Source organism: Caballeronia sp. NCF2, from assembly GCF_023631205.1.
GTDB lineage: Bacteria > Pseudomonadota > Gammaproteobacteria > Burkholderiales > Burkholderiaceae > Caballeronia > Caballeronia zhejiangensis.
Genome location: NZ_JALQDN010000037.1, coordinates 1 through 57,671, shown reverse-complemented (window position 1 = coordinate 57,671; position 57,671 = coordinate 1). Strand labels below are relative to the sequence as shown.

At 63.5% G+C, this 57,671-nt stretch carries 48 protein-coding genes, 1 tRNA gene and 2 riboswitches (1 of these 51 running past the window's edge); of the genes, 34 read left to right on the top strand and 15 right to left on the bottom strand.

Annotation, left to right across the window (positions count from 1 at the left end; translation table 11 throughout):
* From NCS02_RS14010 to NCS02_RS13980, 7 genes are all read left to right on the top strand, one after another.
* A protein-coding gene (locus tag NCS02_RS14010) for a F0F1 ATP synthase subunit delta (RefSeq protein ID WP_034472325.1) crosses the window boundary here: on the top strand, positions 1–329 show its 3' portion. It extends 214 nt beyond the left edge of the window; 329 of the gene's 543 nt are visible here — the last part of the coding sequence; the start codon falls outside the window, past its left edge; it ends in the stop codon at positions 327–329.
* 70 nt (positions 330–399) lie between these two features.
* Positions 400–1,941 (top strand): F0F1 ATP synthase subunit alpha, encoded by a 1,542-nt coding sequence (gene atpA, locus NCS02_RS14005; RefSeq protein ID WP_008352478.1) that lies wholly within the window; start codon positions 400–402, stop codon positions 1,939–1,941.
* Positions 1,942–2,005: 64 nt separating this feature from the next.
* The gene (gene atpG, locus NCS02_RS14000; RefSeq protein WP_175979661.1) at positions 2,006–2,890 is read left to right on the top strand and encodes a F0F1 ATP synthase subunit gamma; all 885 of its coding nucleotides are present in this window, start codon (positions 2,006–2,008) and stop codon (positions 2,888–2,890) included.
* Positions 2,891–2,928: 38 nt separating this feature from the next.
* On the top strand, positions 2,929–4,323 hold the full coding sequence (atpD, locus tag NCS02_RS13995; RefSeq protein ID WP_033536458.1) for a F0F1 ATP synthase subunit beta: 1,395 nt from the start codon (positions 2,929–2,931) through the stop codon (positions 4,321–4,323).
* 77 nt (positions 4,324–4,400) lie between these two features.
* Complete coding sequence (locus NCS02_RS13990) at positions 4,401–4,826, top strand: F0F1 ATP synthase subunit epsilon (protein WP_008352481.1); 426 nt, start codon at positions 4,401–4,403, stop codon at positions 4,824–4,826.
* A gap of 278 nt (positions 4,827–5,104) precedes the next feature.
* Complete coding sequence (locus tag NCS02_RS13985; RefSeq protein ID WP_250523207.1) at positions 5,105–6,835, top strand: AMP-binding protein; 1,731 nt, start codon at positions 5,105–5,107, stop codon at positions 6,833–6,835.
* Positions 6,836–7,451: 616 nt separating this feature from the next.
* A complete protein-coding gene (locus NCS02_RS13980; protein ID WP_250480758.1) occupies positions 7,452–8,399 on the top strand; it encodes an alpha/beta hydrolase in 948 nt (315 codons plus the stop codon).
* A gap of 3 nt (positions 8,400–8,402) precedes the next feature.
* Here NCS02_RS13980 and NCS02_RS13975 read toward each other — a convergent pair whose 3' ends face one another.
* Entirely contained in the window at positions 8,403–9,248 is an 846-nt protein-coding gene (locus NCS02_RS13975) for a transporter substrate-binding domain-containing protein (RefSeq protein WP_008352486.1), read from the bottom strand.
* Positions 9,249–9,430: 182 nt separating this feature from the next.
* Between NCS02_RS13975 and hemE the strand changes: the two genes are divergently transcribed.
* Both hemE and NCS02_RS13965 read left to right on the top strand, forming a co-directional pair.
* On the top strand, positions 9,431–10,528 hold the full coding sequence (gene hemE / locus NCS02_RS13970; RefSeq protein ID WP_175979658.1) for a uroporphyrinogen decarboxylase: 1,098 nt from the start codon (positions 9,431–9,433) through the stop codon (positions 10,526–10,528).
* Between the two features lie 461 nt (positions 10,529–10,989).
* Positions 10,990–13,236 carry a primosomal protein N' gene (locus tag NCS02_RS13965; RefSeq protein ID WP_250523206.1) on the top strand — a complete coding sequence of 749 codons (2,247 nt, stop codon included), beginning with the start codon at positions 10,990–10,992 and terminating at the stop codon, positions 13,234–13,236.
* A 1-nt stretch (position 13,237) separates the two neighbouring features.
* On the opposite strand, the gene NCS02_RS13960 is transcribed toward NCS02_RS13965, so the two are convergent.
* Entirely contained in the window at positions 13,238–13,393 is a 156-nt protein-coding gene (locus NCS02_RS13960; protein ID WP_160172900.1) for a hypothetical protein, read from the bottom strand.
* Between the two features lie 314 nt (positions 13,394–13,707).
* Here NCS02_RS13960 and putA point away from each other — a divergent pair, with 314 nt between their 5' ends.
* Positions 13,708–17,634 carry a trifunctional transcriptional regulator/proline dehydrogenase/L-glutamate gamma-semialdehyde dehydrogenase gene (gene putA, locus NCS02_RS13955; protein WP_008352493.1) on the top strand — a complete coding sequence of 1,309 codons (3,927 nt, stop codon included), beginning with the start codon at positions 13,708–13,710 and terminating at the stop codon, positions 17,632–17,634.
* A gap of 112 nt (positions 17,635–17,746) precedes the next feature.
* A complete protein-coding gene (locus NCS02_RS13950; RefSeq protein WP_008352495.1) occupies positions 17,747–18,892 on the top strand; it encodes a branched-chain amino acid ABC transporter substrate-binding protein in 1,146 nt (381 codons plus the stop codon).
* 61 nt (positions 18,893–18,953) lie between these two features.
* Here the strand turns inward: NCS02_RS13950 and NCS02_RS13945 are convergent, their stop codons facing one another.
* From NCS02_RS13945 to NCS02_RS13930, 4 genes are all read right to left on the bottom strand, one after another.
* Complete coding sequence (locus NCS02_RS13945; RefSeq protein WP_239295427.1) at positions 18,954–19,856, bottom strand: NYN domain-containing protein; 903 nt, start codon at positions 19,854–19,856, stop codon at positions 18,954–18,956.
* A gap of 127 nt (positions 19,857–19,983) precedes the next feature.
* Positions 19,984–20,499 (bottom strand): cytochrome b/b6 domain-containing protein, encoded by a 516-nt coding sequence (locus NCS02_RS13940; protein WP_250457094.1) that lies wholly within the window; start codon positions 20,497–20,499, stop codon positions 19,984–19,986.
* Positions 20,500–20,509: 10 nt separating this feature from the next.
* Entirely contained in the window at positions 20,510–20,773 is a 264-nt protein-coding gene (locus NCS02_RS13935; protein WP_008352500.1) for a PepSY domain-containing protein, read from the bottom strand.
* Positions 20,774–20,851: 78 nt separating this feature from the next.
* Positions 20,852–22,543 (bottom strand): thiamine pyrophosphate-binding protein, encoded by a 1,692-nt coding sequence (locus NCS02_RS13930; RefSeq protein WP_034472322.1) that lies wholly within the window; start codon positions 22,541–22,543, stop codon positions 20,852–20,854.
* 296 nt (positions 22,544–22,839) lie between these two features.
* Here NCS02_RS13930 and flhF point away from each other — a divergent pair, with 296 nt between their 5' ends.
* From flhF to NCS02_RS13915, 3 genes are read left to right on the top strand one after another with little or no spacing between them, the layout of a single operon-like run.
* Positions 22,840–24,612 (top strand): flagellar biosynthesis GTPase FlhF, encoded by a 1,773-nt coding sequence (gene flhF / locus NCS02_RS13925; RefSeq protein WP_250440306.1) that lies wholly within the window; start codon positions 22,840–22,842, stop codon positions 24,610–24,612.
* On the top strand, positions 24,605–25,522 hold the full coding sequence (locus NCS02_RS13920; RefSeq protein WP_034472320.1) for a MinD/ParA family ATP-binding protein: 918 nt from the start codon (positions 24,605–24,607) through the stop codon (positions 25,520–25,522). Before flhF ends, NCS02_RS13920 begins: the two co-directional genes overlap by 8 nt.
* An 18-nt stretch (positions 25,523–25,540) precedes the next feature.
* A complete protein-coding gene (locus NCS02_RS13915) occupies positions 25,541–26,272 on the top strand; it encodes an RNA polymerase sigma factor FliA (protein WP_008352509.1) in 732 nt (243 codons plus the stop codon).
* A gap of 6 nt (positions 26,273–26,278) precedes the next feature.
* Here the strand turns inward: NCS02_RS13915 and NCS02_RS13910 are convergent, their stop codons facing one another.
* Positions 26,279–27,373, bottom strand: a complete 1,095-nt coding sequence (locus NCS02_RS13910) for a GGDEF domain-containing protein (RefSeq protein ID WP_250523205.1) — start codon at positions 27,371–27,373, stop codon at positions 26,279–26,281.
* A 212-nt stretch (positions 27,374–27,585) separates the two neighbouring features.
* On the opposite strand from NCS02_RS13910, the gene NCS02_RS13905 reads away from it, so the two are divergent.
* The gene (locus NCS02_RS13905) at positions 27,586–28,575 is read left to right on the top strand and encodes a Rieske 2Fe-2S domain-containing protein (protein WP_250457095.1); all 990 of its coding nucleotides are present in this window, start codon (positions 27,586–27,588) and stop codon (positions 28,573–28,575) included.
* A 33-nt stretch (positions 28,576–28,608) separates the two neighbouring features.
* Here the strand turns inward: NCS02_RS13905 and NCS02_RS13900 are convergent.
* Positions 28,609–28,684: transfer RNA gene (locus NCS02_RS13900), tRNA-Arg, on the bottom strand.
* Positions 28,685–28,995: 311 nt separating this feature from the next.
* Here NCS02_RS13900 and NCS02_RS13895 point away from each other — a divergent pair.
* Positions 28,996–29,883, top strand: a complete 888-nt coding sequence (locus NCS02_RS13895; RefSeq protein WP_008352512.1) for a c-type cytochrome — start codon at positions 28,996–28,998, stop codon at positions 29,881–29,883.
* Positions 29,884–29,950: 67 nt separating this feature from the next.
* On the opposite strand, the gene NCS02_RS13890 is transcribed toward NCS02_RS13895, so the two are convergent.
* Positions 29,951–32,038: a UvrD-helicase domain-containing protein gene (locus tag NCS02_RS13890; RefSeq protein ID WP_250523204.1), complete on the bottom strand. Its 2,088-nt coding sequence runs from the start codon at positions 32,036–32,038 to the stop codon at positions 29,951–29,953.
* Positions 32,039–32,195: 157 nt separating this feature from the next.
* Between NCS02_RS13890 and NCS02_RS13885 the strand changes: the two genes are divergently transcribed.
* The gene (locus NCS02_RS13885) at positions 32,196–33,239 is read left to right on the top strand and encodes an oxidoreductase (protein WP_008352516.1); all 1,044 of its coding nucleotides are present in this window, start codon (positions 32,196–32,198) and stop codon (positions 33,237–33,239) included.
* A gap of 3 nt (positions 33,240–33,242) precedes the next feature.
* Here the strand turns inward: NCS02_RS13885 and NCS02_RS13880 are convergent, their stop codons facing one another.
* Complete coding sequence (locus NCS02_RS13880) at positions 33,243–33,569, bottom strand: hypothetical protein (protein ID WP_250523203.1); 327 nt, start codon at positions 33,567–33,569, stop codon at positions 33,243–33,245.
* 197 nt (positions 33,570–33,766) lie between these two features.
* Positions 33,767–33,872: riboswitch (glycine riboswitch) on the top strand.
* Positions 33,873–33,881: 9 nt separating this feature from the next.
* Positions 33,882–34,013: riboswitch (glycine riboswitch) on the top strand.
* 116 nt (positions 34,014–34,129) lie between these two features.
* Between NCS02_RS13880 and gcvT the strand changes: the two genes are divergently transcribed.
* From gcvT to NCS02_RS13845, 7 genes are all read left to right on the top strand, one after another.
* On the top strand, positions 34,130–35,254 hold the full coding sequence (gcvT, locus tag NCS02_RS13875) for a glycine cleavage system aminomethyltransferase GcvT (protein WP_239295434.1): 1,125 nt from the start codon (positions 34,130–34,132) through the stop codon (positions 35,252–35,254).
* A gap of 62 nt (positions 35,255–35,316) precedes the next feature.
* Positions 35,317–35,697 carry a glycine cleavage system protein GcvH gene (gene gcvH, locus NCS02_RS13870; RefSeq protein ID WP_008352521.1) on the top strand — a complete coding sequence of 127 codons (381 nt, stop codon included), beginning with the start codon at positions 35,317–35,319 and terminating at the stop codon, positions 35,695–35,697.
* Positions 35,698–35,759: 62 nt separating this feature from the next.
* Positions 35,760–38,690 carry an aminomethyl-transferring glycine dehydrogenase gene (gene gcvP, locus NCS02_RS13865; protein ID WP_008352522.1) on the top strand — a complete coding sequence of 977 codons (2,931 nt, stop codon included), beginning with the start codon at positions 35,760–35,762 and terminating at the stop codon, positions 38,688–38,690.
* A 124-nt stretch (positions 38,691–38,814) separates the two neighbouring features.
* The gene (locus NCS02_RS13860; RefSeq protein ID WP_008352523.1) at positions 38,815–39,918 is read left to right on the top strand and encodes an alginate lyase family protein; all 1,104 of its coding nucleotides are present in this window, start codon (positions 38,815–38,817) and stop codon (positions 39,916–39,918) included.
* A 21-nt stretch (positions 39,919–39,939) separates the two neighbouring features.
* Positions 39,940–41,328, top strand: a complete 1,389-nt coding sequence (locus NCS02_RS13855) for an L-serine ammonia-lyase (RefSeq protein ID WP_250519812.1) — start codon at positions 39,940–39,942, stop codon at positions 41,326–41,328.
* 139 nt (positions 41,329–41,467) lie between these two features.
* Complete coding sequence (locus NCS02_RS13850) at positions 41,468–41,965, top strand: hypothetical protein (protein ID WP_034472304.1); 498 nt, start codon at positions 41,468–41,470, stop codon at positions 41,963–41,965.
* Positions 41,959–42,711, top strand: coding sequence for a hypothetical protein (locus NCS02_RS13845; protein ID WP_034472301.1), 753 nt, complete (start codon positions 41,959–41,961; stop codon positions 42,709–42,711). Before NCS02_RS13850 ends, NCS02_RS13845 begins: the two co-directional genes overlap by 7 nt.
* A gap of 9 nt (positions 42,712–42,720) precedes the next feature.
* On the opposite strand, the gene flhA is transcribed toward NCS02_RS13845, so the two are convergent.
* The 5 genes from flhA to flgA all read right to left on the bottom strand — a co-directional run bounded on the left by flhA (position 42,721) and on the right by flgA (position 48,576).
* Positions 42,721–44,826 (bottom strand): flagellar biosynthesis protein FlhA, encoded by a 2,106-nt coding sequence (gene flhA / locus NCS02_RS13840; RefSeq protein WP_250478916.1) that lies wholly within the window; start codon positions 44,824–44,826, stop codon positions 42,721–42,723.
* Positions 44,823–46,031 carry a flagellar biosynthesis protein FlhB gene (gene flhB, locus NCS02_RS13835; RefSeq protein ID WP_250523202.1) on the bottom strand — a complete coding sequence of 403 codons (1,209 nt, stop codon included), beginning with the start codon at positions 46,029–46,031 and terminating at the stop codon, positions 44,823–44,825. Before flhB ends, flhA begins: the two co-directional genes overlap by 4 nt.
* A gap of 219 nt (positions 46,032–46,250) precedes the next feature.
* Positions 46,251–46,685 carry a flagella synthesis protein FlgN gene (locus NCS02_RS13830; RefSeq protein ID WP_008352534.1) on the bottom strand — a complete coding sequence of 145 codons (435 nt, stop codon included), beginning with the start codon at positions 46,683–46,685 and terminating at the stop codon, positions 46,251–46,253.
* Positions 46,686–46,765: 80 nt separating this feature from the next.
* On the bottom strand, positions 46,766–47,107 hold the full coding sequence (flgM, locus tag NCS02_RS13825; protein ID WP_008352536.1) for a flagellar biosynthesis anti-sigma factor FlgM: 342 nt from the start codon (positions 47,105–47,107) through the stop codon (positions 46,766–46,768).
* A 170-nt stretch (positions 47,108–47,277) separates the two neighbouring features.
* Positions 47,278–48,576 (bottom strand): flagellar basal body P-ring formation chaperone FlgA, encoded by a 1,299-nt coding sequence (gene flgA, locus NCS02_RS13820; protein ID WP_250523201.1) that lies wholly within the window; start codon positions 48,574–48,576, stop codon positions 47,278–47,280.
* Positions 48,577–48,816: 240 nt separating this feature from the next.
* Between flgA and flgB the strand changes: the two genes are divergently transcribed.
* The 10 genes from flgB to NCS02_RS13770 all read left to right on the top strand — a co-directional run bounded on the left by flgB (position 48,817) and on the right by NCS02_RS13770 (position 57,420).
* Positions 48,817–49,296 (top strand): flagellar basal body rod protein FlgB, encoded by a 480-nt coding sequence (gene flgB / locus NCS02_RS13815; RefSeq protein WP_250523200.1) that lies wholly within the window; start codon positions 48,817–48,819, stop codon positions 49,294–49,296.
* A gap of 18 nt (positions 49,297–49,314) precedes the next feature.
* Positions 49,315–49,740, top strand: a complete 426-nt coding sequence (flgC, locus tag NCS02_RS13810; RefSeq protein ID WP_008352540.1) for a flagellar basal body rod protein FlgC — start codon at positions 49,315–49,317, stop codon at positions 49,738–49,740.
* 23 nt (positions 49,741–49,763) lie between these two features.
* Positions 49,764–50,486 carry a flagellar hook assembly protein FlgD gene (locus tag NCS02_RS13805; RefSeq protein ID WP_008352541.1) on the top strand — a complete coding sequence of 241 codons (723 nt, stop codon included), beginning with the start codon at positions 49,764–49,766 and terminating at the stop codon, positions 50,484–50,486.
* 45 nt (positions 50,487–50,531) lie between these two features.
* The gene (gene flgE / locus NCS02_RS13800; RefSeq protein WP_008352542.1) at positions 50,532–51,779 is read left to right on the top strand and encodes a flagellar hook protein FlgE; all 1,248 of its coding nucleotides are present in this window, start codon (positions 50,532–50,534) and stop codon (positions 51,777–51,779) included.
* Between the two features lie 49 nt (positions 51,780–51,828).
* Positions 51,829–52,581, top strand: a complete 753-nt coding sequence (gene flgF / locus NCS02_RS13795) for a flagellar basal-body rod protein FlgF (RefSeq protein WP_008352543.1) — start codon at positions 51,829–51,831, stop codon at positions 52,579–52,581.
* A gap of 57 nt (positions 52,582–52,638) precedes the next feature.
* Complete coding sequence (gene flgG, locus NCS02_RS13790) at positions 52,639–53,427, top strand: flagellar basal-body rod protein FlgG (RefSeq protein ID WP_008352544.1); 789 nt, start codon at positions 52,639–52,641, stop codon at positions 53,425–53,427.
* Positions 53,428–53,505: 78 nt separating this feature from the next.
* Positions 53,506–54,189: a flagellar basal body L-ring protein FlgH gene (locus tag NCS02_RS13785; RefSeq protein ID WP_008352545.1), complete on the top strand. Its 684-nt coding sequence runs from the start codon at positions 53,506–53,508 to the stop codon at positions 54,187–54,189.
* A gap of 2 nt (positions 54,190–54,191) precedes the next feature.
* Positions 54,192–55,319 (top strand): flagellar basal body P-ring protein FlgI, encoded by a 1,128-nt coding sequence (locus NCS02_RS13780; protein WP_008352546.1) that lies wholly within the window; start codon positions 54,192–54,194, stop codon positions 55,317–55,319.
* 15 nt (positions 55,320–55,334) lie between these two features.
* Positions 55,335–56,396 carry a flagellar assembly peptidoglycan hydrolase FlgJ gene (gene flgJ, locus NCS02_RS13775; RefSeq protein WP_051996850.1) on the top strand — a complete coding sequence of 354 codons (1,062 nt, stop codon included), beginning with the start codon at positions 55,335–55,337 and terminating at the stop codon, positions 56,394–56,396.
* Positions 56,397–56,667: 271 nt separating this feature from the next.
* Positions 56,668–57,420, top strand: coding sequence for a flagellar brake protein (locus tag NCS02_RS13770; RefSeq protein ID WP_008352549.1), 753 nt, complete (start codon positions 56,668–56,670; stop codon positions 57,418–57,420).
* Positions 57,421–57,671: the final 251 nt, after the last annotated feature.

The window sequence follows — 57,671 nt, the reverse complement described above, 5'->3', positions numbered from 1 at the left end:
GCCAGCCTCAAGCGAAGAACTTCGTCGGCATGCTGGTCGAGAACCATCGCCTGCCGCTGCTGCCGGAAATCGCCGTCCAGTTCGACGAGCTGAAGAACGCCCGTGAAGGTGCTGCCGATGCTCACATCGTGAGCGCGTTCCCCCTCGAAGGCGAACAGTTGAACGACCTCGTTGCAAGCCTCGAACGCAAGTTCCAGCGCAAGCTGAAACCGACCGTCGAAATCGATCAGTCGCTGATCGGCGGCGTTCGCGTGACGGTTGGCGACGAAGTGCTCGATACCTCGGTCCGCGCGCGCCTCGCCAGCATGCAGACGGCTCTGACCGCTTAATTTGCGAATTAATGCGATCAACCGAGTCTGATGACTGGCACGCAACAGAATTGACTATCAGGAGCGAATAATGCAACTCAATCCCTCTGAGATCAGCGAGCTGATCAAGAGCCGGATCCAGGGCCTTGAAGCGAGCGCGGACGTTCGCAACCAGGGCACCGTGATCTCCGTGACCGACGGTATCGTGCGTATCCACGGCCTGTCGGACGTGATGCAGGGCGAAATGCTCGAATTCCCGGGCAACACCTTCGGCCTCGCGCTGAACCTCGAACGTGACTCGGTCGGCGCCGTTATTCTCGGCGAGTACGAGCACATCTCGGAAGGCGACATCGTCAAGACGACGGGCCGCATTCTCGAAGTGCCGGTCGGTCCGGAACTCGTCGGCCGTGTGGTCGACGCGCTCGGCAACCCGATCGACGGTAAAGGCCCGATCAACGCGAAGGCAACGGACGCAATCGAAAAGATCGCCCCGGGCGTGATTTGGCGTAAGTCGGTGTCGCAGCCGGTGCAGACGGGTCTGAAGTCGATCGACTCGATGGTGCCGATCGGCCGTGGCCAGCGCGAGCTGATCATCGGCGACCGTCAGTGCGGCAAGACCGCGGTGGCCGTCGACGCGATCATCAACCAGAAGGGCAAGGATCTCATCTGTATCTACGTCGCGATCGGCCAGAAGGCTTCGTCGATCATGAACGTGGTGCGCAAGCTCGAGGAAACCGGCGCGATGGCTTACACCATCGTCGTGGCGGCTTCGGCTTCGGAATCGGCCGCGATGCAGTACCTCGCGCCGTACGCCGGCTGCACGATGGGCGAATACTTCCGCGATCGCGGCCAAGATGCGCTGATCGTCTATGACGACTTGACCAAGCAGGCGTGGGCGTATCGCCAGATCTCGCTGCTGCTGCGCCGCCCGCCGGGCCGCGAAGCGTATCCGGGCGATGTGTTCTATCTGCACTCGCGTCTGCTCGAGCGTGCGGCTCGCGTCTCGGAAGAGTACGTCGAGAAGTTCACGAACGGCGAAGTGAAGGGCAAGAGCGGTTCGCTGACGGCACTGCCGGTCATCGAAACGCAAGCCGGCGACGTGACCGCATTCGTTCCGACGAACGTGATCTCGATTACCGACGGCCAGATCTTCCTGGAAACCGACCTGTTCAACGCCGGTATCCGCCCTGCTATCAACGCGGGCGTGTCGGTGTCGCGCGTCGGCGGTGCGGCTCAGACGAAGGTCATCAAGAAGCTGTCGGGCGGTATCCGTACCGACCTCGCGCAGTATCGTGAGCTCGCCGCGTTCGCGCAGTTCGCATCGGACCTCGACGAAGCCACCCGCAAGCAGCTCGAGCGCGGCCGCCGCGTGACGGAACTGCTGAAGCAGCCGCAGTATCAGCCGCTGCAAGTGTGGGAACTGGCCGTCGCGCTGTTCGCAGCCAACAACGGCTATCTGGACGATCTCGAAGTTTCGCAAGTGCTCGCATTCGAAAAGGGCATGCGCGAATTCCTGAAGACCAGCCACGGCGATCTGATTAAGCGCATCGAAGACAATAAAGACTTGTCGAAGGACGACGAAGGCGCACTGCATGCCGCGCTGAAGGACTTCAAGAAGTCGGGCGCTTATTGATCGGGATAGAGGAGCAACGCGCGATGTCACCGGACGTCGCGCGGCTTCGATCAAGGAGTAAGCAATGGCTGGAATGAAGGAAATTCGCGGCAAGATCAAGAGCGTGCAGAACACGCGCAAGATCACGAAAGCGATGGAAATGGTCGCCGCATCGAAGATGCGCCGCGCCCAGGAGCGCATGCGTTCCGCCCGTCCGTATGCCGACAAGGTCCGTTCGATCGCATCGCACATGAGCCGTGCGAACCCCGAGTATCGCCATCCGTTCATGGTCGAGAACAAGGGCGCAAAGACGGCCGGCCTGATCCTCGTCACGACCGACAAGGGTCTGTGCGGCGGCATGAACACGAACATCCTGCGTGCGTCGCTGAACAAGATCAAGGAACTCGATCAAAGCGGTGTCCAGATCGAAGCTTCGGCGATCGGCGGCAAGGGACTCGGCTTCCTGAATCGCCTGAAGGCGAAGGTCGTGTCGCAAGTCACGCAACTGGGCGACACGCCGCATCTGGAAAAGCTGATCGGCGCGATCAAGGTGCAGCTCGACCTGTATTCGGAAGGCAAGATCAACGCGGTGTACCTCGCGTACACGCGCTTCATCAACACGATGAAGCAGGAAGCGGTGATCGAGCAACTGCTGCCGTTGTCGGTGGACGACCTGGACGCGAAGGACGAAGACGGCGTCACGCCGAAGACCTCGTGGGACTACATCTACGAGCCGGACGCGCAAACCGTGGTGGACGAGCTTCTCGTGCGCTACGTCGAAGCGCTCGTCTATCAGGCGGTCGCGGAAAACATGGCGTCGGAGCAATCCGCGCGCATGGTCGCGATGAAGGCCGCGTCGGACAACGCGAAGACCGTGATCAACGAACTGCAGCTCGTCTACAACAAGAGCCGCCAGGCCGCGATTACGAAAGAATTGTCGGAAATCGTCGGCGGCGCCGCAGCGGTCTGACGGCCGCGTGAAAGAACACAGTATCTAAAGGAAATGCGATGAGTACTACTGCTTTGGTAGAAGGCAAGATCGTACAGTGCATCGGCGCCGTTATCGACGTGGAATTTCCGCGTGCGCAAATGCCGAAGATTTACGACGCGCTCATTCTGGAAGGCACCGAACTGACGCTCGAAGTCCAGCAGCAGCTGGGCGACGGCGTGGTTCGCACCATCTGTCTGGGTGCATCCGACGGCCTGCGCCGCGGCACGATGGTCAAGAACACGGGCAAGCCCATCAGCGTGCCGGTCGGCAAGCCGACGCTCGGCCGCATCATGGACGTGCTCGGCCGTCCGATCGACGAAGCGGGTCCGATCGAATCGGAAACGACGCGTTCGATCCACCAGAACGCACCTTCGTTCGACGAGCTGTCGCCGTCGACGGAACTGCTCGAAACCGGCATCAAGGTTATCGACCTGATCTGCCCGTTCGCGAAGGGCGGCAAGGTCGGTCTGTTCGGCGGTGCAGGCGTGGGCAAGACCGTGAACATGATGGAACTCATCAACAACATCGCGAAGGAGCACGGCGGTTACTCCGTGTTCGCGGGCGTTGGCGAGCGTACCCGTGAAGGGAACGACTTCTATCACGAAATGAAGGACTCGAACGTTCTCGACAAGGTCGCGCTGGTCTACGGCCAGATGAACGAGCCGCCGGGCAACCGTCTGCGCGTCGCGCTGACCGGTCTGACGATGGCCGAGCACTTCCGTGACGAAGGCCTCGACGTGCTGTTCTTCGTCGACAACATCTATCGTTTCACGCTGGCGGGTACGGAAGTGTCCGCACTGCTCGGCCGTATGCCTTCGGCAGTGGGCTATCAGCCGACGCTGGCTGAAGAAATGGGCAAGCTGCAAGAGCGCATCACGTCGACGAAGACCGGCTCGATCACGTCCGTTCAGGCCGTGTACGTCCCTGCGGATGACTTGACCGACCCGTCGCCGGCTACGACCTTCGGCCACCTGGATGCAACCGTCGTGTTGTCGCGTGACATCGCTTCGCTGGGTATCTATCCGGCAGTGGACCCGCTCGATTCGACCTCGCGTCAGATCGACCCGAACGTGATTGGCGAAGAGCACTACACGATCACGCGCGGCGTGCAGCAGACGCTGCAGCGCTACAAGGAACTGCGCGACATCATCGCGATTCTGGGCATGGACGAACTGTCGCCGGAAGACAAGCTGTCGGTTGCGCGCGCTCGTAAGATCCAGCGTTTCCTGTCGCAGCCGTTCCACGTTGCTGAAGTGTTCACGGGCTCGCCGGGCAAGTACGTGCCGCTGAAGGAAACCATCCGCGGCTTCAAGATGATCGTCGAAGGTGAGTGCGATCATCTGCCGGAGCAGGCGTTCTACATGGTCGGCACGATCGACGAAGCCTTCGAAAAGGCCAAGAAGATCCAGTAAGAGTCGGGTGTTTTTCAGGCGGACGTCCGCGCAGCGCGGGCGTCCACTCATGACACCGACGACAGGAGTCGACATACATGGCAACCATCAAGGTAGACGTCGTCAGCGCGGAAGAGCAGATCTTCTCGGGCCAGGCGAAGTTCGTCGCGCTGCCGGGCGAAGCGGGTGAACTCGGCATTCTGCCGGGTCATACGCCGCTCATCACGCGCATTCGTCCCGGTGCGGTGCGTATCGAGGCGGAAGACGGTACGGAAGAGTTCGTGTTCGTTGCCGGCGGGATTCTCGAAATCCAGCCGGGCATCGTGACCGTGCTCGCCGATACGGCCATCCGCGGCGCGGATCTCGACGAAGCGAAGGCAGAGCAGGCGAAGAAGCGCGCCGAGGAAGCGATTCAAAACAACACCTCGGAGCTCGAGTACGCGACCGCGCAAGCGGAACTCGCTTACGCGACGGCTCAACTCGCGGCGATCCAACGTCTGCGCAAGGCGCACGCAAAGCACTAAGCGCACGACGCATCGAGCAGCAGCGATCAGCAGGTCAAGAAAGCAGCCTTCGGGCTGCTTTTTTATGCTCCTAATCGGCAAATCGCGCACGCAAATCTGCATAACGGTTATGTGGCGCTCACTCCGATTCACGTAAGCGATTGATTCAGCGCATCTTTCGCCGATCGCCCGAAAGCGGCATTGCGGGAAACACTCAATGCCCGCGCCAGTCCTCGCGATGCACAATGGCCTCCAATTAGCCTTCACCGGGCGGCGATTCACATTGGCGGAGACCATCGATGACAACTGAACCGACCCACGCCGGCGCGCAGATCGAACCGCGCGACGGCATTTCCTATGTTCGCGGCGCGACCGACATCCCATTGAGCGACGCGACCGTTGCGCGCTTCCTTCTCGAAACCGCTGGGAGATTCCCCGATCGCCCGGCCGTCGTGTTCCGCGAGCAGAACATCCGCTGGACGTGGCGCGAGTTCGCAGATCAGATCGACGTGCTCGCGAGCGGACTGCTCGCGCTCGGCATCGAGGCGGGTGATCGCGTCGGCATCTGGTCGCCCAACCGCATCGAATGGCTGCTCACGCAGTTCGCCACCGCGCGCATGGGCGCCACGCTCGTCAACATCAATCCGGCGTACCGGCTGGCCGAGCTCGAATATGCGCTGAACAAGGTCGGCTGCAAGGCGATCATCGCGGCCGAGCAGTTCAAGTCATCGAGATATCTGGAGATGCTGCAGACGCTCGCGCCCGAACTCGCGCATGCCGAGCCGAACGCGCTTCACGCCGGGAAGCTGCCGGAATTGCGCGCCGTGATCCGCATGGGCGAGAGCAAGACGCCCGGCATGCTCAATTTCGAGGACGTGATGCGTACCGGTCGCGAACGGCTCGACGCGACGCCGCTCGACGCAGTCGAGGCGAAGCTGAAGCCGGACGATCCGATCAACATCCAGTTCACGAGCGGCACCACGGGCAATCCGAAGGGCGCGACGCTCACACATCGGAACATCGTCAACAACGCGCGCTATATCGCAATGGCGATGCGCCTGACCGAGCAGGATTCGCTGTGCATTCCGGTGCCGCTGTATCACTGCTTCGGCATGGTCCTGGCCGTGCTCGCGTGCGTATCGACGGGCTGCACGATGGTGTTTCCCGGCGAAGCCTTCGACCCCGCCGCGACGCTCGCTGCCGTGCACGAGGAAAAATGCACGGCGCTGCATGGCGTGCCGACGATGTTCATCGCCGAACTCGATCACCCGGACTTCGGGAAGTACGATCTGAGCCGGCTGCGCACGGGCATCATGGCGGGTTCGCCGTGTCCGATCGAGACGATGAAGCGCGTCGTGTCGAAGATGCATCTCAGCGAGATCACAATCGCGTACGGCATGACTGAGACAAGCCCCGTGTCCTTCCAGAGCTCGACGACCGATCCGCTCGACAAGCGCACCACGACCGTCGGACGCATTCAGCCGCATCTGGAAGTGAAGATCGTCGATCCGCTGGGCAATATCGTGCCCGTCGGCGAAACCGGCGAGCTGTGCACGCGCGGCTATTCGGTGATGAAAGGCTACTGGGGCGACGACGCCAAGACGCGCGAGGCGATCGTCGACGGATGGATGCACACCGGCGACCTCGCGACCATCGACGCGGAAGGTTACTGCAACATCGTCGGCCGCCTGAAGGACATGCTGATTCGGGGCGGCGAGAACGTCTATCCGCGCGAAATCGAGGAATTCCTGTTCCGTCATCCGAAGGTGCAGTCGGTGCAGGTCTTCGGCGTGCCCGATCAGAAATACGGTGAGGAAGTATGCGCGTGGATCGTCGTGCGTCCCGGCGAGCAGGCGAGCGAGGAGGAAATTCGCGAGTTTTGCCAAGGACAGATCGCGCACTACAAGATTCCGCGCTACATCCGCTTCGTCGACGAACTGCCGATGACCGTCACCGGCAAGGCGCAGAAATTCGTGATGCGCGCCCGCATGATCGACGAACTGAAGATCGCCGAGGCCAAAACGGCCTGAACTTCGGCGCTGCTTCGCGGTGAAAAGACAAAGGGAGCGCTGCGGCGCTCCCTTCTGTCATTGGACGAAACGTTCGGGTGTTGAAATCCCAAAACGCAAACGTTTGTCCGGGCGAAAAAAAAGCGGGCCTGGAGCCCGCTAAAAACCACACGCTACGGGGTTAGCGCGAGGAGACCAAACGTGGGATGTGTCGAATGCCTTGCATTCGAATAACGATCCCAACACCGATGCCCCAAATGTGAGTGCTTCGGCCACAGCCTGCCATCGGATCACGTTGTTTTCGCACGACGCGACCCAATACATCCGTGTTGAAACCGTTTCAACAGATTGTGGGCGAATTGAATCCGGGTCGCCGTAACAAAGTGTTTCAGGTTGTAACCCGCGCCCGATAAGGCTCGGAGGAAATTTTCGAGCGCGATTGTCCAGATTTCGACCGATATATTGTCTGTTATTCGGACGATTAATCCGTTGGGGATGACTTGACGCGCGATTGCAGATTTTCGAACTCGTGCGATTATTCTATTTTTTTCGCGGAAATCGAACGCCCGGACGCATGAAATCGATGCGCAAAGTAGGCGGCGCGCGCATAACGACACAAAAACCTATGGAGATACGCATGAGCATTGATGCAGCCCTGCTTCGCTATTACGGCGCCGTCGAGGACGCTTTTCCGGCTTTGCCGCCCGACGCGGACGCGCTGGCAATCCGGGAGCGCTTCAGCAAGGTCGCTCGAGCTTACGCCGGAGAGCGCGACGATGCCGTAACGGCGGAAAATATTCAGCTCGATCTCGAAGGCCGCACGCTTGCCGCCCGCATCTACAAGCCGAAAGAGGCGCGCGGCCCGCTGCCGCTGATCGTGTACTTTCACGGCGGCGGCTGGGTCGTCGGCGATATCGACACGCACGATGGCCTCGTCGCACGGCTCTCGCGCGACTCGCAATGCGCGGTGGCGAGCGTCGACTACCGGCTCGCGCCCGAGCATCCGTTTCCCGCGCCGTGCGAAGACGCGCTCGACGCGCTGCTCTGGCTCGCGGAGCACCGGTCGCGGCTCGGCTTCGCGACCGACCGGCTGGCTGTCGGCGGCGACAGCGCGGGCGCGCATCTGGCGGTTGTCGCGGCACGCGGCGCGAACGAGCGCGTCGCGGGCATCGTCGGCTTGCAACTGCTGCTTTACCCGGTCATGCGTCGTCAGTTCGAGAGCCCGAGTTGCATCGCCAATGCGAACGGTCCGGGTCTCACGAACGATGAGATGAAGTGGTACTGGACCCAGTTCCTTTCGGGTGAAACACCGCAGGCGCACGATGTGCGCGCCTTTCCGCTCTCCGAGCCGTTCGAGCGCACGCCGGCGCCCGCGATCGTCGTCGCGGCGGCGTACGATCCGCTCTATGACGACGCCGTCGAACTCGAACGCTTCCTGCAAGCGAACGGCGGCCGTGTCGAGCTGATCGACGCGCGCGACATGACGCACGGATTCGGCCGCATGCATTCACAGTCCGACGCGGCGCTCGGCTGGCTGCGCAAGATCGGCGAGCGCACCGGCGAACTCTTGCGCGCCGCGCGCTGACTGCTACTTCAGCCACTTGTCATAGACAGCCTGGAACTCGCCCGACGAACGGGCGAGATGCAGCCACTGATCGACATACTGCTGGAACGGCACGTCGCCGCGCGGCAGCAGATACGCCTTTTCGCCAAACTGGAACGGCTTGTCCGGATGCACCGAGCACAGCCCCGGATTGAGCTTCTGCTGTAGCAGCGTTTCGGATGCGTCCGTGACCATGACGTCGGCCTTGCCGTCGAGAATCTGCTTGAAGATGGTCACGTTGTCCGGATACTCGATCAGTTGCGAGTGCGCAAAGAACTGCTTCGCGAAGCGTTCGTTCGTACCGCCCGGATTCACGATCGTCCGCACGTTCGGCTGATCGATCTGCGCGACGGTCTGATACTTCTCGACATCGTCGCAACGCACGATTGGCGTCTTGCCGTCTTCCATGTACGGCGCGGTGAAAAACGCGCGCTTCTGCCGTTCGAGCGTCGTCGAGACGCCGCCCACGGCGATATCGCATTTCGCGATGAAATCGTTCATCAGATTCGACCACGACGTCTTCACATACTCGGCCTTCGCGCCGAGCGACTTCGCAAGACTTTCCGCGAGATCGATGTCGATGCCCTCGAACTGCCCGTCCGGACGCAGGAACGAGTACGGTTTGTAATCGCCGGTCGTGCAGACGCGCAGCGTGTGGCGTGCGAGGATGTCGTCGAGGCGAGAGGGCGCGGCAACCGACGAAGGCGCGGGCGCGGCGGACTTTGCTCCGGCGACGGTGCCGGCCTGAATCGTCTGCGCGTGCGCGGCGTTCAAAAGCGAGAGCGACACCGCGAAGGCAGCGGCTGCGAGACTGACGGACGTGCGTTGCATCGATTCTCCTGGTTCTAGTTGTGTAAGCACACCGATCATAACGAGGGCTTCGCTTGCCCGAAATCCGGCCAAACGACATAGGCCGCGCGGCATGAGCCGTTCCGAATTGCCGGGCTCAGCCGGCGTAAACGTTCGACCGCTCCGGTAGAATGGACGATTCTCTGCCTTGAGCATCGAGCGACGTGGCACACACTCTTCTGAACGACACCTTCCTGCGCGCGCTCTTGCGCCAGCCGACCGACTACACGCCGATCTGGCTGATGCGCCAGGCAGGGCGCTATCTGCCGGAATACAACGCGACGCGTGCTCGGGCGGGCAGTTTTCTCGGTCTCGCGAAGAATCCGGATTACGCGACCGAAGTCACGCTTCAGCCGCTCGAACGCTTTCCGCTCGACGCCGCGATTCTCTTCTCGGACATCCTGACCGTCCCCGACGCAATGGGACTCGGTCTGAACTTCGTGCAGGGCGAGGGGCCGCGTTTCGAGCGCACGGTGCGTACCGAAGACGATGTGAAGCGCCTTGCCGTGCCGGACATCGGCGCGACGCTTTCCTACGTCACCGACGCCGTAAGCCAGATTCGCCGCGCGCTCACCGACGCGCAAGGCCGCCAGAAGGTCCCGCTGATCGGCTTCTCCGGTAGTCCGTGGACGCTCGCGTGCTACATGGTCGAAGGCGGTGGCTCGGACGACCATCGCACGGTCAAGTCGATGGCGTATTCGCGGCCGGACCTGATGCATCGCATTCTCGAGGTCAACGCGCAAGCCGTCACCGCTTACCTGAACGCGCAGATCGAAGCGGGCGCGCAGGCCGTGATGATCTTCGATACATGGGGCGGCGCACTCGCGGATGGCGCGTATCAGCGCTTCTCGCTCGAATACATCGCGAAGGTGGTTGCCGGCCTGAAGCGCGAGCACGATGGCGCGCGCGTCCCGGTCATCACGTTCACGAAGGGCGGCGGACTCTGGATCGAGGAAATCGCGGCGACGGGCGTCGATGCGGTCGGTCTCGACTGGACCATGAATCTCGGCCGGGCGCGCGAAAAGGTCGGCTCGCGTGTAGCGCTGCAGGGGAACATCGATCCGAGCGTGTTGTTCGCGCCGCCCGCGTCGATCCGCACCGAAGCGCGCGCCGTGCTCGAAAGCTTCGGCAATTTTCCAGGCCACGTCTTCAACCTGGGCCACGGCATCTCGCAGTTCACGCCGCCGGAAAATGTCGCGGAGCTGGTCGACGAGGTTCATCGACATAGCCGCGCCATGCGCGCCGGCCAAGCCGCCCGGTAAAAGGCGTACGAAAACTTGCGTTGCGGACGCGTGCTGCAGTGCAATATCGGTGATTCGGGGCAAGTGATCAGGAGCTGGAGGGTTCTGTCCGGATCGCCCGCCTCAGGCGGCGCTCCCCGATGTCAAGACTGAAGTTATGCACAATTTGTTCGCTGCGGCGCGCCATCAGACGTATGGCTTACAGCAACCAATAAGATGTCGCTATATGTGCTTCAAGCCAATGATTTTTAACGCATTTCGACGGCTTCGCCCGAAATGTGGGTTAGCGCACATAAGGGATTCGTGACATTGTTTGCGGCGATCACGGACGCACTTCTCAACAAAGTTATCCACAGGGCTGTGGAAAGCATCGGAAATCCAAAAATAATCGGCGGTTTACAGACGATTCTGATGTTTCACTTTAACTTCTCCCGCCTCAGGCGCTTGGTTCTGTCGAACCGTCTTGCGCGGGGTCCCGCGCGGTGACTGATCTATTCGTCCGCGTCGCCGTCGATCAGCCCATGCCCGTGCTGTTCGACTACCGCTATGCGCTGCCGGCCGCGCCTGCTGTCGGCATGCTGGTGCAGGTGCCGTTCGGGCGACGCGAAGTCGTCGGGTTGATCTGCGAAATCGCCCATTCAAGCGACGTGCCCGCTGCCAAACTGCGCGACATCACTTCGATTTGCGAAGGCTGCGCGCCGCTGTCGGAAAAGTGGATCGCGCTAGTCAGCTTCGCCGCCGATTACTATCAGCGCGGGCTGGGCGAGGTCGCGCTGCCGGCGCTTCCGCAGGCGTTGCGCGACGCCTCGCGCTGGGATCGCCTTTTTGCCGTCGAGCCGCGCTTTCGGATTCTCCCCGAAGGGCGCGCGCAACTCCCCGATGCTTTGCCCGCCCGCGCCAGCGCCCTCCGGCGTCTCGCCGATGCGCTCGCGGAACAGCCGTCGCTGACGTTGTCCGACGCGCGCGCGTTGCATCCGAAAGCGGGCGCGACCTTCGACGACTGGATCGCGCGCGGATGGATCGAAACGGTGACAGCGCAGATCGCCGAACCCGACGCGAGCGCGCCGATGCTGCCGACCGGCGCGGTGCCGCTGCCCTCGCTGACCGATGAACAACGCGAAGCCGTCGATGCAATTTCCGGCGCGCAAGGGTTCGCCCCGTTCCTGCTGCACGGCGTGACGGGCAGTGGCAAGACCGAGGTGTATCTGCACGCGCTCGCCGCGTTGCTCGCCGACCGGCCTGACGCGCAGGCGCTCGTCCTCGTTCCCGAAATCAATCTGACGCCGCAGTTCGAAGCGGCGTTTCGCGCGCGTTTCGCGGCGCTCGCGGACGGCTCGATCGTCACGATGCACAGCGGACTCGCCGAAGGCGAACGCGCGCGCAACTGGCTCGCGGCGCATACGGGCAGCGCGCGCATCGTGCTCGGCACGCGCCTCGCGATTCTCGCGTCGATGCCGAAGCTCGCGATCATCGTCGTCGATGAGGAACACGATCCCGCGTACAAGCAACAGGAAGGCTTGCGCTACTCCGCGCGCGATCTCGCCATCTATCGCGCGAAGCAACTGGATATTCCCGTCGTGCTCGGATCGGCGACGCCATCGCTCGAAACCTGGTGGCAGGCCGAGCAGGGCCGCTACACGCGACTCACGCTCACGCGCCGCGCCGTCGCCGAAGCGGTGCTGCCGAGCGTCCGGCTCATCGATCTCGAAGAGGAAAGACGGCGAGGCCGCGCCTCGGTCGAGGGGCTCGCGGGGCCGCTGATCGCGGCGCTGAAGACACGCGTCGAGCGCGGCGAGCAAAGCCTCGTATTCCTGAACCGGCGCGGCTATGCGCCGATCCTGTCCTGCGATGCCTGCGGCTGGGTCGCCGGTTGTCCGCGTTGCAGCGCGTATGCCGTGCTGCATAAGCCTGAGCGCGCGCTGCGTTGTCATCACTGCGGCTGGGAATCGCGCATTCCGAAGTCGTGTCCGGAATGCGGCAACATCGATATCGCGCCGATGGGCCGCGGCACGCAGCGCGTCGAGGAAACGCTCGCGAGCGTGGTGCCGGGTGCTCGCGTGCTGCGCATCGACGCCGACAGCACGCGCCGCAAAGGCAGCGCGCAGGCGCTTTTCTCCGATGTCCACGCGGGCGAAGTCGACATTCTCGTTGGCACGCAGATGATCGCGAAGGGCCATGATTTCCGGCGCGTGACGCTCGTCGGCGTGCTGAACGCGGACACCGCGCTTTTCTCCCACGACTTTCGCGCGAGCGAGCGGCTCTTCGCGCAATTGACGCAGGTGAGCGGGCGCGCCGGACGCGCGGGCTTGCCCGGCGAAGTGATGATTCAGACGCGCTATCCGCGTCACGCGCTGTATCAGGCGCTATCGCGACAGGACTACGTGGGTTTCGCCAATTCGACGCTCGCCGAACGCCGCGACGCGCGTCTGCCGCCGTTCGTCTATCAGGCGATGCTGCGCGCCGAAGGCCGCACGCTCGATGCGGCGCTGAAATTCCTCGAAGAAGCGGCGGCGGCGTTCGCACCTCTGCCCGGCGCTGAGCGCGTGACGGTCTACGACGCGGTTCCGCTCACCATCGTGAAAGTGTTCAATGTCCACCGAGCGCAACTGCTGCTCGAAAGCGCGTCGCGGGCCGCGCTGCAGGCGTCGCTGCGCGCGTGGCAGCCGGCGCTGCGCTCGCTCAAGGGCGTGCTGCGCTGGAACGTGGAAGTCGATCCGCTGGACGTCTGATTCAGATTTCGGCGCGTGGAACGTCGCTGACCGCGCGGTCGCCTTGGCCGGAAGCGTCATCGGACCGATGAACGTGCGGCGACGCGCCCCGCACGAACAACACGACGCAGACTGCGAACATCGCCCAAACGCCGGCCACCACCATCCAAGTGCTCATGCTCGTTGCTCTCCCCGAAATCGCGGAATATCGACCGCTGAAGGCGTCGCCATCGACGGCGCATGGCGTTTATAACGGCGGTGTCCGAGGATTTACTTAGGGGCCGTCTCAAAAATTCCGGATTAGGGAAACTACTAGGCGCCGAGCGCCGCGCGCCATCCGGCGGTGCACCGCTCAAAGCCTTGTGCCACAAGGGTTTCATTGTGGTGCAACCCTAGCGAAAATCTCGGTTGCACCTTTTAAATCAGCGGGGTACGATTCGCCAACTTTTCAGGTCTCTGGCCGGCTGAGCACGACCGGCAAACGAAGGAAATATGGCGAGCACAACCCTAGGCGTCAAAGTCGACGATCTGCTGCGTTCCCGGCTCAAAGATGCCGCGACGCGCCTCGAACGCACTCCCCACTGGCTTATCAAGCAGGCGATCTTCGCTTATCTGGAGCGCATCGAGCATGGCCAGCTTCCGCCAGAACTGACGGGTGCGAACGGCTCGTCGGAAATGGCGGATGCACCTTCCGTCGATGGCGACGAAGACGGCGCGCCGCATCCGTTCCTCGATTTCGCGCAGAACGTGCAGCCGCAATCGGTGCTGCGCGCGGCGATCACGGCGGCGTATCGCCGGCCGGAGCCGGAGTGCGTGCCGTTTCTGATCGGTCAGGCGCGACTGCCTTCGAACGTCGCGGCCGAAACCGAAAAGCTCGCGACGAAGCTCGTCGAAGCGCTGCGCGCGAAAAGCTCGGGCGGCGGCGTCGAAGGTTTGATCCACGAATTCTCGCTGTCGAGCCAGGAAGGCGTCGCGCTGATGTGCCTCGCCGAAGCGCTCCTGCGCATTCCCGACCGCGCCACGCGCGACGCGCTGATTCGCGACAAGATCAGCAAGGGCGACTGGAAATCGCACATGGGCCAGGCGCCGTCGCTGTTCGTGAACGCGGCGACGTGGGGTTTGATGATCACCGGCAAGCTCGTCACGACGAACAGCGAAGCGGGCTTGTCGTCGGCGCTGACGCGTCTGATCGGCAAGGGCGGCGAGCCGCTGATCCGCAAGGGCGTCGACATGGCGATGCGCCTGATGGGCGAGCAGTTCGTCACCGGCGAGACGATTTCCGAAGCGCTCGCGAACAGCCGCAAGTACGAAGCGCGCGGGTTCCGCTACTCGTACGACATGCTCGGCGAGGCCGCGACGACGGAAGAAGACGCGCAGCGCTACTACGCGTCCTACGAGCAGGCGATCCACGCGATCGGCAAGGCGGCGGGCGGGCGCGGCATCTACGAAGGCCCGGGCATTTCGATCAAGCTCTCCGCGCTGCATCCGCGTTATTCGCGCTCGCAGCAGGAACGCACGATGAACGAGCTGCTGCCGCGCGTGCGCTCGCTCGCGCAACTGGCGCGCCGTTATGACATCGGCCTGAACATCGACGCCGAGGAAGCCGATCGTCTCGAAATCTCGCTCGATCTGCTCGAAGCGCTCTGTTTCGATCCGGAGCTCGCGGGCTGGAACGGCATCGGTTTCGTGGTGCAGGGTTATCAGAAGCGCTGCCCGTTCGTGATCGACTATCTGATCGATCTCGCGCGCCGCAGCCGTCATCGCCTGATGATTCGCCTCGTGAAGGGCGCGTACTGGGACACGGAAATCAAGCGCGCGCAAGTCGATGGACTCGAGGGCTATCCGGTCTATACGCGCAAGATCTACACGGACATCTCGTATCTCGCGTGCGCGAAGAAGCTGCTCGGCGCGCCGGATGCCGTCTATCCGCAATTCGCGACGCACAACGCGTTCACGCTCTCCGCGATCTATCACCTCGCCGGACAGAACTACTATCCCGGCCAGTACGAGTTCCAGTGCCTGCACGGCATGGGCGAGCCGCTCTACGAAGAAGTCACGGGCCGCGACAAGCTGAACCGTCCGTGCCGCGTGTATGCGCCGGTCGGCACGCACGAAACGCTGCTCGCGTATCTCGTGCGCCGTCTGCTGGAAAACGGCGCGAACACGTCGTTCGTGAACCGCATCGCCGATGAATCGATTCCGGTGAAGGAACTCGTGCGCGATCCGATCGACGAAGCGCAGGCGATCACGCCGCTCGGCGCGCCGCACGCGAAGATTCCGCTGCCGCGTCAGCTTTACGGCAACGAGCGCTCCAATTCGATGGGCCTCGATCTGTCGAACGAGCATCGGCTGGCTTCGCTGTCGTCGGCGTTGCTGGCGAGCGCGCATCATCCGTGGCGCGCGGAACCGATGCTCGAAGGCGGTGACATCGGCAACGGCGTCGCGCGCGATGTGCGCAATCCGTCGGATTTGCGCGATCTCGTCGGCACGGTCGTGGAAGCGTCGCCGGAACAGGTGAGCGCCGCGATCGCCAACGCGGTCGCCGCCGCGCCGATCTGGCAGGCGACGCCCGTCGAAGACCGCGCCGATTGCCTCGCGCGCGCCGCCGATCTGCTCGAAGCGCAAATGCACACGCTGATGGGCCTCGTCGTGCGCGAAGCGGGCAAGTCGCTGCCGAACGCGATCGCGGAGATTCGCGAAGCCATCGATTTCCTGCGCTACTACGCGTCGCAGATTCGCGCCGAGTTTTCGAACGATACGCATCGCCCGCTCGGTCCGGTCGTGTGTATCAGCCCGTGGAACTTCCCGCTCGCGATCTTCATGGGCCAGGTCGCCGCTGCGTTGGCCGCGGGCAACCCGGTGCTCGCGAAGCCCGCTGAACAGACGCCGCTGATCGCCGCGCAAGCCGTTCGCCTCCTGCGCGAAGCGGGCGTGCCGGCGGGCGCGGTGCAACTGCTGCCGGGCAATGGCGAGACGGTCGGCGCGGCGCTCGTCGCCGATCCGCGCACGCGCGCCGTCATGTTCACCGGTTCGACGGAAGTCGCGCGCCTCATCAACAAGACGCTGTCCGAGCGCCTCGATCCGGATGGCCGCCCAATTCCGCTGATCGCCGAAACCGGCGGCCAGAACGCGATGATCGTCGATTCGTCGGCGCTCGCGGAGCAGGTCGTCGCGGACGTGCTGCAGTCGTCGTTCGATTCGGCTGGCCAGCGCTGCTCGGCGCTGCGCGTGCTGTGCCTGCAGGACGACGTCGCGGATCGCACGCTCGAGATGCTGACCGGCGCGATGAACCAGCTCGCGGTCGGCAATCCGGATCGTCTGTCGACGGATGTCGGTCCCGTCATCGACGCCGACGCGAAACGCGGCATCGACGCGCATATCGCCGGAATGCGCGACAAGGGCCGCAACGTCACGCAACTGCCGCTGCCCGACACCTGCGCGCAAGGCACGTTCGTGCCGCCGACGCTGATCGAGCTCGATAGCATCGACGAACTCAAGCGCGAAGTATTCGGCCCGGTGCTGCATGTGGTGCGTTATCGCCGTTCGAACCTTGATAAACTCCTCGACCAAATTCGCTCGACGGGTTATGGCCTCACGCTCGGCATCCATACGCGTATCGACGAAACCATCGCGCACGTGATCTCGCGGGCGCATGTCGGCAACATCTATGTGAACCGCAATGTGATCGGCGCCGTGGTCGGCGTGCAGCCGTTCGGCGGCGAAGGGCTGTCGGGCACGGGTCCGAAGGCGGGCGGCGCGCTGTATCTGCAGCGTCTGCTCGCGAAGCGCCCGACCGGTCTGCCGAAATCGCTGGCGAGCACGCTCGTCGTCGATCAGGTGGCGTCGAAGGACACGCCGACGGCCGCGCTCACCGCATTGCGCGACTGGGCGATCGGCGAACGCGATCCGCAGACGGCCGCGCGTTGCGACGGTTATCTGCAGCATGTGATGGCGGGCGCGACGGCCGTGTTGAGCGGACCGACCGGCGAACGCAACACGTACACGCTCGGCGCGCGCGGCACGGTGCTGTGCGTGGCGGCGACGGCGAGCGGCGCGCGCGCGCAACTGGCCGCCGTGCTGGCGACGGGCAACAAGGCGTTGTTCTCCGGCTCGGCGGGCGAGCAACTGGCGGCGTCGTTGCCTTCTGCGCTCAAGCCGTTCGCGATGGTCAGGAAAGCGGCGGAAGACTTCGACGCCGTCTTGTTCGAAGGCGACAGCGATGAACTGCTGTCGCTCGTGAAGGAAGTCGCGAAGCGTCCGGGACCGATCGTATCGGTGCAGGGCGTGGCTGCGGGAGCGTTCGCCGACGCTGGCCACGACGGTGAAGACTACGCGCTCGAACGTCTGCTGACGGAACGCTCGGTGAGCGTGAACACGGCGGCGGCGGGTGGCAATGCGAATTTGATGACGATCGGTTGAGACACCCCTCGAACGCTCGGTTCAAACGAATTCAAACAATCGGCAGCAGGCACGGCGTAACGGAGACACGCGCGGCACAGGCTGCCATCCACACTGGAACACAGGAGAAGCTATGAAGCACACGATGACCAAGCTGGCGGCAGCCATGACGCTCGCCGGCCTGTTCGCGGGGACCGCAGCTGCACAGCAGGCAGAAGACGTGAAGGTTGGCTACGCCGGCCCGCTGACCGGTGCGCAGGCGCACTACGGCAAGGACATGCAGAACGGCATCACGCTCGCCGTCGAAGACTTCAACGCCACGAAGCCGGTGATCGGCGGCAAGCCGGTTCGCATCGTGCTGAACTCGGCGGACGACCAGGCCGACCCGCGCACGGGCACGACCGTGGCGCAACGCCTCGTCGACGATGGCATCAAGGGCATGCTCGGCCACTTCAATTCGGGCACGACGATCCCGGCATCGCGCATCTACGCGAACGCGGGCATCCCCGAAATCGCGATGGCGACGGCGCCCGAGTACACGACGCAAGGCTTCAAGACCGCCTTCCGCATGATGACCTCCGACACGCAGCAAGGCTCGGTCGCGGGCGAGTTCGCGGTGAAGACGCTGAAGGTCAAGAAGATCGCGATCGTCGATGACCGCACGGCATATGGCCAGGGTCTTGCCGACCAGTTCGAGAAGGCGGCGAAGGCGGCGGGCGGCACGATCGTCGACCGTGAATTCACGAACGACAAGGCTGTCGACTTCAAGGCGATTCTGACGAAGATCAAGTCGACGAATCCGGACCTCGTGTACTACGGCGGCGCGGATTCGCAAGCCGGCCCGATGGTCAAGCAGATGAAGACGCTCGGCTTCCGCGCGCCGCTGATGGCGGGCGAAATGGTGAAGACGGACACGTTCCTGAAGATCGCGGGCGACGCGGCTGACGGCACGGTGGCATCGCTCGCCGGCCTGCCGATGGACGAAATGCCGGGCGGCGCGGACTACTCGGCGAAGTACAAGAAGCGCTTCAACGAAGACGTGCAGACGTACTCGCCGTATGCCTACGACGGGGCGATGGCCATGTTCACCGCGATGAAGGCTGCGAACTCGACGGATCCGGCAAAGTACCTGCCGTTCCTCGCGAAGACCGACATGCAGGGCGTGACGGCGAAGCACCTGTCGTACGACTCGAAGGGCGATTTGAAGAACGGCGGGATTACGCTGTATAAGGTCGTCGGCGGGAAGTGGACGACGTTGCAGAGCGTGGGCGGGAAGTAAGGGCTTGTCGCAGTGTTCGAACGGCCCGGTCGCGAAAGCGGCTGGGCCGTTTTGTTTTCTTCTAGCTGCTGACCGTTCGAACCTTTCTCGCGAACAGACCTTTCTGTCCCATGCCCTCGAGATAGCTCACTTCCATGCCTACCTCGAGTTCGTCGGAATCCGCGTCGGACAGTGCGGAGTAGTAAAAGTAGAGTTTCTTGAGGCCGTGTTCCGGCCTGATGTAGCCATATTTTTCCGTCAGACTTTCAATTGTTCCCATCTTCCGGTCGGCCTCTGGCGTACCGGAATTAGGTTGTCGGTCGCGGCGTCGTTGGAACAGGTCGCTCAAGACATCGCGCTCGTCTCCTCGCGTCTCATCCATCTTGTCGATGACTTCGGACATCGAGATGCGATAGCTCACTTCCTTTAGCAACATTGTGCTTGGTCGTTCAGGCTTGGCGTCGCCATTACTGACTGACTGCGTGAAGGTCCAGGTGACGATCATGACGCGGATTCCCAGAGTCTTGAGTTTGCGGACCAGTGGGACATAGTCGCTGTCGCTTGCAATCAACACGACGACGTCAAAGTGCTTGTGGATCGAAAGGTCGAAGGCTTCGAGCGCAAGCCATACGTCGATCCCTTTTTCCTTTCCGGCGAAGTTCATCGGCAGATAATGCGCAGTGACATTCTCGCGCATCAACATGTCATCAACGACGCGATCGTAGTAGAACGCATCACCGCCTTTCTCTTTGCTCTTTTGCGCCGAGAAGCGTCCCCTGAAATAATGAGCGTCGATTACTTGACAGTTGCCAATGTCGACAGCTTCCTCGTCGGCAACCTTATAGCGGATGTACTCATGCAGCCCGGGAATCGAAATCCAGGCCTTCTTCTCATGCTGATGGTTGTAGTACTTGCTGACGCGATCGAAATAATTGCCATCGTAAAAAACGCCGATCTTGGTCAGTTGCCTCGCTGCGTGAGACATCGTGCAGTCGCTCCTTTATCGTTTATCGAGGTCGGCTCTCTGAATCGAGAGCGTGGATCCGATTATCCGAAGCTGCCAGATGTCTTCGATAGTGCAGGATGCTGAATTTAAGTTGCCCAGAAGCAGTTCAGTCGGACGCTTTCTTGATTCGCTTATTCCCCGTCACCATCGCCCGAACCAAATTCTCCCGCGTCCACACGCTCATCAGCACGGCCGCGGCGACGTGCACGCAGACACAAACCTCGACCGCGATGGCGAGCCACGCATGAATCTCCTGCGGCCAGTCCTCGCCCCAGAACGCATCGAGCCGCATGATCCACCCGGACAGCGCGAGCGCGAGAATCAGGAACCAAAGAAAGAGCGCCATCAACCCGCCAAGCGGATTGTGCGAAACGTGATGGATCGGCCTGGCCCTGGCAAGCGACCTCAGATAGTCGACGAGATGCGAGCGCGTCGGCCACCACGCCGAAAACCGCGCATGACGCGAGCCGACGAAACCCCAAACGATACGCGCAACGACAAGCCCGGCCGCGACATACCCGAGCACGCGATGCGTGGAATCCGTCGGTCCGAACAGATTCCACAAGACGATGCCCGCGACGGCCCAATGCGTCAGCCGGACGAAGCCGTCCCAGACTTTCACGGCGCGAGCGTCATTCGACTTCCGACTTCACGACCGCCAGCGTCTTCGTGTCGTAATAGATCTCTACCTTCTTGCCGTTCTTGTCGTGACCGTAGATTTCGTAGCAGTTGCCATCGACCTTGAACTTGCGGATCTTGTAGCCTTGCGCTTCAAGCTGCGCCTTGGCATCCGATTCCTTCATCCATTCGCTCTTCGGATGCGCCGTGCAATCCGCCTTCGCGAATGCCGCACCCGAAAAGCCCAACGCCAACGACAAAGCCAGAACCTTAAGCATCGCTAACTCCCGGTGTTTTCGAACTGGCTACTCTACTGCCACCGGAAGCGCGCTGCAAGCAGCTTGAAAGTTTGTCCGCTAGCGCTTGCCTTGCTGGCGAATTTGTTCGAGTGTCGCGCCCGGCGTGCTCTGGTCCCGCGGAATGCGAATCTCGATCACCGCGGGCAAGCCGGATTCCCGCGCGCGCTCGAACGCGGGCATGAACTGCTCCGTCGATTCGACCAGCTCGCCATGCGCGCCGAACGCGCGCGCATACGCCGCGAAATCCGGATTCGTGAGCTCCGTCCCGTGCACGCGATTCGGATAATGCCGCTCCTGATGCATGCGGATCGTGCCGTACTGCGCGTTGTTCACGACGATGAAAATCACCGGCAGCCGATACTGCATCGCCGTCGCGAGTTCGTTGCTCGACATCATGAAGCAGCCGTCGCCCGCAAACGCGATCACCGTGCGGTCCGGATACAGCGACTTCGCGGCGATCGCGGCGGGCACGCCGTAGCCCATCGCACCGCTCGTCGGCGCGCACTGCGACCGGAAATGCCGATACGAATAATGCCGATGCAGCCACGTCGCGTAATTGCCCGCGCCGTTCGTCAGGATCGAATCGGCGGGAATCGTCTCGGCGAGCTGACGCATGATTTCGCCGAGCTGCACATCGCCCAACATCGGGCGCGGCTTGCGCCACTCGAGATACGCGGCGTGCGCGGCTTCGGCGCTGCCATCCCATGCAACGCTGGCGGGCGCTTCCAGCGAAGCCAGAAGAGACGCGATCTCCGGCATGCCCGACACGATGGGCAATTCCGCGCTATACACGCGCCCGAGTTCCTCCGCGCCCTGATGCACGTGGATGAGCGTCTGCTTCGTCTTCGGGATATCGAGCAGCGTGTAGCCGCCCGTCGTCGATTCGCCCATGCGCGGGCCGAGCACGAAGAGCACGTCGGCATCGCGCACGCGCGCGGCGAGCGCCGGATTGATCCCGAGGCCGACATCGCCCGCGTAGTTCGGATGGTCGTTGGAGAGCGTGTCCTGAAAGCGGAACGCGCAGCCGACCGGCAGTTTCCACGCTTCCACGAAGCGCGCGAAGTCCTGCGTCGCCTCGGCGGTCCAGCCGCTTCCGCCCGCGATCACGAACGGCTTCTTCGCGTTCGCGAGCAGTTCGCGCAGGCGCTCCATCTGCGCCTTCGACGGCGACGCCGCCACGCGCTGATATCGCGGCGCGGGCGGCACGGCATCGACGGTTTCGGTCAGCATGTCTTCCGGCAGCGCGAGCACGACCGGACCCGGACGGCCGGACATCGCCGTGTGAAACGCGTGGCTCATGTATTCAGGCACGCGGCGCGGATCGTCGATCTGCGCGACCCACTTCGCCATCTGCCCGAACATGCGCCGATAGTCGATTTCCTGAAACGCCTCGCGATCCATGTGATCGCGAGCGCATTGGCCGATGAGCAGGATCATCGGCGTCGAGTCCTGAAACGCGGTGTGCACGCCGATCGACGCGTGCGTCGCGCCCGGCCCGCGCGTCACGATCGCGACGCCCGGCTTGCCGGTGAGCTTGCCGACCGCCTCGGCCATGTTCGCCGCGCCCGCCTCGTGGCGGCAGACGATCGTCTGAATCTGCTCGGTCTCGTCATGCAGGGAATCGAGCACGGCGAGAAAGCTCTCGCCGGGCACGCAGAACACGCGCTCGACGCCGTGATGGACGAGCGCATCGACGAGCAATCGCGCGCCGGTGGTTTGATCCTGTGAGGAAGGGACAGCGGACGTCATGCGAAGAAGTCTCCTTTGATTGTCCGGCGCGGCTTCGATGCGCGCGGAGCCTAAAGCTTACGCCGCCGCGCCCGCGCGCGGAAACGGGCGAAGCGGAATCTTTTTCCGGGCAAACGCCCGCCCTTGCGATGCACGGCGCGCTTCCATCAGCCGAAATACCCCTTTTTCTCACCCCTTATCCAGCGATGGACAAAGACTCAAGTTCGCAATAATGGCTTCACTGAAAAGCGGACACGGCAACGAGCCAAGTGGGTCCGCTTGCTAAAGATCGCAGTTTCACCTCATCGGGGGCAAGTTTGAACATTCGTAAATTCATCGGCGCGAACAGCCGCGACGCACTGCGCCAGGTTCGTGAAGCGCTCGGCCCCGATGCCATCGTGTTGTCCAATCGCACGCTCGATGACGGCTCGGTCGAGATCGTCGGCGTCGCGGACAGCGACATCGCGTCGATCTCGCCCGCCGCGAAGGAACAGGCAGCACGTTCGGCGGGCACGTCGCGCGCCGCGCTGGCCGCCGCTGCAGCCGCGATGCCGGCGAAGCAGTCGGCCGCGAATCCGTACGCGAGCGGCGATGTGTTCTCGTCCGTCTTCGGCGCGAACACCGATGCGGACGATGAATTTCACGCCGAGCCGGAAGCTCGCGCAGAAGACGACACGCCGCCGACGATGGCCGATTCCAATCCGTGGCTGATCGAGCATGCGAAGCGCATCGCGCAGCAGGCGTCGATGCCGTCGAACCGTCCGCTGACCGCGTCGGCTGCGATCGCACGCGGCATGGGCGTGCCGGTCCCGGTGACTGCGCAAGAGACGCGCGTCGAAAAGACGGCGGACTCGGCCCGCTACGCCATGCGTCAGCAAACGAAGCGCGCGGAAGCCGCCGTCGAGCCGAAGGTCCAAACGCCCGACTGGGCACGCGAAGCCGCGCAAATCGCCGCGCGCCGCGCCGCGCAGAAGATCAACGCGAGCGCGCCGCACGCCGAAGCAGCCGAGGCGAACGCCGCGCCGGCATCGAAGGAACACGCATTCGATGGCTTGCCCGCGAACGCGGCGGCCGTCGTCACCGAAGCGATCCGCACGCGCATGGAGCAGGTCGTCAACGAAACGGTGATGAACGAGCTTTCGTCGATGCGCTCGATGATGGAAGAGCACTTCTCCGGTCTCATGTGGGGCGAGCGCCAGCGCCGCAACCCGACGGGCGGCGCGCTCACGAAGCGTTTGTTCGCCGCCGGTTTCTCGGCGCAGCTCGTCCGCATGATGGTGGACAACATGCCGGAACTCGAGAGCGTCGAAGGCGCGCTCGAGTGGGTGCAGCAGGTGCTCGAATCGAACATTCCGGTGATGGACAGCGAAGACGCGCTGATGGAACGCGGCGGCGTGTTCGCACTGATGGGCCCGACTGGCGTCGGCAAGACGACCACGACGGCCAAGCTCGCCGCGCGCTGCGTGATGCGCTTCGGCGCAAGCAAGGTCGCGCTGCTCACGACCGACAGCTACCGTATCGGCGCGCACGAGCAACTGCGCATTTTCGGCAAGATTCTCGGTGTGTCGGTTCACGCGGTGAAAGACGGCGCGGACCTGCAACTCGCGCTTTCGGAACTCCGCAACAAACATATCGTGCTGATCGACACGATCGGCATGAGCCAGCGCGATCGCATGGTCTCGGATCAGATCGCGATGCTGTGCGGCGCGGGTCATCCGGTGCAGCGCATCCTGCTGCTCAACGCGACGAGCCACGGCGACACGCTCAACGAAGTCGTGCAGGCCTACAAGAGCGCGGCGGACCAGCCGCCGCTCGCGGGCTGCATCCTGACCAAGCTCGACGAAGCGACGAATCTCGGCGGCGTGCTCGATACGGTCATCCGCTACAAGCTGCCGGTGCATTACGTGTCGACCGGTCAGAAAGTGCCGGAGAACCTGTACGTCGCGACCAAGCGGTTTCTCATCAAGAGCGCGTTCTGCATCCCGCGCGACAACTCGCCCTTCGTGCCGCAAGACGAAGAAACGCCTGCGCTGCTGTCCGCGTTGTCCGCGCGCGCCACGACCGAACTGCATGAGGTGCACTTTGGATAAGTTCGTGCTCGACCAGGCGGAAGGCCTGCGACGGCTCCTTACGCGCGCCGGTTCGCGCGTGGTGGCGATCGCGGGCGGACCGGCGGGCATCGGATGCACGTCGGCGGTGGTGAATCTCGGCGCGGCGCTTTCCATCCACGGCAAGGACGTGCTCGTGATCGACGAGCACCGCAACGCGGGATCGGTGAGCCGTCTCGTGGGCACCGAAGACGCGGGCGCGCTCGCCTCGGTGATGTCGGGCCGGCGCATGCTCGGCGATGCCGTCGAGCGCACGCCGTTCGGCTTCTCGCTGATGGCCGCGCCGCGCGACGAACGCATCGTTCACGATGCCGCGCAATGCCGCGCGCTGCTCGACGGTCCGGCGGACATCGTGCTGATCGATGCGCAACTCGATCGCCACGGCGCGCTGTCGACGCTCGCGGCGCAGGCGCATGACTTTCTTATTGTGACGCGGGTAGCCGCGTCGGCGATCACCGAGGCGTATGCGTGCATGAAACGACTGCACTACGCCCATGCGATCGGCCAGTTCCGCGTGCTCGTCAATCACGTGCAGAACCCGGCCGACGCGGCGGTCGCGTTCGACAACCTGTCGGGCGTCGCGAGCCGGTATCTGGCCGTGTCGCTCGTGCAGGCGGGATATGTGTCCGAGGATGCGCGCGTCGCTCGGGCGATGGAACTCTCACGCTGTGCAGTCGAAGCGTTCCCGGCCACGGCCGCGGCGCGCGACTACCGCGCAATCGCGGCGGAGCTCCTGCACTGGCCGATGCGCCCCGCGCCTTATATGCGCGATGCGGGCGGCCAGGCCGACGCGCGAAATCCGGTTAGCGACTCTGTACAGGGCGCGCGGGAGGCGTCGCATCGTGCGGCTGCGCTTCACGACTTTGCATTGAGCAGCACGGCGTCGATGTGATCAAGATAGGTGACCAAGATGTATAACGCCCAAGGCAAACTCTCACAGTCGGAAGTGCTGACGAAATACGCACCGCTCGTTCGACGGCTGGGGCTTCAACTCGTCGCCAAGATGCCGGCGAGCGTCGATCTCGACGATCTCATTCAGGCCGGCATGATCGGCCTGCTGGACGCGGCGAGCCGCTACAAGGAAGATCAGGGCGCGCAGTTCGAAACATATGCGAGCCAGCGCATCCGCGGCGCGATGCTGGATGAGCTCCGCGCGAACGACTGGCTGCCGCGCAGCATGCGCAAGACGTCGCGCGAAGTGGAATCGGCGGTGCACAAGGTCGAGCAGAACCTCGGCCGCGCGGCGAGCGAGCAGGAAATCGCCGAGCACATGAAGATGCCGCTCGACGAATATCAGTCGATGCTTCAGGACTTGCACGGCAGCCAGCTGATCTATTACGAAGACTTCGATCGCTCCGCCGACGACGAGCCGTTCCTCGACCGCTATTGCGTCGATCGTTCGGATCCGCTGTCCGCGCTGCTCGACGACAGCCTTCGCGGCGCGCTGATCGAAGCCATCGACAAGCTGCCCGAGCGCGAGAAGCTCCTGATGAGCCTCTATTACGAACGCGGCCTGAACCTGCGCGAAATCGGCGCGGTGATGGAAGTGAGCGAGTCGCGCGTGTGTCAGTTGCACAGCCAAGCGGTCGCGCGTCTGCGCACGAAGCTGCGCGAGCAGGCGTGGACGAGCGTCGAGGCCTGACGTTCCCTAGCTGATCTCGAAGTCCCGCGTCTCGGCGAAGACCGTTTTCCCTTCGCCGAGACTTTTCGCGCGGTACATCGCGCGGTCGGCGGCGCGCAGCACGGCGGTCATGCCGGTTTGATGCGCGGACGCCGCGCTCGAAAGCAGGCATGCGCCGATGCTCGCCGATACCGACACCGGCCGCTCCTGCACCGACGTAATTTCGCCGAGCGCCGAATGGATGTTGTCGGCCACCGACAACACGGCGTCGCGGTCGCGCATCTGATGCGCGAGCACGACGAACTCGTCGCCGCCCAGACGCGCGATGGTGTCCGACTTGCGCATGCGCTTCGCGAGCGAGTCCGCGAAGGCTTGCAGCAGCAGATCGCCGACGGCGTGACCGTAGGTATCGTTCACTTCCTTGAAGCCGTCGAGATCGATCAGAAGGAGCGCGATGGCGTGATCGCCATTGGCTTCGGGCGCGTTCATCGCGCGATCGACGACTCTTTCCAGCGCGTACCGGTTCGACAGACCCGTGAGCGGATCGGTCGATGCCTGACGCGCTAGATCGCGATTCGCGTTGCCGAGCCGATCGACGAGCACGCTCAGATACACCGATGCGCCGAGTACGCTCAGCGCGAGCCCGATCGCGGCGGGAAGATTCTCGTGCCACCACGGCTGCCAGACGGCTATCGCCGTGACGATGATGAGCGCCGTCGCGCACGATACGGCGAGCGTGCGCTTGCCGTATCGGCATCCCGAACCGATCAGAAACCAGAACATCACCCAGAGAAGCGGCAGCGCCCTTGCGCCGCCCGCGGCGAGCGCGAGCCCGAGGATCGTCTGATCGGCGATGGTCGTGACGGTCAGGCGCGCAACAGAAGGCGCGCTCATGCGGCTGACGATCAGAAGCGTGATCGCCCCATAAGACACATAGAGCGCGACGAGGCGCGTGGTCAGGAAGGCATCGTGTGAAGGGCGGAGCCACGCGAAAACGCCGTAAGCCAGAAGAACCACCGCTCCCATCCAGACCCGCAGCGTGGCCTGCTCGCGTTCCGGATTCCGGTGTTCGGACCATGCGAAGGCATAAGTCCGGCGTGCCGGTTGATGCGCCTGCTCCATACTGAACCCCTGGATGGTGATTTCTTTCTTTTATCTTGCTGCCAAGTACTGCGGCCCCGTCGCATGGCATCGGCTGAATGGAGTGGTATCGAGTTGCACCGAGCGAGCGATCCGCTATTTTGCAACGTTTTGCGAAGACGCTGTGTTTCGTGTAAGAACAGCTTAAGAACGTCCATTTCTCATTCACGGCGATGCGCGACGAATCCATTTCTTTGGCTGCCGAATGGCTGCCCGTTTGCAATAGCGAAGACGTGCCGGAAGGCGGCGCGCGCGGATTCATCGTGGCCGATGAGCGGATCGTCGTGTGGCGGGACAGCATCGGCGCGGCGCATGCGTGGCGCGATTACTGTCCGCATCGGGGCGCGCAGTTGTCGCTCGGGCATGTGATGCGCGATCAGATCGTGTGTCCGTATCACGGCTGGAGTTACGACATCGAAGGACAGTGTTTGCGGATTCCGTCGAATCCTTCATTGCGTCCGTCGAAGCGCGCGTGCGCGACGACTTTCGTTTGCGAAGAGAAGTACGGCGTTATCTGGATGTGTTTCGGCGAGCCTGCGTATGCGCTCGATTTCTTTCCCGAAGCCGCGATTCCCGGTGGCCGGCGCATCAATCTCGCGCCGCAGACGGTGAGGTCGTCGGCGCCGCGCGTCGTGGAGAATTTTCTGGACATGGCGCATTTCTCGTTCGTGCATGCGGGGATTCTGGGCGAGGACACGCATACGGAAGTGCCCGATTACGAAGTCGTCGCGAGCGATGAAGGTCTGGAAGCGCGGCAATGCCGATACTGGCAACCGGCGGGAATGCCGTGGCAGGGCGGCGGCGCGATGATCGATTATGTGTATCGCGTGAAGCGGCCTTTGATCGCGAAGCTGACGAAGATGGCGTCGGGCGGGCAGGGCGCGCTGCATATCATGCTGGCGGCGTCGCCGGTGACGCAGACAGAGACGCGCGCGTGGCTCGTCTCGATTCACGAGGATGATTCGACGCATTCCGATCGCGAGTTATACGACTTCAATATGGAGATTTTGATGCAGGACACGCCGGTGGTGGAGTCGCAATGGCCGCAGCGCTTGCCGCTCGATCTCGATGCGGAGTTGCATCAGAAGTGCGATCGGATGGCGGTGGCTTATAGGAGGTGGTTGGCGGGGATGGGGTTTGGTTGGGGGACGACGACGGCGAATCGCGACGGCGGACTCGAGTAGTTTCGACTGCGACGGCTGTCGAGTGGAAACGCTTGGCGCGCCCGGCTGGGATCGAACCAGCAACCCCTGCCTTCGGAGGGCAGTACTCTATCCATTGAGCTACGGGCGCATCGGAGAAGGGCTTGCGGAAGAACTACACACGCCGTAAGACGGCTGCAAGGCCCATGCGAATCCGAGAGGATACCTGTTTTCCGTGACGCCGTCCATCGTGCGGGACCGGACGCCCTGCGCGGAACGAGTCACAAAGCATCACACGATTCGGGTAAACGCCCGCTTCACCGCCCCGGCCACCCCGCGCCGACAGTTAAGCGTTCCGTCTATAATCGACCGTGCCTTCCCCAAGGCGCGCCTAGCGCACTGCCGTAGCTGTCACGCTGTCACTGAACCGACTCACACCAAAAAACGGGAGACGAGACAAGCATGAGCGAAGCACCCCACGGAGCCCCGATCAAGACACCCGGCCAACTCATCGCCGCGGTCATCGCGGGATTCGGCATCCCGGTCGCCATCATCATCCTGCTCGCGGTGTACGTGAACAATTCCACGCGCACCGGCGCCGGCACGGACATCGAGCAGTCGGTCAACGCGCGCATCGCGCCCGCCGCACAAGTCGATGTCCGCGACGCCAACGCGCCGCGCGTCTACAAGTCCGGCGAGGAAGTCTTTAAGGCCGTGTGCTCGGCCTGTCACGCGACAGGCACCGCCGGCGCGCCCAAGTTCGGCGATGCCGGCGCATGGGCCCCGCGCATCGGCGAAGGTTACGACACGCTGCTGCACAACGCGCTCAACGGCAAGGGCGGCATGCCTGCGCGCGGCGGCACCAGCCCCGACGATTACTCCGACTTCGAAATCGCGCGCGCGGTCGTCTATATGGCGAACGGCAGCGGCGGCAAGCTCGCGGAACCGGCGCAACCGGCATCGGGCGCCGCGGCTGCATCGAGCGCGGCAGCGCCCGCCGCAGCCAGTTCGAACGAAAATGCTCAGGCCGCCGCAGCGGTCGCGGCGCTCGCATCGGTGCCGGCGGTTGCATCGGCGGCGCCGGCCGCGGGCGCGCAAAGCGCCGACGCCGCTCAGGCGGGCAAGGCGCTCTACGAGCAGGTCTGTCAGGCGTGTCACGCGGCGGGCGTGCTCGGCGCGCCGAAGTTCGGCGACAAGGCGGCGTGGGCGCCGCGCCTGAAAGAGCCGATGGACACCGTCTACAACTACGCGCTGCACGGCAAGGGCGCGATGCCGCCAAAGGGCGGATCGAACGCATCGGATGCAGATGTGAAGGCCGCCGTCGATTACATGGCGAACGCGGCGAAGTAAGCGAAAAAAAACCCCGCGCGAGCGCTCCGCGCGAGCGGGGTTTTTCATCAGCAAGACGGCGAACCGTTCACGTCTTCTGCAACATCGCCTTGAGCATCGCCACGCGATCTTTCGGCGACAAAGGCGCTTCTTCGGCCGTCGGCGGCGGCGCATCGTCGAGCAGCATCTCGGGGATGAACCGCGACGGCTCGCACACCACCGTCTCCCGCGCGCGCTTTCTCTTCTTGCACCAGTTCAGATGCAGACTGCGCTGCGCCCGCGTGATCGCGACATACATCAGCCGGCGCTCTTCCTCGATGCGCGAATCGTCGACGGGCGCGTCGTCGTCCGAACTGCCGCGATGCGGCATGATGCCTTCCTCGACGCCCACCAGAAAGACGTGTGGATACTCCAGCCCCTTCGACGCATGCACCGTCGACAGGCGCACTGCATCCGGGTCTTCTTCCTTGCCTTCGAGCATCGACATCAGCGCGACGGTCTGGATCAGGCCGAGCAGGTTCTTGCCTTCATCGGCGAAACCGTCGGCGGTGTCGAAACCGGTCTGCTCCGCGCCCGGCGCGGCTTCCGGCTTCGTGCCCTTGCGCTTCAGCCATTCGAGAAATTCGAGCACGTTCTGCCATTTCGACTGCGCCTGGCGCTCGTCGTACGCGTCATAGAGATACGACTCGTAGTGGATGGCTTCCATCATGTCGTCGAGAACTTCGGTCGCGGGATCGCGCGCGGCGCGGTCCGACAGACGCCGGATCCATTCGCAGAACGTGCGCAGCGGCTCGACCTGCCGCGCCGACAGACGCGCCTCGATGCCGCCCATGAACACCGCCTCGAACAGCGACACCTTCGCCGCGCCCGCGAATGCGCCGAGCGCTTCGAGCGTCGTGTTGCCGACACCGCGTCGCGGCGTGGTGATCGCGCGGATGAAAGCGGGATCGTCGTCGGGATTGGCGATCAGCCGCAGATACGCGATCAGATCCTTGATCTCGGCCTTGTCGAAGAACGATTGCCCGCCCGAGAGCACATAAGGAATGCGCTCCCGCCGCAACACCTGTTCGAAGATGCGCGCCTGAAAGTTGCCGCGATAGAGAATCGCGTAATCGCGAAACTGCGTGCGCCGCTCGAACTTGTGCGCCGACAAGCGAAACACGACGGATTCCGCCTCGTGCTCTTCGTCGTTGCAGCCGGTGACGGTGATCGTGTCGCCCATGCCGTGCTCGGACCAGAGCTTCTTCTCGAACAGCTTCGGATTGTTGGCGATGACGTTGTTCGCCGCCGTCAGAATCCGCACCGTCGAGCGATAGTTCTGCTCCAGCTTGATGACATGCAGCTTCGGGAAATCCTTGCCGAGCTGCGCGAGATTTTCGATGGTCGCGCCGCGCCAGCCGTAGATCGCCTGGTCATCGTCGCCGACGGCCGTGAACGCGGCGCGCGGACCGGCCAGCAGCTTCACGAGTTCATACTGGCACGCGTTCGTGTCCTGATATTCGTCGATCAGCAGATAGCGCAGGCGGTTCTGCCACTTGTCGCGCACCTGCTCGTTCTCCGCGAAAAGCTGCGCGGGACGCAGGATCAGATCGTCGAAATCGAGCGCCTGATACGCGTGCAGCGTCGCGGCGTAACTCCGATAGACGATCGCCGCCTGATGCTCGTCCTCGTTGCTCGCGAGCACGGACGCCTGATCGGGCGAAACCATCGCGTTCTTCCACAGCGAGATGATCGACTGGATCTTGCGGATCAGGCCTTTGTCCGTCGTGCCGACCTGTTCCTGAACCATGCCGAAGCAATCGTCGGAATCCATGATCGAGAACTGCGGCTTGAGTCCGACGTGTTCCGCTTCCTGCCGCATGATCTGCACGCCGAGCGAGTGGAACGTGCAGATCGTCAACTGATTGACGGGAATCTTGCGGCCTTCCTTGCCGGGCGTCGTGAGCGTCTTGCCTTCGAGGAGCTTGGCCGTGCGCTCCCGCATTTCGAGCGCGGCCTTGTTCGTGAAGGTGAGCGCGGCGATGTGCTTCGGCTCGAAGCCGCGCCCTTCGATCAGATGCGCGATCTTCTGCGTGATGACGCGCGTCTTGCCGCTGCCCGCGCCGGCGAGCACGAGACAGGGACCATCGAGATAGCGCACGGCTTCGCTTTGCGCGGCGTTCAGACCAGCGGACATCGTTTTGGCTTTGGAGTTTGGGGCGCGCCTGGCTGTGACTTGCGCGCGAAAGGAGAGCGCGATGTTAACACGATAGAGGCGACGATAGAGGCGGCGCGGTTCCGGCCCCTGTTCGTGCCACAATATCCGGTCAATTCAACGACAGGACGATGCCCGCATGGACACAGCACTCAAAGTCGGCGTAATGGGCTACGGCCTCGCCGGCGCGACGTTTCACGCGCCCGTCATCGAGCACTGCGGCCGCGCCGAAGTCACGGCCATCGCCACGTCGCAGGCCGAGCGCGCGCAGGCCGATTATCCGAACGCGCGGATCGTCGCGGATTTCGACGCGCTGCTCGCCATCGACGAACTCCAGTGCGTCGTCGTCGCGACGCCGAACGACACGCACTTCGATCTCGCGCATCGGGCGCTGTCGGCGGGCAAACACGTGGTCGTCGACAAACCGGTGACGCTTTCGTCGCGCGACGCCCGCACGCTCGCCGATCTCGCGCAGCAGAAAGGGCTCGTGTTCGCGCCGTTTCACAACCGTCGCTGGGACGGCGATTTCATGACGGTGCGCGCGCTCATCGAAAGCGGACGGCTCGGGCGCATCACGCATTACGAATCGCATTTCGACCGTTTCCGCCCGAAAGTGCCGCAGCGCTGGCGCGAGGAAGCGGAGCGCGGCGGCGGCCTGCTGTTCGATCTGGGGCCGCATCTGATCGATCAGGCGCTGACGCTCTTCGGCGCGCCGCAAACGGTGACGGCGTTCGTGAAGGCGCATCGCGACCACGCGCACGCGCCGGACTACGTGCATCTCGTGCTCGGTTACGCCGACAAGGAAGTAATCCTGCACGCGAGCGCGCTCGCGGCGCTGGAGCCGCCGCGTTTCGCGATCCACGGCACGCGCGGCAGTTACGTGAAGAACGGGCTCGATACGCAGGAAGATCAGTTGCGTTCGGGGATGCGCCCGGGCAACCCGGAGTTCGCGAAGAATCCGCCGGGCACGTTGCGCGAGGTCGATGGCGATCTCGATCTGCGTCACGAATTCGCCACGAGAGATGGCGCGTACGTCGAGTTTTATCGTGCGCTGGCGGCGGCGATTCTGGATGGCAAGCCGTTTCCGGTTTCGCCGCAGGACGCAGTCGACACGATGACGATCATCGAACTCGCGATGCAGAGCGAGCAAGAAGGGCGGCGCGTGCCCTTCGCGCGCGGCTGACGCCTAGCGGCGGCTGACGATGCCGCACGTCGTCCGCACTTCGCCGGCGATGTCGCCGCAGTTCACGTTGCCCGACACCGTCGACACCGCGCCGCCGACATCGCCGCAAGTCACGTTGCCCGATACGGTCGACACGACGCCGACCGCGCCGTGAACCGCGACCGTATCGCAGTTGTCCGCCTGAAACGCCTGAAGGTCGCCGTGCACTTCGAGCGTGATGCGCGTCGCTTCGCCGGCGCTCACGTTCTTGCCGTCGACGAGCACGCGGCCGCCGCGAACCGACACATGGTTGCCTGTATAAGTAACGCCGTTGATGGTGATCGTGGCCATGTTCGTCGAAGAGGAATCAACGCGATCCGAACAGTGTACGCATGATTTCATTGCGAAAAAGCGCTGCTTCTGAAACAAACTACGACGGATTTGTCGATACACGCTCGCGCGTTTGCATCGGTTTCGAATCTGCGGAAAAGCGCAATCGCGCAAGTCCGAATCCGTTTGACAACCCTAATTCGGTCGCGTAAATTCTGCCGCACGCGTCGGGAGAGCGCGTGGCCTTTCATCGCAACGAGAAAGACCGCGCCGCCGAAGGGGCATACCCGCAAACTCTCAGGCAAAAGGACCGACCGCGTCGAGGAACGAGTTTCCTCGCACTCTGGAGAGCGGCAGCGGCTTCGTCATTGAGCCAGTTGCCCACCGAAGGGGCGCGCGATGGACCGCGGCACAGCCGTGCACGGTTCGCGCAATCTCTCAGGTACCGAGGACAGAGGGGTCACGCATCGCAACCGCTCGCGGCATGGGCCTTGCGCGCTGCTTCCCGCAGCACGAAAGGCGCATCCGGCAGGCGAATAGTGCGCTGCGTGGCCTTTTTTGTTTCGCGAACCGAGGCCCCGATGACTTCTCTTCAACACACGCCGCTGCACGCCGCTCACCTCGCGCTCAACGCGCGCATGGTCGATTTCGGCGGCTGGGACATGCCCGTCAACTACGGTTCGCAGATCGACGAGCACCGCGCGGTGCGTACTGACGCCGGCATGTTCGACGTCTCGCACATGCGCGTCGTCGATTTCGAAGGCGAGGCCGTCCGCGAATTCTTCAAGTACGCGATCGCCAATAACGTCGACAAGCTGACGACGCCCGGAAAAGCGCTCTATTCCTGCCTGCTCAACGGCGACGGCGGCGTCATCGACGATCTGATCGTCTACTACTTCTCCGAAACGAGTTTTCGCGTCGTCGTGAATGCGGGCACGGCGGAGAAGGACATCGCCTGGTTCGGTCAATTGAATGCCGAAGGCGAATTCAACCTTTCCATCACGCCGCGTCGCGACCTCGCGATCATCGCCGTGCAAGGTCCGAACGCGCGCGAAAAAGCCTGGCAAGTGCTGCCGGACACGCGCGCGCAGACGCAGGACACCAAGCCGTTCAACGCGGTCGTTTTCCCGTCGACGCAATTCGGCGAACTGATGCTCGCGCGCACCGGCTACACCGGCGAGGACGGTTTCGAGATCGTCGTGCCGGCGACGCATGTGGAAGCGCTCTGGAACGCTTTGCGCGACGCAGGCGTGAAGCCCGCCGGCCTCGGCGCGCGCGACACGCTGCGCCTCGAAGCCGGCATGAACCTCTACGGCCAGGACATGGACGAGAACGTCTCGCCCCTCGACGCCGGCCTCGCGTGGACCGTCGATCTGAAGACGCCGCGCGATTTCGTCGGCCGCAGCGCGCTCGAAGCGCACGGCTCGAAGGCGAACTTCGTCGGGCTCGTGCTCATCAAGGAAAACGGCAAGGCGGGCGGCGTGCTGCGCGCGCATCAGAAAGTCGTCACGGAACGCGGCGACGGCGAAATCACGAGCGGCACGTTTTCGCCGTCGATGCAGGAGTCAATCGCGTTCGCGCGCGTGCCCACGGGTGTTGCCGTCGGCGACACGGTGCAGGTCGTCATCCGCGACAAGCAACTGCCGGCGCGCGTGGTAAAACTTCCGTTCGTGCGCAACGGCAAGGTTCTGGTTGAGCTTTCCTGAAGCCGTCGCGCCCGTTTCCTCCGATCAAGAACCTCACGAAAGAATCACGCAAGGAGCATCCAATGAGCATCCCGGCCGATCTGAAATACACCGAATCGCACGAATGGGTCCGCACCGAATCCGATGGCACGCTGACCGTCGGCATCACCGATCACGCGCAGGAAGCGCTCGGTGACATCGTGTTCGTCGAACTGCCCGCGGCGGGCAAGACCGTTGCGGCGGGCGACGCGATCGCGGTGATCGAATCGGTGAAGGCCGCTTCCGATATTTACGCGCCGGTGTCGGGCGAGATCGTCGCATCGAACGACGCGCTGACTTCGGCGCCCGATCAGGTCAACGGCGCGCCGTACGAAAGCTGGCTCTTCAAGATCAAGCCGGCCGGCGACGCCACGCTCGACAAGCTGCTCGACGCCGAAGGCTACGGCAAGTCGATCGGCGAATAACCCATCTCAATGACGATGGCGGCTCGCGCAGACCAAGAGCGAGCCGCGTCGCAGGAATTCACATGAAGCTCGAACACCCGGATCGCCTGATGAACCGCACATCCCTGTCACTCGCCGCGCTCGAATGCCACGACGCATTCGCCGAGCGGCACATCGGCCCCGATGATGCCGACCAGCGCGCGATGCTCGACGCGCTCGGTTTCGCGTCGCGCGCGGCGTTCATCGACGCGGTGATTCCTGAATCGATCCGCCGCAAGGACACGCTGCCGCTCGGCGCGTTCACGCAGCCGAAAAGCGAGGCGGAAGCGCTCGCGTATCTGCGCAAGCTGGCGGACGAGAATCTGGTGTTCCGGACTTACATCGGCCAGGGTTACTACGGCACGCACACGCCGGCGGTGATCCTGCGCAACGTGCTCGAAAATCCGGCGTGGTACACGGCATACACGCCCTATCAGCCGGAAATTTCGCAAGGGCGCCTCGAAGCGCTGCTCAATTTCCAGCAGATGGTCATGGACCTGACTGGCCTCGCGATGGCCAACGCCTCGCTGCTCGACGAATCCACCGCCGCCGCCGAAGCGATGACGCTGCTGCAACGCATCGGCAAGCCGAAGTCGAACGTGTTCTACGTTGCCGACGACGTGCTGCCGCAGACGATCGAAGTCGTGAAGACGCGCGCGAAGCCGGCGGGCATCGACGTGAAAGTCGGTCCCGCCGCCGATGCCGCCAGCGCGAATGCATTCGGCGTGCTGCTGCAATATCCGGGCGCGAACGGCGATGTGCGCGACTATCGCGCGCTCGCCGAAGCGATCCACGCGGCGGGCGGCCATGTCGTCGCCGCCGCGGATCTGCTCGCGCTGACGCTCATCACGCCGCCGGGCGAATGGGGCGCGGATGTCGCGATCGGCAATACGCAGCGTTTCGGCGTGCCGGTCGGCTTCGGCGGGCCGCACGCGGCATACATGGCCGTGCGCGATGAATTCAAGCGCCAGATGCCGGGCCGTCTCGTTGGCGTGACCGTCGATGCGCAGGGCAATCCGGCGCTGCGTCTCGCGCTCCAGACGCGCGAGCAGCACATCCGTCGCGAGAAGGCGACGTCGAATGTCTGCACGGCGCAGGCGCTGCTCGCGATCATGGCGAGCATGTACGCGGTCTATCACGGCCCGCGCGGTCTCAAGACGATCGCGCTGCGCGTGAATCGCGTGGCGTCGATCTTTGCGGCGGGCGTAAAGAAGCTCGGCTACACGATCGCGAACGACACGTTCTTCGATACCGTCACGATCGAAAGCGGCGCGAGCACGACCGCGCTGCATCAGGCCGCGTACGCCGCGCACATCAATCTGCGTCATGTGAGCGCGAGCCAGGTCGGCGTTTCGCTCGATGAAACCACCACGCGCGACGACTTGCAGAAGCTCTTCGCGCTCTTTGCGGAGGTCGCGGGCAAGACCGAAACGTTCGATATCGACGCGCTCGATCAATCGGTGACGGATTCGCTGCCGCAGGCACTGCATCGCACGAGCGAGTATCTGACGCATCCGGTTTTCAATCGCCACCACTCCGAGCACGAAATGCTGCGCTATCTGCGCAGTCTCGCGGATAAAGACCTCGCGCTCGACCGCACGATGATCCCGCTCGGTTCCTGCACGATGAAGCTCAACGCGACCTCGGAAATGCTGCCGGTCACATGGCCGGAGTTCGCGGCGATTCATCCGTTCGCGCCCGCCGAGCAGACGGTCGGCTATCGCACGATGATCGATCAGCTCGAACAGATGCTCGTCGCGTGCACGGGTTACGCGGCGGTGTCGTTGCAGCCGAACGCCGGTTCGCAAGGCGAGTACGCGGGCTTGCTCATCATTCACGCGTATCACGAGTCGCGCGGCGAAGGGCATCGCAACGTGTGTCTGATTCCGGCGTCCGCGCACGGCACGAATCCGGCGTCGGCGCAGATGGCGGGCATGCAGGTCGTCGTCGTCGCGTGCGATGCGAACGGCAACGTCGATATCGACGATCTGAAGGCGAAGGCCGAAAAGCATTCGGCGAATCTCGCGGCGATCATGATCACGTATCCGTCGACGCACGGCGTGTTCGAGCGCAACGTCCGCGAAATCTGCGACATCGTGCACGCGCACGGCGGCCAGGTGTATGTCGACGGCGCGAACATGAACGCGATGGTCGGTCTCTGCGCGCCCGGCCAGTTCGGCGGCGACGTATCGCACTTGAATCTGCACAAGACGTTCTGCATTCCGCACGGCGGCGGCGGACCGGGCGTCGGTCCGGTCGCGGTCGGCGCGCATCTGGCGAAGTTCCTGCCGAATCAGACGTCCACGGGCTACAAGCGCGATGAAGCAGGCATCGGCGCGGTGTCGTCGGCGCCGTACGGCTCGGCCGCGATTCTGCCGATCTCGTGGATGTACATCGCGATGATGGGCGCGAGCGGCCTCACCGCCGCCACCGAAAGCGCGATTCTCGCGGCGAACTATGTCGCGAAGCGTCTCGCGCCGCACTATCCGGTGCTGTACAGCGGCGCGGGCGGACTGGTCGCGCACGAATGCATTCTCGATGTGCGTCCGATCAAGGAATCGAGCGGCATCTCGGTGGAAGACGTCGCGAAGCGCCTGATCGACTACGGCTTCCACGCGCCGACGATGAGCTTCCCGGTTCCGGGCACGCTGATGGTCGAGCCGACGGAATCGGAATCGAAGGAGGAGCTCGACCGCTTCATCGACGCAATGATCGCGATCCGCGAGGAAATCCGCGCGGTCGAAGAAGGCCGCGCCGATCGCGAGGACAACGTGCTGAAGAACGCGCCGCACACGGCGGCGGTCGTCGCATCGGATGCGTGGGAGCACAAGTACACGCGCGAAGCGGCCGCGTATCCGCTGAAGTCGCTGATCGCGCGCAAGTACTGGTCGCCGGTCGGCCGTGCGGACAACGCTTATGGCGACCGCAATCTGATGTGCTCGTGCGTGCCGGTATCGGAATACGCGGACGAGTAAGGCTACGCGCACGAACCTGAGAGAGCGCCGCCCGAAAGCGTAAAGCTTCGTCGGGCGGTTTTGCGGCGCGTTCCAGAACGGCTAACATCTCACCCCGGACCAAAAGCCAAAACAGGGAGTTCACATGGCGCTCAAGGTGCGAGAGGTGAAAGGGACGAACCGCGCGTGCGCGGCGCTGGCGATGCTCGGGGTGATGTCGCTTGCCGCATCGTCCGCGCACGCCGCGATGAATTTCTGCGCGGCGCCCGCGATGCAGACGAGCGAGCGCACCAACGCCGATCCCGGTGTGAAGGCCCTCGTGAAAATGGTGCAGTCGCGCGTGAACGATCAGCCGAAGCCGCGCGCGAAGCTGCATACGGAAGGCACGCTGCCGCACGAAGGCATCTACGACGAAAGCGTCGAAGCGGAGAAAGACCTCGGCCTGATGCGCGACGCCGCGCTCGCGTGGCGCGCGACCGGCGACGAACGTTACCTGCGTCTCGTCGACCGCTTCCTGTTCGCGTGGACGACCACGTATCAGCCGAGCTTCAATCCGATCGACGAAACGAATTTCGAATCGCTGATTCTCGCGTACGACCTCACGGCGAGCGCGCTGCCGGTCAAGACGCGCAACGCGGCGAACGCGTTCATCACGAAGATGGTGAGCGGTTATATCGACGATATGGACAAGCAGCCGCGCCCGCTGACCGGCAGCTATCGCAACAACTGGCAGAGCCATCGCGTGAAGCTGGTGGCGATGGGCGCGTTCACCATCGACGACCGCAAGCTCATCAACGCGGCGCAGCGGCTTTTTATCGAACATATCGGCGACAACATCGCGCCGGACGGATCCACGGTCGATTTCGCCGAACGCGATGCGCTGCGCTACGTCACCTACGATCTTCAGCCGCTCGTGACGGCGGCGCTCGCCGCGCGCAGGCACAACCGCAACTGGCTGCCGGAGCGCGCGCAGTCGGGTGCGACGCTGGCCGTGGCGCTCAACTGGCTCACGCCGTATGCGCTCGGCACGAAGACGCACGACGAATTCGTGAAGTCGTCCGTGCCTTTCGACGCCAAGCGGCGCGAAGCAGGATTGCCCGGTTACTCGGGTCAGTGGGATCCGAGGAACGCGGCGGAACTCTTTCATCTCGCGGCGCGTCTCGACGGCCGCTACGCGCCGGTGGCGCTGCGGCTCGCGCCCGCGCCGCCCGCGTGGCTCGCGGTGTGTCTGCCGCTGCCGGCGCGTTAATTCTTTCAGTCAGGTGATGTCATGGCAGTCAGCGTATTCGACCTCTTCAAGATCGGCATCGGACCTTCGAGCTCGCACACCGTCGGACCGATGCGCGCCGCGTTGATGTTCGCGCAGGGGCTCGAGCGCGACGAACTGCTGGAGTCGACGGCATCGGTGAAATGCGAGCTGTACGGCTCCCTCGGCGCGACGGGCAAGGGCCACGGCACCGATCGCGGCGTGATGCTCGGCCTGATGGGCGACGCGCCCGATACCGTCGATGCTTCGAGCATCGTGCCGCGCCTGGAGCAAGTGCGAACATCGAAAACGCTCGCGCTGCTCGGCGCGCGCCAGATTCCGTTCACGATCAAGGAGAACATCGCGTTCTACCGGCAGGCGCTGCCGGAGCATCCGAACGGCATGAAGCTCTACGCGTTCGATGCGAACGGCGCGTTGCTGCGCGAGGCGACGTATCTGTCTGTTGGCGGCGGATTCGTCGTGACGGCGGGCGCGGCGAATACGGCGGTGCTGACGGCGCACGAGCAGTTGCCGTATCCGTTCCAGACCGGCGACGAGCTGATGAAGATGTGCGCGGACTCAGGCAAATCGATCGCGCAACTGATGTGGGAAAACGAGCGCGTGTGGCGTTCGGAAGACGAGATTCGCAGCGGGCTGCTGCGCACCTGGGACGTGATGCAGGATTGCGTCGCGCGCGGGTGCGGCATCGGCAATCCGGAAGCGGAAGGGCATCTGCCGGGGCCGTTTCAGGTGAAGCGGCGCGCGCCGCAGCTTTATCGCGCGCTGGCTGAAAAGCCCGAGCAGGCGTTGCGCGATCCGTTGTCGATGATCGACTGGATCAATCTCTACGCGATTGCCGTGAACGAGGAGAACGCGATCGGCGGACGCGTCGTGACGGCGCCGACCAACGGCGCGGCGGGCATCATTCCGGCGGTGTTGCATTACTACGATCGCTTCGTGCCGGGATCGAATACGCAAGGCGTGATCGATTTTTTGCTGACGGCTGCGGCCATCGGCATTCTGTACAAGATGAATGCGTCGATTTCCGGCGCGGAAGTCGGATGTCAGGGCGAAGTCGGCGTCGCGTGTTCGATGGCGGCGGGCGCGCTGGCCGCGGTGCTCGGCGGCACGCCGGCGCAAGTCGAGAATGCGGCGGAAATCGGCATGGAGCATAACCTCGGGCTGACGTGCGATCCGGTCGGCGGAATGGTGCAGATTCCGTGCATCGAGCGTAACGCGATGGGTTCGGTCAAGGCGGTCAACGCGGCGCGCATGGCGATGCGCGGGGACGGATCGCACTACGTTTCGCTCGATTCGGTAATCAAGACCATGAGGGAGACGGGCGCGGATATGAAGACCAAATATAAAGAGACTTCGCGCGGCGGATTGGCGGTGAATATCGTGGAGTGTTGAGCGCTAGGGGTTGCCTGCGGACAAGCCGCTTTATCGATGACTGAAACATTCGTTGTACGAGATAATTTGCGGTGCGGACGCGGTTAGCATCAGCGGAATCCAAGACAGATTTTGCCGATTGCAGACCGAGAGAGCAGCATTGGAATCCGATCAATTGCTTGCCCACAAGCAGGCGTTCAAGACGCTGACTGCGTCGCCCAAGTTCAGGCAGATGAACAAGAGCAAGTGGCCGAAGCCATTCAGCAGAATGGCGCGTCCGCGTGTCCAGGCCACCGATCTGATTCCCGTTTCGGATGCGCACTGCGTGCTGTTCATGTGGCGCGATGGCGAAGAGCTAATGGATCGATCGTTCTACGGACACCTGCTCTGGACTTTGCCTCAAGGCGATTTGTATCCGCTGTTGGAGTTTCACTATCATCCGAGCCATAGAGGCGTGCATTGCAAGATGCCCTCCGAAACGACCATCGATTATCGGAATCGCTTGCTGCCGGGCGCGCCGGAGCTTAACCTCAAGTCATCTCGAATTTTCGATCCGCGCGTCACAGATGATCGCTCGGCGCTCATCGTCCTATTTTGCCGAGCGACAGGCATCACGATCTCTAACGAGCAAAACGGTCAAGGCGATTTATTGTGTTAGCCGAATTCCTGAAGCGAACGGTATGCGCGCTCTTCGAAGTTCACGAAGATCCGCGTCAGGTGTTTCGCATCGTCACTCCGCTCGAGTATCCGGGCACCGGAGATCGCGTGGTGGTTCGAGTGCGCGTTCGCGATGGCGCGTTTTCGATCGACGAGAACGGTGAGGCTTGCCTTTGCGCAAGCATGATCGGCGGGGACGTCGAGTCCGGCGCCGTCGAGCAGTGGTCGCAGAGCCTTTTGCAGTACAGTCCGGCGCGTCTTTGCAACGACGAAGTCATTCGCGCCACGACAATGGACGAGCGGCTGGTGGTCCCCTACGTGTTTCGCGTGGCCGAGGCGGCGCAGCAGCTTTACGGTGTGGCGACGTCGCGCGTCGAACGCCGATCGGGAAGTGATTTCAAGGGACGCTTGTCACGCACGATTGCCGACATAGCCCAAGAATTCGACTTGAAGCACTATGCCGAGGTCGAACTGCCCATCTCAGGGAAATTCATCGCGGACCACGTGATCGAGACGCCGACGCCGTCGATCGTCATTGCAGCCATGAGCGACACGCGACTCCTGGAAGGGGAATTGATTCACATGCAGTATCGCGAGGCAAAGAAGTCAGGGCACATACTGGCGATCGCCGAGAGTCAGTTGGCCGTCGGCAAGGCACAGTTCGAACGCGCCAACTACTACACCTGGAAGACCGTCGTCTTCGATGCGCGAAACCTTCGAAGTCTGATCGGTTCGGTCCTTCATTGAAGCGGAACATCACGCCCCAATCAAATTCACCACCTTCACATTCCTCGTATCCGGCACTTCGGCATACGAGATCACCTTCAACTGCGGCAAGCTCCGGCGCAGGAACCGCGCCAGCATCGCGCGCAGCGAATGCTGCACGAGCAGCACCGGCGGCAAGCCCAGGTTCTGCTGACGCATGATCGCGTTTTGCGTCGAGTTCATCAGCGTCTGCGCGAGTCCCGGTTCCAGTCCCGGATTCGGACCCGTCGACAATGCCTGCGACAGCACGCGCTCCAGCGTCGGATCGAGGCCCATCACCTGCAGATCGTCGTTGCCCGGATACCACTGCTGCGTGATCGCGCGGCCCAGCGCGAGACGTACCGCCGCCGTGAGATCGTGTGCATCCGAAACACGCGGCGCGTGTTCCTGCAACGCGTCGAGAATCGTACGCATGTCGCGGATCGGCACGCTTTCGTCCAGCAGGTTCTGCAACACCTTCTGCAGCGTCGTAAGCGAAATGACCTTCGGCACGAGATCTTCCGTCAGCGAAGGCGTGTCCTTGCCGATGCGCTCCAGCAGCGCCTGCACTTCCTGACGGCCGAGCAATTCGGCAGCATGCGTCACGACGAGGTGATTCAAATGCGTCGCGACCACCGTGCTCGCATCGACGACCGTGTAGCCGTAGACCTGAGCCTGTTCGCGCAGATTCGTATCGATCCACACCGCCGGCAGACCGAACGCCGGATCCTGCGTCTGCGCGCCCGGCAGCGCGGCCGAGACCTGTCCCGGATTGATCGCGAGCCACTGACCCGGAAACGCTTCGCCGACGCCCACTTCCACGCCCTTCAGCGCAATGCGATAACCGTTCGGCCGCAGTTCGAGATTGTCGCGAATATGGATGACCGGCGGCAAAAAGCCGATTTCCTGCGCGAATTTCTTGCGGATGCCCTTGATCCGCTTGAGCAATTCGCCGTCGCTGTTGCGATCGACGAGCGGAATCAGGCGATAACCCACCTCGAGCCCGAGCGGATCGATGAGCGACACGTCCTCCCAACTGGCCTCGGCATTTTCGGCGGAAGCCGCAGCCGCGCTCGCCTGGAGCGGCGTGACATCGGTGACGGCGCTTTTCTTCTTCGCTTCGGCGCGCTTGTTCATCGTGCGCGCGGCGTAGATGAGGCCGCCGCCGAGCAGCATGAACGCGAAGTGCGGCATGCCCGGAATCAGGCCCATCACGCCGATGATCACGCCTGTAATCATCAAGACGCGCGGGTTCTGGAACAACTGGCCGGTCAGCTGCGTGCCGATGTCTTCCTCGGTCGCGACGCGCGACACGATCACGCCCGCCGCCGTCGAGATGATGAGCGACGGAATCTGCGCGACGAGGCCGTCGCCGATCGTGAGCAGCGTGTAGTTGGTCGCCGCGTGCCCGAAGTCCATGTCGTGCTGGAGCATGCCGACGATCAGCCCGCCCACCACGTTGATGACCATGATGAGCAAGCCCGCGATCGCGTCGCCGCGCACGAACTTCGACGCACCGTCCATCGAACCGTAGAACTCGGCTTCCTGCGCGACCGCCTGACGGCGCTTCTTCGCCGTTTCCTCGTTGATGAGACCGGCGTTCAGATCGGCGTCGATGGCCATCTGCTTACCGGGCATCGCATCGAGCGTGAAGCGCGCGCCGACTTCGGCGATACGTCCCGCGCCCTTCGTGATCACCATGAAGTTGATGATCATCAGAATCACGAACACGACGATACCGACCGCGAAATTCCCGCCGACGAGAAAGTGCCCGAACGATTCGATCACCTGACCGGCCGCGTCCGGGCCGGTGTGACCCTCGAGCAGCACGATACGCGTCGACGCGACGTTCAGCGACAGGCGCAGCAGCGTCGAGAACAGCAGCACGCTCGGGAACGCCGCGAAATCGAGCGGCTTTTGCGTGTACATGCTGACGAGCAGCACCATCACCGACAGCGCGATGTTGAAGGTGAACAACAGATCCAGCAGGAACGCCGGCAAGGGCAGAATCATCATGCCCAAGATCATGCAGATCAGGATCGGGCCGGCTAAGGCGCGAAGGTTCTGCGCGCCCAGCGCGTCGGGCCGTTTGGCGAAAAATCCAGCGCGCGCGTTCATGCTGCGGCTCCATTGTCAGTGTTGTCGCCAGCCAGGGCTTCGGCAGCTTCCTGATCGGCGTCGGCGTCGGAAACGCCGCCTTTGTCCAGTTCCTTCGGCACCTCGAGATCGGACGGTTCGTCCGGCTTGATGCCGCCATCTTCCTTGTAGCGCTTGAGCTGGTAGACCCACGCCAGCACTTGCGCGACCGCGCCGTACAACGCGCCCGGAATCTCGCGGTTGATCTCGACGTTGTGATACAGCGCACGCGCGAGCGGCGGCGCTTCGAGCAGCGGCACGTTGTGCTCGCGGCCCAGTTCGCGGATGCGCGCCGCGACCAGATTCACGCCCTTCGCGACCACCTTCGGCGCGCGCATCTCGCCGTCGGCGTACTTCAGCGCGACGGCGAAGTGCGTCGGGTTCGTGACGATGACATCGGCGGTCGGAATCGCCTGCATCATCCGGCGACGCGCGGCCGCGCGCTGCTGCTGGCGGATCTTGCCCTTGATGTGCGGATCGCCTTCGTTTTCCTTGTGCTCGCGCTTCACTTCTTCCTTGCTCATGCGCAGCTTCTTCGCGTGCGAGTAAAGCTGATACGGCACGTCGACGGCCGCGACGAGAAACAGTCCGCCGATCGCCATCGCGCAGCACACGAAGATCATGTGCATCGCGTCGGCGAGCGCGAGATCGAGCGGCTTCGTCAAAAGGCCGAGCACTTCGGCCTTGCGGCTCCACATCGCCCAGCCCGCCATGCCGCCGACCACCGCCGTCTTCAAGAGCGACATGCCGAGCTGCACCGGGCCTTGCATCGAGAAAATCTTGCCGAGACCGCTGATCGGATTCAGACGCCCGAAGTTCGGCGCGAGCGGTTTCGTCGTGATGAGCCAGCCGCCGAGAGCCATCGGCGCGACGAGCGCGGCGAATCCGGTCAGCAGCAGCACGGGCAAAACGGCGAAGAGACCTTCCCGGCCCGCGTTCGCCGCGCCGATCATCATCTGGTGCGTGTCCAGCACCGTCGCGTGATCGAACGTGAACGCGCCGCGAAGAATCGTCTGCAAATGCTGGTTGATCGGCCCCGACAACGCCCACACGCCGAAAAAACCCGCCGCCAGCAGCGCGAACGACGCGAGGTCGCGCGAACGCGCAACCTGACCGTCCTCCCGCGCCTTTTCCAGGCGCTTGGGAGTCGCTGATTCGGTTTTTTCGAGATCGCTTTCTTCTGCCACCGGGCCTTACTCCATCGCTTCCATCGGTTTCACATGCGAGCGGCACGAAGCCGCTTTTTGATGAAAGCGATTATTGCGGAAGGCGTCGAGCAGCCATCGGCGGATAAAGCCGGGGAAAAGGGGGTTATTCGGCCGATGAAAGCGCGGGAAACAAAAGCGGCGCGCGCCTCGCGAGAAGCGCGCGCCGTTCGAGAGGCGAGAAACGGCAATGACAGGCGATCAGGCGCCGGGCACGCGGCCGTCCGGACCGTAGAAGCCGCCCTTCGACGGAGCGACCTGCAACGCGGCGAGCGCCTTGCGGTTGTATTCCATGCGGGTGCGGATCAGCACGCCGTTGTTGTTGTTGCCCTGTTTCGCGCGGCGGGCCGCGGCGGTGAGCAGCGCCCATTGCTCGGCGATCTTGCTGTCGCCCGCAGCGGCCGCTTCCATGCCGACGAAGCCGCCGGGAAAACCGAGCGCGTTCAATTGTTCGTCGCGCGCCTTTTCGAGAGCGGAGATGCGTTCGGTGAGCGCGGTCTTGTTCTCGATGATCGTCGGCAGCGCCGGAAGCGGCTGCGCGGCGATCAGCGCTTTTTCCTCGACCTCGAGGAGGGATTCGAAGGCCAGAACAGCGGCGACTTCTTCGGTGACAGTGGCAAGCAGGGCGTCTCTCATTGCATCGCTCGAAAAGCGGTTTGAAAAGCCGCCCGGTGTCGCCAACGCTCGCCGTCACGCGCAAGGCGCTACGGAAGCGTTCAGCCGCCGGTCGGCGGGGTTCTCGTTTGCAGCAGGTCGCGAGCGGTGCTCAAAATGCCGTCGGCGATCTTGCTGGTGTCCATCTTCAGGCTGCCGTCGCGGATTGCGGCCTTGATCGACTCGACTTTCGCCGTGTCGATGTCCGAGCCGCTCGATGCGCGCAAGTCGCTCGAAACCGACGACAGACTCACCGTCGAATTTTTCGCCGGGCTCGCGCCCGCTTGCGATTGCTGCACGGTGCCCGCGGCACCTTTCGCGTCGTTTTGCGACGCGCGCGGCAGATTGTCTTGAAGGCCAGCCAGATTGGTGTTGCTATTCGATTCGATCTTCACGATGTCCATTCCCGAACGTGTTGAGTCCTTTAACGGCGACGGGTCTTGAAAACTTTACCCTGACGCCGGACTGCCAACTGCCGTTCGCTCTGCCTATCGCGCTCTGAGCCTTATGTGGCGGGCATCGAGCGCATTTGCAACAAAATGAAACAAGTGTGGGGGACCGAACACATCCCGTTTTACAGGGCCACTTCCACCGTCTGACTGTCCTTCACGATGCCGGTGATGATCTGGCCACCGGCGGTTTTGACGCGTACTTGCTGGCCGGGCGCCGCGTTGTTCATCACGGTGCCGTCGGCGGAAATCGAGAATCCGGAGCCGCCGGCGACGACGTGCACGGTCTGGCCGATCGACACCGACGTCGACGCGCGCAGCATGTCGGTGCGCAGCGGCAGGCCGGCCGGCACGCGCGACAGTGCGACTGCGCCGACGGCCTGAGCCGGATCGGTGACGATGGCCTGCGGCATCACGGTGAGATCGCCGTCGCGGGCGACGAGATCGGCGTTGTTCAGCACTTCGCCCGGCGCGATTGCGCGCGCGGCGGTGTAGTAAGTGGCGTTGATCGATACGCGCGCCTGCACGTAAAGCGTCCACGGACGCTCGCCGACGCAGCGCACGCCGACCGTCAGTCGACCCCAGAGGCGCGCGCCCGTCGGCATGAACGGATCGAGCGCCGAGCACGCCGCGAGACCGCGCGGAAAGACCGGCGTCACGGTGATGTCGACCTTGCCCGGCAAGCCGGCGGCCTGCTGCTGAAGAAAGTTGAGCGCGGTGAGGCGGATCGATTCGCCGTCTTGCATGGTGGCGGCTGCCGCTGCGGCCGGCGTTGCTGCTGCCGCCGACGGATTGAAGCTCACGCGCTTCATCGGCGAAGCGGCGGCGGCGACGGGCGTCGCGGGGCTCGCCGCGACGGGTTTGACGCTCGCGCCGCGGACGACGCCATCGTCGCGCGTCACGACGACGGGCATCACATCGCGCGAAGCGGATGCGGCCGGCGCTTTCTGAAGCGCAGGCGCCGCAACCGCAACCGCGCGCGCAGGCTTCGCTTCGCCCGGTCCGGGAATCACGATCATGCCGCTCGCGTCGTTCATCGCGCTGTTCATCGCGCTGTTCATCGAATCGTCGGCGGCGTCGGCGCGGGCGTCGAGTTCGAGCGCGGCGTTGCGCATCGCGGCGTCGGCGGCTTTGGTCGCGGCGCGATAGCCGCTCGGGCCCGGACGCGTCATTTCAGGCGCGGGCGCCGCGGCAACGGGCGTCGCGGCGCGTGCCGTCAGCTTTTGGGCCATGTCGGCTGCGGCGGCCGGATTGGTTTCGGCGTTGCCCGGAATGACGATCGGGCCGTCGGCCTGCTGCGCCTGTGCGAGCGCAGCCACGCCCATCCATAGAGACACGCCGGCCAGACCGCGCAGCGTGCGGCGCGCGAACGTCGCTGCGGCGCGAGCCGTAGGGTTCGATGCACGTTTCGCGGACCTGCTCATCGACTTTCTCCGTACCTGATTCGATCGGGCCGCAAACGATGCGGCGACTGCATTAATCCGTTTGCGGCGGGAAAAAGACCCGCAATCGGCAACGAGACGAATTCTAGATATCGGCCGGATAACGCAAGCGTCGAATAGAGGCCCCGTTTCCCGGTTATTCGTCGGATTAGTTATTGCGCGCCGCTCCTAAGATGCGTGTCATGCAAAAAGGCCCCGGCGCTGCCGACAGGAGAAACCGCAATGCTTGACAGACTCGACAAGGAATTCGCATTTGGCCGCGAGGCGCTCGACGTGCGCGCGTATCGGCAGGAATTGCTGTCGTCGAATATCGCCAACGCCGACACCCCCGGCTACAAGGCGCGCGACGTCGACTTTTCGAGCGCGCTCGCGGGCGCGCTCAAGCAGGGCGGCAGCGCATCGAACGGCTCGACGCTGAAGATGGCGCAACCCGTCCGCGTCAGCATGAGCGGCGGCATGGCGACGACGGCCAAGGGCCACATGAGCGGCACGTCGACGCTGTCCGCGTCGGGCGGCCCGAGCGACGACTACGGCAAGCTCGCCTATCGCGTGCCGAGCCAGCCGTCGCTCGACGGCAACACGGTCGATCTCGACTCGGAACGCGTGCAGTTCGCGGACAACGCGCTGCACTTCGAGGCGGGCATGACGGTGCTGTCGTCGCAAATCAAATCGATGTTGTCGGCGATTACGTCGAACAGTTGAGCGCAGTAGGAGAAACACATGCCTTCCTTGATGAACATCTTCAACGTCGCCGGCTCGGCGATGTCAGCCCAGGCGCAGCGCCTGAACGTCACCGCGTCCAACCTCGCGAACGCGGACAGCACGACCGGCCCCGACGGCAAGCCGTACAAGGCCAAGCAGGTCGTGTTCGCGGTCGATCCGCTCGGCGGCGCGAAGACCGCGTCGGGCCAGCAGGTCGGCGGCGTGCAGGTGACGGGCGTCGTCGACGATCCGAGCCCGATGAAGACCAGCTACGACCCGAGCAACCCGGCGGCGAACGCGGACGGCTATGTGACGCTGCCCAACGTCGATCCGGTGCAGGAGATGGTCAACATGATTTCCGCGTCGCGTTCCTATCAGGCGAACGTCGAGACGCTCAACACCGCCAAGCAACTGATGCTCAAGACCCTGACCATCGGAACCTGATAGAGACACTCAAGGAACACAACGTGACGACCAGCACAACCATCGGCAGCAACGGCACCACGGTGTCGCAGACGCTGCTCGACACCATGAACGGCGCATCGTCGAGCTCGTCGACGTCGTCGACCTCGGCGACCGGCGCGCAATCGGCGTCGGATCTGCAGAACACATTCCTGACGCTGCTCGTGACGCAGCTCAAGAACCAGGATCCGACGAATCCCGCCGACAGCTCGCAGATGACCTCGCAGCTCGCGCAGATCAACACGGTGACGGGCATCGGCCAGTTGAACACGTCGCTGTCCTCGCTCGCGACGCAGCTTTCCGCCGGCCAGCAGACGCAGGCGGCGCTGCTCATCGGCTCGAACGTGCTCGCCGCGGGCAACAACATGACGGTGTCGAGCGGCAAGTCGTCGAGCTTCGGCGTGCAACTGGCCAACGACGTGAGCGACCTGCAGATCGTCGTGAAGAACTCGTCGGGCCAGATCGTCAACACGCTCGACCTCGGCGCGCAAGGCGCGGGCGTCGTGCCGGTGACGGGCTGGACGCCGGTCGATTCGAAGGGCGCCACGCTCGCCGACGGCACGTACACGATCACCGCGCAAGGCACGATCAACGGCCAGCAGGCGACCGCGACGACGCTGTCGGCTTCGCAAGTGCAAAGCGTCGTGCAGATGTCCGGCGGTGCGCCGGGCCTCAAGCTGTCGAACGGCTCCACGGTCGCGCTGTCGGGCGTCGCGTCGATCCTCTAAATCCAATTTCAGGACGGGCGCGGGCTCGTTACGGAGAAACATCAAATGAGTTACCAACAAGCACTGAGCGGTCTGGGCGCTGCATCGAGCGATCTCGACGTCATCGGCAACAACATCGCCAACGCGAACACGGTCGGCTTCAAGCAGGGCTCCGCGCAATTCGCCGACATGTACGCGAATTCGATGGCCACGGCCGTGAACAACCAGATCGGCATCGGCACGAAGCTCGCCGAAGTGCAGCAGCAGTTCTCGCAAGGCACGATCACGACGACCAACCAGGCGCTCGATGTCGCGATCAACGGCAACGGTTTCTATCAGTTGTCGAACAACGGCTCGATCGTGTATTCGCGCAACGGCGTGTTCCATCTCGACAACCAGGGCCGCATCGTCAACTCGGCGGGCCTGCAACTGATGGGTTACGCCGCGAACTCGGACGGCGTCGTCAACAGCGCGAGCACCGTGCCGCTGACCGTGCCGACGTCGAACGTCGCGCCGACCGCGACCAAGAACATCACGGCCGCGTTCAACCTGAACTCGCAGGACACCGCGCCGACCGGCGCCTTCGATCCGACCGATTCGACGACCTTCAACCAGTCGACGTCCGTCGATGTATACGACTCGCTCGGCGGCACGCAGAAAGTGTCCGTGTACTTCCAGAAGAGCGCGACGACGAATACGTGGCAAGCCTACGCGACCTACGGCGACCCGGTCAGCGCGCCGATTTCGCTCGGCACGATGGCGTTCAATTCGTCGGGCACGCTGACCTCGACGACCGATTCGAGCGGCGCGGCGACGGCGGCAACCGGCAAGTTCACGTTCTCGATTCCGAACGGCGGGGACGGCGGCGCGACGCAGCAAGCGCTGACGATCGACCTCAACGGCACCACGCAGTACGGCGCGAAAGACGGCGTGACCAACATCGCGCAGGACGGCAACAGCACGGGCGAGCTGACGGGCTTCACGGTCAGCACCGACGGCACGCTGACGGGCAACTACTCGAACGGCCAAACGAAGGCGCTCGGGCAGATCGCCATCGCCAACTTCAACAACCAGAACGGCCTGCAGGATCTCGGCGGCAACGTCTACGCGCAGACCTCGGCGTCGGGCGCACCGCAAGTCGGCGTGCCGGGCTCGACCAACCACGGCACGCTGCAGGGCGGCGCGGTGGAGAACTCCAACGTCGACCTGACGAGCGAGCTCGTGAATCTGATCACCGCGCAGCGCAACTATCAGGCGAACGCGCAGACGATCAAGACGCAGCAGACCGTCGATCAGACGCTGATCAATCTGTAACCGTCGTCTGCACGCGAATTTGACGCATTAGGAAGAAGGAAAGCGATTCATGGACCGTCTGATCTACACCGCGATGACCGGCGCGAGCCAGGCGCTCGAGCAGCAGGCCGTCGTGGCGAACAACCTCGCGAACACGTCGACCACGGGTTTCAAGGCGCAGCTCGCGGCGTTCCGCCAGGTGCCGATGTCGTTCGAAGACCAGTCCGCCGATGGCACGACGCGCACTTTCGTGCTTTCGTCGACGCCGAACGCGGACTACTCGGCAGGCCCGATCCAGCAGACGGGCAATCCGCTCGATGTCGCCGTTCAGGGACAGGGCTGGTTGTCCGTGCAGGCCGCCGACGGCAGCGAGGCTTACACGCGCGCCGGCAATCTGCATGTGGATCAGAACGGCCAGCTCGTCACGGCGAACAATCTGCCGGTGCTGGGCAACAGCGGTCCGCTGTCGATTCCGCCGGGCGCGGAAGTCACCATCGGCAAGGACGGCACGATCTCCGCGCTGATTCCCGGCGACCCGCCGACGGCGATCGCGGTCGTCGATCAGCTCAAGCTCGTGAATCCCGATCCTGCGACGCTCACGCGCGGCGATGACGGGCTCTTTCGCACCGCCGGCGGCGACCCCGCCGACGCGGATCCGAACGTGGTCGTGGCCGGCGGCGCGCTCGAAGGCAGCAACGTGAATCCGGTTGCCGCGATGGTCTCGATGATCACCAACGCGCGGCAATTCCAGATGCAGACGAAGCTGATGGAATCGGCGGACCAGAACGAACAGTCGGCCAACAAGCTGCTCAACTTCTCTTAAGCGGCAAACAGGCTGCAAACACGCGGCAAACGCCGGCTACACAGGATACGAAACAAGATGAATCGCTCTCTCTACATCGCCGCGACCGGCATGAATGCGCAGCAAGCGCAGATGGACACCATCTCGAACAACCTCGCCAACGTGAGCACGAACGGCTTCAAGGGCTCGCGCGCGGTGTTCGAGGATCTGCTGTATCAGACGACGCGCCAGCCGGGCGCGAATTCGACGCAGCAGACCGAACTCGCATCGGGCGTGCAGCTCGGCACCGGCGTGCAACAGGTCGCGACCGAGCGCCTCTACACGCAGGGCAACCTGCAGCAGACCGGCAATTCGAAGGACGTCGCGATCAACGGCCAGGGCTTCTTCCAGGTGACGATGCCCGACGGCTCGACCGCCTACACCCGCGACGGCTCGTTCCAGACGAACTCACAAGGCCAGCTCGTCACGTCGAGCGGGTATCAGCTGAATCCGGCGATCACGATTCCGCAGAACGCGACGGGGATCACCATCGGTTCGGACGGCACGGTGTCGGTGACGACCGCGAACACGTCGACCAGCACGACGGTCGGCCAGGTCACGCTCGCGACCTTCATCAACCCGGCCGGCCTCGATGCGCGCGGCGAAAACCTGTTCTCGGAAACGAGCAGCTCGGGCGCGCCGAACGTGTCGCAGCCGGGACTGAACGGCGCGGGCTCGCTGCAACAGGGTTATGTGGAAGCGTCGAACGTCAACGTGGTGCAGGAACTGGTCAACATGATCCAGACCCAGCGCGCGTACGAAATCAACAGCAAGGCCGTGACCACGTCCGACCAGATGTTGCAGACGCTTTCGCAAATGCAGGTTTAATCCCCTCTATTCGACGGATGGGAATCGCGGCGATGGCGTCACACTGATGCCTGAATCCGCTTCAGAAGAGTTATCACGATGTCGCTCACTCACATTCTTTCGCGCGCGTCGATCGGCGCGCTCATCGCATCGCTGGCCGCGTGCGGCCTCGTGCCGAAAGAGCCGATCATCCAGCAGCCGATGACCGCGCGTCCGCCGCAGCCGCCCGTCGGCACGCGTTCGCCCGGCGCGATCTACAACGCGGGCTACGCGGGCCGGCCGCTGTTCGAAGACCAGCGTCCCCGCAACGTGGGCGACATCCTGACCATCGTGATCTCGGAAAACGTCAACGCGACGAAGTCGTCGGCGGCGAACACCAACCGCGGCGGCAACGCGTCGTTCGCGGTGCCGACCACGCCGGGCCTCTTCGGCGGCCTCTTCAACAACACGAACCTCTCGGCCACCGGCGCGAACAAGTTCACCGCGACGGGCGGCGCGAGCGCGGCCAACACGTTCAGCGGCACGCTGACCGTGACCGTCACCGACGTTTTGCCCAACGGCAACCTGCAGGTGAGCGGCGAAAAGCAGATGCTCATCAACCAGGGCAACGAGTACGTGCGCTTCTCGGGCGTCGTCAACCCGACGACCATCTCGGGCAGCAACACCGTCTATTCCACGCAGGTCGCCGACGCGAAGATCGAATACTCGGCGAAGGGTTACATCGACGAAGCGCAGAACATGGGCTGGCTCCAGCGCTTCTTCCTCAACGTCGCGCCGTTCTGATCATGAATCCGTTTCTCCGTTTCGTTTCCTTCTCGCTCGCAGCCGCGCTCGTCGCCATCGGTTCGGCGCATCAGGCGCACGCCGAGCGTCTCAAGGATCTCGTGCAGTTTCAGGGCGTGCGTGACAATCCGCTGATCGGCTACGGTCTCGTCGTCGGTCTCGACGGCACCGGCGACCAGACGATGCAGACGCCGTTCACGACGCAATCGCTCACCAACATGCTCGGCAACCTCGGCATCACGGTGAACCCGTCGACGTCGTCGAACATGCAATTGAAGAACGTGGCCGCCGTGATGGTGACGGCCACGCTGCCGCCGTTCGCGCGTCCCGGCGAGGCGATCGACGTGACGGTTTCGTCGCTCGGCAACGCGAAGAGCCTGCGCGGCGGCACGCTCCTGATGGCGCCGCTGAAAGGCGCCGATGGCCAGGTGTACGCGATGGCGCAGGGCAATCTCGTCGTCGGCGGCGCGGGCGCGAGCGCGAACGGCAGCAAGGTGCAGGTGAACCAGCTCGCGGTCGGCCGCATCTCGGCGGGCGCGATCGTCGAACGCGCGGTGCCGTCGGCGTTGCAGCAGCAGGGCGGCGTCATGCAGATGGAACTGCGCGAAATGGATTTCGACACGACGCAGCGCATCGTCGCGGCCGTGAACAATCAGTTCGGCATGGGCACCGCGCTCGCGCTCGACGGCCGCACGATCCAGTTGCGCGCGCCGCAGGAGCCGAGCGAGCAGGTGTCGTTCATGGCGCAGCTGCAGAACATCGACGTGCGTCCGGCGCAGGCCGCCGCGAAGGTGATCCTGAACGCGCGCACGGGTTCCATCGTGATGAATCAGATGGTCACGCTGCAGAACTGCGCGGTCGCGCACGGGAATCTGTCGGTCGTCATCAACACGAAGACGGCGGTGAGCCAGCCGAACGCGTTCTCGAACGGCCAGACGGTTGCGGCGAAGGAATCGTCGATTCAGTTGAAGCAGGACAGCGGCGCGCTCAAGATGCTGTCGGCGGGCGCGAATCTCGCGGATGTCGTGAAGGCGCTCAATGCGCTCGGCGCGACGCCGGCCGATCTCATCTCGATCCTTCAGTCGATGAAGGCCGCGGGCGCGCTGCGCGCAGACCTCGAAATCATCTAAAACGAATAAGAACCTATGAACTCGAACACGAACGGCATCGCCGGCACCGCGCTGGCATCGACCGATACGAGCAGCGGATTCTCGAATCTCTCGAACCGTTTCGCGCTCGACACGCAGGGCTTCGACGCATTGCGCGCGCAGGCCGGCGCGAACCCGCAGCAGGGCCTGAAGGAAGCGGCCAAGCAGTTCGACGCCGTCTTCACGCAGATGATGCTGAAGAGCATGCGCGACGCGACGCCTTCGGACAGCCCGTTCGAATCGAACGATTCGAAGACCTTCACGTCGATGCTCGATCAGCAATTGTCGCAGCAGATGTCGTCGAAGGGCATCGGCGTCGCGGACATGATGCTCAAGCAGCTCATGCGCAACTCGGGCGCGCAGACCGGCGCGGACGGCAAGGGCGGCGCCATGAACACGATGAGCACGATGAACGCGATGCAGACGCTCGGCGGCATGTCGGGCGGCGGCGGCGATCTCGACGCGAACGCGGGCAATCTCGCCGCGATGAACGCGATGGCGAAGGCTTACGCTGCGGCGCAGGGCAACAGGAACAACGCGTCGCTCGCCGGCAAGGGCTACACGGCGGCGGATTCGGTGGAAGCGCCGGCGCGCGGCAACGGCTCGGACAAGGTGAACGCGTTCGTCGACCGGCTCGCCGTGCCGGCGCAGGCCGCGAGCGCGGCGACGGGCATTCCGGCGCGCTTCATCATCGGTCAGGCGGCGCTCGAATCGGGCTGGGGCAAGCGCGAGATCAAGCATCCGAACGGCGCGACGAGCCACAACATCTTCGGCGTCAAGGCGACGAAAGACTGGAACGGCAAGACTGTCAGCTCGGTGACGACGGAATACATCAACGGCCGTCCGCAGAAGGTCGTCGAGAAATTCCGCGCTTACGATTCGTACGAGGACGCGCTTACCGATTACGCGAGCGTCATCAAGAACAATCCGCGTTATGCGCCGGTGATTCAGGCTTCGCGCGACGTCGCGGGCTTCGCGCACGGCATGCAGAAGGCGGGCTACGCGACCGATCCGCAGTACGCGAAGAAGCTCATCTCGATCATGCGTCAGATCGTCTGACGCCCGTTCGACCGCGTAGTTCGATATTGAAGCGCGGGCCACGCCGCGCATTCAGCCGATGTATGCGGCCGCTTTATTGCTTCGGGGAAGCAAACGTTTTACGTCCGTAGGGACGGCGCACCACATACATTTTTCGGCGGGCGACCCTAAACTTTTGAAGAGGTATGCCGCTAACCTGAATAATCGAAGTGCCGGACCTATTCGGTTCGGATCGTCGCGCGATGTTTCGGGGGTCGGGCAGCGCGCGAGCACAATGAACACGGCTAGCACCATGAACACCAATCAAAAGCATGACGTTGCCGACGAGGATATCGCGCCGATCGTGGATTTCGGCAGGCGTAATCCGCTGGAAATCGGCGTGGCGCTGCGCAATCTCGCCAATCGCGGGGACTTTCTGACGGCGCAATACGGCGACGGTCAGATCGTCACGCGCGTGCTCGACGTCGATGTGACCGCGCATCGCTTCACGTTCGACTGGGGCGGTCTCGACGAGCAGAATCGCGGCGTGCTTGCGTCGCAGAAGCTGATTTTCAGTGCGGCGCCGGATGGCGTGCGCGTCGAGTTCACGACGCCGGGTGCGCGCGAAACGATGTTCGACGGGCGTCCGGCGTTCGAAGTCGATTTTCCGACGGTGCTGTACTACATGCAGCGGCGCGAGTATTTCCGTGTCGATACGCCGGTTCTCGATCCTTACATCTGCACGGGTTCGTTGCCGGATGGCGAGCGATTCCGCTTCGAGGTGCATGATCTGTCGCTGGGCGGCGTGGCGCTGCGCACGACGGATGATCGCATCGCGGATCTGGAGATGGGCATCGTGTTTCAGGATGCCGAGCTGCATTTCAGCGCGAATGGACGTGTGACGGTGGATATGATGCTGGTTTCGCATCGGGAATCGACGACGGCGAAAGGGGATCGGCGATATACCATCGGGTTCAAGTTTGTTTCGATGCCGGGGTCGGCGGAGAATACTCTTCAGCGGCTGATCACTCAGCTTGAGATGAAGCGACGGTCTTTGGCGAAGTAGGGGTTTTGCTTTTGCTTTTGCTTTTGCTTTTGCTTTCGTTTTCGCCGGATCCCGTTTTCGTGTCGGTCTATTAGCACTGCCCCTGTGCGGGGCGGCAGTCACTTTCTTTGCTGCTGCAAAGAAAGTAACCAAAGAAAGCAGCTTCCGATACGCCCGCGGTCACACGCAATTTGGGTAGTCCTCTCGTCCATCGTGGGCTGCCTAAAGAGTGCCCTCATAGGCCCCATCGGGCTTGGCTCGCGCACGGTCCG

Bases quoted from the DNA above. Each gene is read 5' to 3' on its own strand.
- atpA (WP_008352478.1), top strand. From the start codon at position 400: ATGCAACTCAATCCCTCTGAGATCAGCGAGCTGATCAAGAGCCGGATC.
- atpG (WP_175979661.1), top strand. From the start codon at position 2,006: ATGGCTGGAATGAAGGAAATTCGCGGCAAGATCAAGAGCGTGCAGAAC.
- atpD (WP_033536458.1), top strand. From the start codon at position 2,929: ATGAGTACTACTGCTTTGGTAGAAGGCAAGATCGTACAGTGCATCGGC.
- NCS02_RS13990 (WP_008352481.1), top strand. From the start codon at position 4,401: ATGGCAACCATCAAGGTAGACGTCGTCAGCGCGGAAGAGCAGATCTTC.
- NCS02_RS13985 (WP_250523207.1), top strand. From the start codon at position 5,105: ATGACAACTGAACCGACCCACGCCGGCGCGCAGATCGAACCGCGCGAC.
- NCS02_RS13980 (WP_250480758.1), top strand. From the start codon at position 7,452: ATGAGCATTGATGCAGCCCTGCTTCGCTATTACGGCGCCGTCGAGGAC.
- NCS02_RS13975 (WP_008352486.1), bottom strand. From the start codon at position 9,248: ATGCAACGCACGTCCGTCAGTCTCGCAGCCGCTGCCTTCGCGGTGTCG.
- NCS02_RS13960 (WP_160172900.1), bottom strand. From the start codon at position 13,393: ATGAGCACTTGGATGGTGGTGGCCGGCGTTTGGGCGATGTTCGCAGTC.
- putA (WP_008352493.1), top strand. From the start codon at position 13,708: ATGGCGAGCACAACCCTAGGCGTCAAAGTCGACGATCTGCTGCGTTCC.
- NCS02_RS13950 (WP_008352495.1), top strand. From the start codon at position 17,747: ATGAAGCACACGATGACCAAGCTGGCGGCAGCCATGACGCTCGCCGGC.
- NCS02_RS13945 (WP_239295427.1), bottom strand. From the start codon at position 19,856: ATGTCTCACGCAGCGAGGCAACTGACCAAGATCGGCGTTTTTTACGAT.
- NCS02_RS13935 (WP_008352500.1), bottom strand. From the start codon at position 20,773: ATGCTTAAGGTTCTGGCTTTGTCGTTGGCGTTGGGCTTTTCGGGTGCG.
- NCS02_RS13930 (WP_034472322.1), bottom strand. From the start codon at position 22,543: ATGACGTCCGCTGTCCCTTCCTCACAGGATCAAACCACCGGCGCGCGA.
- NCS02_RS13915 (WP_008352509.1), top strand. From the start codon at position 25,541: ATGTATAACGCCCAAGGCAAACTCTCACAGTCGGAAGTGCTGACGAAA.
- NCS02_RS13910 (WP_250523205.1), bottom strand. From the start codon at position 27,373: ATGGAGCAGGCGCATCAACCGGCACGCCGGACTTATGCCTTCGCATGG.
- NCS02_RS13895 (WP_008352512.1), top strand. From the start codon at position 28,996: ATGAGCGAAGCACCCCACGGAGCCCCGATCAAGACACCCGGCCAACTC.
- NCS02_RS13890 (WP_250523204.1), bottom strand. From the start codon at position 32,038: ATGTCCGCTGGTCTGAACGCCGCGCAAAGCGAAGCCGTGCGCTATCTC.
- NCS02_RS13885 (WP_008352516.1), top strand. From the start codon at position 32,196: ATGGACACAGCACTCAAAGTCGGCGTAATGGGCTACGGCCTCGCCGGC.
- NCS02_RS13880 (WP_250523203.1), bottom strand. From the start codon at position 33,569: ATGGCCACGATCACCATCAACGGCGTTACTTATACAGGCAACCATGTG.
- gcvT (WP_239295434.1), top strand. From the start codon at position 34,130: ATGACTTCTCTTCAACACACGCCGCTGCACGCCGCTCACCTCGCGCTC.
- gcvH (WP_008352521.1), top strand. From the start codon at position 35,317: ATGAGCATCCCGGCCGATCTGAAATACACCGAATCGCACGAATGGGTC.
- gcvP (WP_008352522.1), top strand. From the start codon at position 35,760: ATGAAGCTCGAACACCCGGATCGCCTGATGAACCGCACATCCCTGTCA.
- NCS02_RS13860 (WP_008352523.1), top strand. From the start codon at position 38,815: ATGGCGCTCAAGGTGCGAGAGGTGAAAGGGACGAACCGCGCGTGCGCG.
- NCS02_RS13855 (WP_250519812.1), top strand. From the start codon at position 39,940: ATGGCAGTCAGCGTATTCGACCTCTTCAAGATCGGCATCGGACCTTCG.
- flhA (WP_250478916.1), bottom strand. From the start codon at position 44,826: ATGAACGCGCGCGCTGGATTTTTCGCCAAACGGCCCGACGCGCTGGGC.
- NCS02_RS13830 (WP_008352534.1), bottom strand. From the start codon at position 46,685: ATGAGAGACGCCCTGCTTGCCACTGTCACCGAAGAAGTCGCCGCTGTT.
- flgM (WP_008352536.1), bottom strand. From the start codon at position 47,107: ATGGACATCGTGAAGATCGAATCGAATAGCAACACCAATCTGGCTGGC.
- flgA (WP_250523201.1), bottom strand. From the start codon at position 48,576: ATGAGCAGGTCCGCGAAACGTGCATCGAACCCTACGGCTCGCGCCGCA.
- flgB (WP_250523200.1), top strand. From the start codon at position 48,817: ATGCTTGACAGACTCGACAAGGAATTCGCATTTGGCCGCGAGGCGCTC.
- flgC (WP_008352540.1), top strand. From the start codon at position 49,315: ATGCCTTCCTTGATGAACATCTTCAACGTCGCCGGCTCGGCGATGTCA.
- flgE (WP_008352542.1), top strand. From the start codon at position 50,532: ATGAGTTACCAACAAGCACTGAGCGGTCTGGGCGCTGCATCGAGCGAT.
- flgF (WP_008352543.1), top strand. From the start codon at position 51,829: ATGGACCGTCTGATCTACACCGCGATGACCGGCGCGAGCCAGGCGCTC.
- flgG (WP_008352544.1), top strand. From the start codon at position 52,639: ATGAATCGCTCTCTCTACATCGCCGCGACCGGCATGAATGCGCAGCAA.
- NCS02_RS13785 (WP_008352545.1), top strand. From the start codon at position 53,506: ATGTCGCTCACTCACATTCTTTCGCGCGCGTCGATCGGCGCGCTCATC.
- NCS02_RS13780 (WP_008352546.1), top strand. From the start codon at position 54,192: ATGAATCCGTTTCTCCGTTTCGTTTCCTTCTCGCTCGCAGCCGCGCTC.
- flgJ (WP_051996850.1), top strand. From the start codon at position 55,335: ATGAACTCGAACACGAACGGCATCGCCGGCACCGCGCTGGCATCGACC.
- NCS02_RS13770 (WP_008352549.1), top strand. From the start codon at position 56,668: ATGAACACCAATCAAAAGCATGACGTTGCCGACGAGGATATCGCGCCG.